Source organism: Streptomyces sparsogenes (assembly GCF_001704635.1).
In the GTDB taxonomy this organism is placed as follows: Bacteria; Actinomycetota; Actinomycetes; order Streptomycetales; family Streptomycetaceae; genus Streptomyces; species Streptomyces sparsogenes.
Window position 1 is genome coordinate 1 of record NZ_MAXF01000094.1, and the last position, 57671, is coordinate 57671.

Annotated in this window: 47 protein-coding genes and 1 pseudogene; 25 read left to right on the plus strand and 23 right to left on the minus strand. The window is 72.5% G+C overall.

Going from position 1 to position 57671, the window contains the following annotated elements; genetic code table 11:
* Positions 1-124 precede the first annotated feature (124 nt).
* Positions 125-814, plus strand: a complete 690-nt coding sequence (locus tag BBH68_RS18765; RefSeq protein WP_065963961.1) for a DUF1707 SHOCT-like domain-containing protein — start codon at positions 125-127, stop codon at positions 812-814.
* 149 nt (positions 815-963) lie between these two features.
* The gene (locus BBH68_RS18770; RefSeq protein WP_014176756.1) at positions 964-1320 is read left to right on the plus strand and encodes a WhiB family transcriptional regulator; all 357 of its coding nucleotides are present in this window, start codon (positions 964-966) and stop codon (positions 1318-1320) included.
* A gap of 173 nt (positions 1321-1493) precedes the next feature.
* Here the strand turns inward: BBH68_RS18770 and glpX are convergent, their stop codons facing one another.
* Positions 1494-2525, minus strand: coding sequence for a class II fructose-bisphosphatase (gene glpX / locus BBH68_RS18775; protein WP_065963962.1), 1032 nt, complete (start codon positions 2523-2525; stop codon positions 1494-1496).
* Between the two features lie 170 nt (positions 2526-2695).
* Between glpX and BBH68_RS18780 the strand changes: the two genes are divergently transcribed.
* Positions 2696-3238, plus strand: a complete 543-nt coding sequence (locus BBH68_RS18780; RefSeq protein WP_079151071.1) for a DUF4245 domain-containing protein — start codon at positions 2696-2698, stop codon at positions 3236-3238.
* A gap of 130 nt (positions 3239-3368) precedes the next feature.
* On the opposite strand, the gene BBH68_RS18785 is transcribed toward BBH68_RS18780, so the two are convergent.
* Together BBH68_RS18785 and xseA are read right to left on the minus strand one after the other, a co-directional pair.
* A complete protein-coding gene (locus BBH68_RS18785) occupies positions 3369-3656 on the minus strand; it encodes an exodeoxyribonuclease VII small subunit (RefSeq protein ID WP_065963964.1) in 288 nt (95 codons plus the stop codon).
* Between the two features lie 10 nt (positions 3657-3666).
* Entirely contained in the window at positions 3667-4953 is a 1287-nt protein-coding gene (gene xseA, locus BBH68_RS18790; protein ID WP_065964076.1) for an exodeoxyribonuclease VII large subunit, read from the minus strand.
* Positions 4954-5008: 55 nt separating this feature from the next.
* Here xseA and BBH68_RS18795 point away from each other — a divergent pair, with 55 nt between their 5' ends.
* On the plus strand, positions 5009-6025 hold the full coding sequence (locus tag BBH68_RS18795) for a 4-hydroxy-3-methylbut-2-enyl diphosphate reductase (protein ID WP_065963966.1): 1017 nt from the start codon (positions 5009-5011) through the stop codon (positions 6023-6025).
* Positions 6022-6906 carry a polyphosphate--glucose phosphotransferase gene (gene ppgK / locus BBH68_RS18800; protein ID WP_079151072.1) on the plus strand — a complete coding sequence of 295 codons (885 nt, stop codon included), beginning with the start codon at positions 6022-6024 and terminating at the stop codon, positions 6904-6906. The genes BBH68_RS18795 and ppgK overlap by 4 nt, the downstream gene beginning before the upstream one ends.
* Positions 6907-6928: 22 nt before the next feature.
* Here ppgK and BBH68_RS44265 read toward each other — a convergent pair.
* Positions 6929-7465, minus strand: a pseudogene (locus BBH68_RS44265) (DUF6542 domain-containing protein); the annotation flags it as partial.
* 197 nt (positions 7466-7662) lie between these two features.
* Here BBH68_RS44265 and ychF point away from each other — a divergent pair.
* Positions 7663-8751 (plus strand): redox-regulated ATPase YchF, encoded by a 1089-nt coding sequence (gene ychF, locus BBH68_RS18805; protein ID WP_065963968.1) that lies wholly within the window; start codon positions 7663-7665, stop codon positions 8749-8751.
* A 67-nt stretch (positions 8752-8818) separates the two neighbouring features.
* Here ychF and BBH68_RS18810 read toward each other — a convergent pair whose 3' ends face one another.
* The 4 genes from BBH68_RS18810 to BBH68_RS18825 all read right to left on the minus strand — a co-directional run bounded on the left by BBH68_RS18810 (position 8819) and on the right by BBH68_RS18825 (position 14357).
* Complete coding sequence (locus BBH68_RS18810) at positions 8819-9895, minus strand: hypothetical protein (protein WP_425428824.1); 1077 nt, start codon at positions 9893-9895, stop codon at positions 8819-8821.
* Between the two features lie 239 nt (positions 9896-10134).
* Positions 10135-12111 carry a hypothetical protein gene (locus tag BBH68_RS18815; RefSeq protein ID WP_065963971.1) on the minus strand — a complete coding sequence of 659 codons (1977 nt, stop codon included), beginning with the start codon at positions 12109-12111 and terminating at the stop codon, positions 10135-10137.
* Positions 12108-12902, minus strand: a complete 795-nt coding sequence (locus BBH68_RS18820; protein WP_065963972.1) for a toll/interleukin-1 receptor domain-containing protein — start codon at positions 12900-12902, stop codon at positions 12108-12110. The genes BBH68_RS18815 and BBH68_RS18820 overlap by 4 nt, the downstream gene beginning before the upstream one ends.
* A gap of 288 nt (positions 12903-13190) precedes the next feature.
* Positions 13191-14357 carry an NsdA family TPR-like regulatory protein gene (locus BBH68_RS18825; RefSeq protein ID WP_483855354.1) on the minus strand — a complete coding sequence of 389 codons (1167 nt, stop codon included), beginning with the start codon at positions 14355-14357 and terminating at the stop codon, positions 13191-13193.
* 397 nt (positions 14358-14754) lie between these two features.
* On the opposite strand from BBH68_RS18825, the gene BBH68_RS18830 reads away from it, so the two are divergent.
* A complete protein-coding gene (locus BBH68_RS18830) occupies positions 14755-16173 on the plus strand; it encodes an ATP-binding protein (protein ID WP_065963977.1) in 1419 nt (472 codons plus the stop codon).
* A 219-nt stretch (positions 16174-16392) separates the two neighbouring features.
* Here the strand turns inward: BBH68_RS18830 and BBH68_RS18835 are convergent, their stop codons facing one another.
* On the minus strand, positions 16393-16731 hold the full coding sequence (locus BBH68_RS18835; RefSeq protein ID WP_065963979.1) for a MerR family transcriptional regulator: 339 nt from the start codon (positions 16729-16731) through the stop codon (positions 16393-16395).
* Positions 16732-17363: 632 nt separating this feature from the next.
* On the opposite strand from BBH68_RS18835, the gene BBH68_RS18840 reads away from it, so the two are divergent.
* Complete coding sequence (locus tag BBH68_RS18840) at positions 17364-17738, plus strand: hypothetical protein (RefSeq protein ID WP_065963983.1); 375 nt, start codon at positions 17364-17366, stop codon at positions 17736-17738.
* A gap of 217 nt (positions 17739-17955) precedes the next feature.
* Here the strand turns inward: BBH68_RS18840 and BBH68_RS18845 are convergent, their stop codons facing one another.
* Both BBH68_RS18845 and BBH68_RS18850 read right to left on the minus strand, forming a co-directional pair.
* Positions 17956-18354 carry a CBS domain-containing protein gene (locus tag BBH68_RS18845; RefSeq protein WP_065963984.1) on the minus strand — a complete coding sequence of 133 codons (399 nt, stop codon included), beginning with the start codon at positions 18352-18354 and terminating at the stop codon, positions 17956-17958.
* Between the two features lie 429 nt (positions 18355-18783).
* Positions 18784-18987 carry a cold-shock protein gene (locus BBH68_RS18850; RefSeq protein ID WP_065963989.1) on the minus strand — a complete coding sequence of 68 codons (204 nt, stop codon included), beginning with the start codon at positions 18985-18987 and terminating at the stop codon, positions 18784-18786.
* 390 nt (positions 18988-19377) lie between these two features.
* On the opposite strand from BBH68_RS18850, the gene BBH68_RS18855 reads away from it, so the two are divergent.
* From BBH68_RS18855 to BBH68_RS18880, 7 genes are all read left to right on the plus strand, one after another.
* Positions 19378-21024, plus strand: coding sequence for an SDR family oxidoreductase (locus BBH68_RS18855; protein WP_079151080.1), 1647 nt, complete (start codon positions 19378-19380; stop codon positions 21022-21024).
* Between the two features lie 5 nt (positions 21025-21029).
* Positions 21030-22412 (plus strand): cryptochrome/photolyase family protein, encoded by a 1383-nt coding sequence (locus tag BBH68_RS18860; protein ID WP_065963990.1) that lies wholly within the window; start codon positions 21030-21032, stop codon positions 22410-22412.
* Positions 22413-22639: 227 nt separating this feature from the next.
* Complete coding sequence (locus BBH68_RS18865; protein ID WP_065963992.1) at positions 22640-25429, plus strand: class III lanthionine synthetase LanKC N-terminal domain-containing protein; 2790 nt, start codon at positions 22640-22642, stop codon at positions 25427-25429.
* A gap of 69 nt (positions 25430-25498) precedes the next feature.
* Positions 25499-25630, plus strand: coding sequence for an ALQxL family class IV lanthipeptide (locus tag BBH68_RS42770; protein ID WP_211301783.1), 132 nt, complete (start codon positions 25499-25501; stop codon positions 25628-25630).
* 73 nt (positions 25631-25703) lie between these two features.
* Positions 25704-26429 (plus strand): flavoprotein, encoded by a 726-nt coding sequence (locus BBH68_RS18870; RefSeq protein WP_065963994.1) that lies wholly within the window; start codon positions 25704-25706, stop codon positions 26427-26429.
* The gene (locus BBH68_RS18875) at positions 26422-28188 is read left to right on the plus strand and encodes an ABC transporter ATP-binding protein (RefSeq protein WP_141713022.1); all 1767 of its coding nucleotides are present in this window, start codon (positions 26422-26424) and stop codon (positions 28186-28188) included. Before BBH68_RS18870 ends, BBH68_RS18875 begins: the two co-directional genes overlap by 8 nt.
* Positions 28185-29999 (plus strand): ABC transporter ATP-binding protein, encoded by a 1815-nt coding sequence (locus tag BBH68_RS18880; protein WP_158080303.1) that lies wholly within the window; start codon positions 28185-28187, stop codon positions 29997-29999. Before BBH68_RS18875 ends, BBH68_RS18880 begins: the two co-directional genes overlap by 4 nt.
* Here BBH68_RS18880 and BBH68_RS18885 read toward each other — a convergent pair whose 3' ends face one another.
* The 3 genes from BBH68_RS18885 to lanKC form a co-directional block, all read right to left on the minus strand.
* The gene (locus tag BBH68_RS18885) at positions 30000-32204 is read right to left on the minus strand and encodes a helix-turn-helix transcriptional regulator (RefSeq protein ID WP_065963995.1); all 2205 of its coding nucleotides are present in this window, start codon (positions 32202-32204) and stop codon (positions 30000-30002) included.
* 107 nt (positions 32205-32311) lie between these two features.
* Complete coding sequence (locus BBH68_RS44045) at positions 32312-32434, minus strand: hypothetical protein (RefSeq protein WP_281182485.1); 123 nt, start codon at positions 32432-32434, stop codon at positions 32312-32314.
* Between the two features lie 282 nt (positions 32435-32716).
* Complete coding sequence (gene lanKC / locus BBH68_RS18890; protein ID WP_065963996.1) at positions 32717-35278, minus strand: class III lanthionine synthetase LanKC; 2562 nt, start codon at positions 35276-35278, stop codon at positions 32717-32719.
* 207 nt (positions 35279-35485) lie between these two features.
* On the opposite strand from lanKC, the gene BBH68_RS42000 reads away from it, so the two are divergent.
* On the plus strand, positions 35486-35641 hold the full coding sequence (locus tag BBH68_RS42000; RefSeq protein ID WP_158080302.1) for a hypothetical protein: 156 nt from the start codon (positions 35486-35488) through the stop codon (positions 35639-35641).
* On the opposite strand, the gene BBH68_RS18895 is transcribed toward BBH68_RS42000, so the two are convergent.
* The 5 genes from BBH68_RS18895 to BBH68_RS18915 all read right to left on the minus strand — a co-directional run bounded on the left by BBH68_RS18895 (position 35632) and on the right by BBH68_RS18915 (position 40227).
* Positions 35632-36894: an MAB_1171c family putative transporter gene (locus BBH68_RS18895; protein ID WP_065964004.1), complete on the minus strand. Its 1263-nt coding sequence runs from the start codon at positions 36892-36894 to the stop codon at positions 35632-35634. The two genes, BBH68_RS42000 and BBH68_RS18895, sit on opposite strands and share 10 nt — an antisense overlap.
* Entirely contained in the window at positions 36882-37457 is a 576-nt protein-coding gene (locus BBH68_RS18900) for a ParH-like protein (RefSeq protein ID WP_065964005.1), read from the minus strand. The genes BBH68_RS18895 and BBH68_RS18900 overlap by 13 nt, the downstream gene beginning before the upstream one ends.
* A gap of 78 nt (positions 37458-37535) precedes the next feature.
* Positions 37536-38006 (minus strand): helix-turn-helix domain-containing protein, encoded by a 471-nt coding sequence (locus BBH68_RS18905; protein WP_065964006.1) that lies wholly within the window; start codon positions 38004-38006, stop codon positions 37536-37538.
* A gap of 119 nt (positions 38007-38125) precedes the next feature.
* Positions 38126-38707 carry a Uma2 family endonuclease gene (locus BBH68_RS18910; protein WP_065964008.1) on the minus strand — a complete coding sequence of 194 codons (582 nt, stop codon included), beginning with the start codon at positions 38705-38707 and terminating at the stop codon, positions 38126-38128.
* Positions 38708-38787: 80 nt separating this feature from the next.
* The gene (locus BBH68_RS18915; protein ID WP_065964080.1) at positions 38788-40227 is read right to left on the minus strand and encodes a M1 family metallopeptidase; all 1440 of its coding nucleotides are present in this window, start codon (positions 40225-40227) and stop codon (positions 38788-38790) included.
* 261 nt (positions 40228-40488) lie between these two features.
* On the opposite strand from BBH68_RS18915, the gene BBH68_RS18920 reads away from it, so the two are divergent.
* From BBH68_RS18920 to BBH68_RS18945, 6 genes are all read left to right on the plus strand, one after another.
* Complete coding sequence (locus tag BBH68_RS18920) at positions 40489-41241, plus strand: GntR family transcriptional regulator (RefSeq protein WP_065964009.1); 753 nt, start codon at positions 40489-40491, stop codon at positions 41239-41241.
* Between the two features lie 509 nt (positions 41242-41750).
* Complete coding sequence (locus BBH68_RS18925; RefSeq protein WP_065964011.1) at positions 41751-43415, plus strand: APC family permease; 1665 nt, start codon at positions 41751-41753, stop codon at positions 43413-43415.
* A gap of 233 nt (positions 43416-43648) precedes the next feature.
* Complete coding sequence (locus tag BBH68_RS18930) at positions 43649-43834, plus strand: SPOR domain-containing protein (RefSeq protein WP_065964012.1); 186 nt, start codon at positions 43649-43651, stop codon at positions 43832-43834.
* 110 nt (positions 43835-43944) lie between these two features.
* Positions 43945-44340: a (deoxy)nucleoside triphosphate pyrophosphohydrolase gene (locus BBH68_RS18935; RefSeq protein WP_065964015.1), complete on the plus strand. Its 396-nt coding sequence runs from the start codon at positions 43945-43947 to the stop codon at positions 44338-44340.
* Between the two features lie 423 nt (positions 44341-44763).
* Positions 44764-45207: an ATP-binding protein gene (locus BBH68_RS18940; protein ID WP_065964082.1), complete on the plus strand. Its 444-nt coding sequence runs from the start codon at positions 44764-44766 to the stop codon at positions 45205-45207.
* A 169-nt stretch (positions 45208-45376) separates the two neighbouring features.
* Positions 45377-48118: a SpoIIE family protein phosphatase gene (locus BBH68_RS18945; RefSeq protein WP_065964017.1), complete on the plus strand. Its 2742-nt coding sequence runs from the start codon at positions 45377-45379 to the stop codon at positions 48116-48118.
* Positions 48119-48131: 13 nt separating this feature from the next.
* Here the strand turns inward: BBH68_RS18945 and BBH68_RS18950 are convergent, their stop codons facing one another.
* The 4 genes from BBH68_RS18950 to BBH68_RS18965 all read right to left on the minus strand — a co-directional run bounded on the left by BBH68_RS18950 (position 48132) and on the right by BBH68_RS18965 (position 52128).
* Positions 48132-48902: a succinate dehydrogenase/fumarate reductase iron-sulfur subunit gene (locus BBH68_RS18950; RefSeq protein ID WP_065964019.1), complete on the minus strand. Its 771-nt coding sequence runs from the start codon at positions 48900-48902 to the stop codon at positions 48132-48134.
* Positions 48899-50851 carry a fumarate reductase/succinate dehydrogenase flavoprotein subunit gene (locus BBH68_RS18955; RefSeq protein WP_065964022.1) on the minus strand — a complete coding sequence of 651 codons (1953 nt, stop codon included), beginning with the start codon at positions 50849-50851 and terminating at the stop codon, positions 48899-48901. Before BBH68_RS18955 ends, BBH68_RS18950 begins: the two co-directional genes overlap by 4 nt.
* A gap of 15 nt (positions 50852-50866) precedes the next feature.
* Entirely contained in the window at positions 50867-51712 is an 846-nt protein-coding gene (locus BBH68_RS18960) for a hypothetical protein (protein ID WP_065964023.1), read from the minus strand.
* Between the two features lie 131 nt (positions 51713-51843).
* Positions 51844-52128, minus strand: a complete 285-nt coding sequence (locus BBH68_RS18965) for a hypothetical protein (RefSeq protein ID WP_065964025.1) — start codon at positions 52126-52128, stop codon at positions 51844-51846.
* A 323-nt stretch (positions 52129-52451) separates the two neighbouring features.
* On the opposite strand from BBH68_RS18965, the gene BBH68_RS18970 reads away from it, so the two are divergent.
* From BBH68_RS18970 to typA, 3 genes are all read left to right on the plus strand, one after another.
* A complete protein-coding gene (locus tag BBH68_RS18970; protein ID WP_065964026.1) occupies positions 52452-54509 on the plus strand; it encodes an ABC transporter family substrate-binding protein in 2058 nt (685 codons plus the stop codon).
* Between the two features lie 93 nt (positions 54510-54602).
* A complete protein-coding gene (locus BBH68_RS18975) occupies positions 54603-55253 on the plus strand; it encodes a major capsid protein (protein ID WP_065964028.1) in 651 nt (216 codons plus the stop codon).
* A gap of 147 nt (positions 55254-55400) precedes the next feature.
* Entirely contained in the window at positions 55401-57296 is a 1896-nt protein-coding gene (typA, locus tag BBH68_RS18980) for a translational GTPase TypA (protein ID WP_065964029.1), read from the plus strand.
* Positions 57297-57671: the final 375 nt, after the last annotated feature.

Sequence of the window (57671 nt, forward strand, 5' to 3'; positions counted from 1 at the left end):
CTTGGATCGCTCGCACTGCTCGGCCCCGGGGGGCCTCCCAGGCTTCGGTCAGCTGCGCCGGACTCCGTCCGGCGAGTCGCCCAACCCCTAGTCGCGATGTATCGCGAGTGGCTAATCTGGTCGGGTGACTGAGCAGCAGCCGGTGCCCCTGACGAAGACCGCCCCCGCCCCCGCGCCTGGCGCGCCCGCGTCCAGCGCGGAGTTGCGGGCCTCGGACGCGGACCGCGACCGGATCGCGGACATCCTGCGCGAGGCGCTGGCCGAGGGGAGGCTGGACCCGGAGGAGCACGCCGAGCGGATCGACGCGACGTACCGGGCCAAGACCGTCGGCGAGCTGGAGCCCCTGGTCCGCGATCTGCCGGCTGTCGGGGCGGCCGGCCGGGCCGTCGGGGCGTCCCCGGTGCCGGGGGCGGGCGGCCGGGGCCCGCAGGGGGCCCGTGCCCTGCCCGCCACGGACAACCTCGTGGCCGTCTTCGGCGGCGCGATGCGCAAGGGTCGCTGGCGGGTGCGGCGCACCACCAACGTCCTCGCTCTCTTCGGCGGCGTGGAGATCGATCTGACCGAGGCGCTGTTCGAGCAGCGGGAGATCGTCATCAACATCTCCGCCGTCTTCGGCGGGGTAGAGATCAAGGTCCCGGAGAACGTCACCGTCAGCGGCGGCGGCGCGGGCGTCTTCGGCGGATTCGACATCAAGGGGTACGAGGCGCCGGATCCGGACGCCCCGGTCGTCGTGGTGCGGGGATTCGCCTTGTTCGGCGGTGTCGAGACCACACGAAAGCGCGGAAAACGCCTGAAGAACCTACGTTCATATTGAATTTCCGGCCGGGGCAACGGTGTGCATAAGCACGCGCACAGCGGGTAAGGCTTGGTGCATCGTCTCCCGTACGGCTGATGGGGGTGCTAACGGGCCGTACGGGCGAGGCGGGCAAGGGTGACCACCGGAGCCGTCGTCAGGAGTAGACCGTGCTGCAACCGCATCAGCCCCTGCTGGACGCCGCCGTGCCCCCGCAGCGCATCCCCGCGCGGGATCAGGCAGGGCCCTGGCACTCGGAGGCGGTGTGCCGCCGGGACGAGGCCGGGCTGTTCTTCGCTCCCTCGAAGGAGCCCACGGCTGCGCGGCTGTCGCGGGAGGAGGCCGCCAAGCGCGTCTGCGCGCGCTGCCCGGTCATGGTCGAGTGCCGGGAGCACGCCCTGCTACAGCCCGAGCCGTACGGGGTGTGGGGCGGGCTGACCGCCGCCGAGCGCCGGGTCGTGCTGGCCCGCCGGCGCCGCCGCGAGGCGGAGCTGCAGCGCGCCGTGCGGGTGGCGGCCGCGGGCTGACGGAGGCCGCGGCGAGCCCGGCCCTCGAAAGCGGCGAGCCGCGCCCCGTAAGCGCCCGAGCCGAGCCCTCGGAAGCGGCGAGCCGGGCCCTCGTAAGCGCCCGAGCCGAGCCCCGCAAAAAAAAGAGGGGTCTGGGCCCCGCCGGGAGGAGGGGCCCCGCCTGTGCGTGCCCGCTACCGCGCGCGGTCGAAGTCGACCGAGGCGTAGGCGCGCAGCTTGGACAGCCGGTGGACCGAGTCGATCTGCCGGATGGTCCCCGACTTGGAGCGCATCACCAGCGACTGGGTGGTCGCGGTCTCCGCGCGGTACCGCACCCCGCGCAGCAGATCGCCGTCGGTGATCCCGGTGGCGACGAAGAACACGTTGTCGCCGCTGACCAGGTCGTCCGTCTCCAGCACCTTGTCGAGGTCGTGGCCCGCGTCGATGGCGCGCTGCCGCTCCTCGTCGTCCTTGGGCCACAGCTGCGCCTGGATGGTGCCGCCCAGGCACTTGATCGCGCAGGCCGCGATGATGCCCTCCGGCGTGCCGCCGATGCCCAGCAGCAGATCCGCACCGGCGCCCTCGCGCGCGGCCATGATCGCGCCGGCCACGTCGCCGTCGGAGATGAACTTGATCCGGGCGCCCGCCTCCCGGATCTCCTTGACGATGTTCTCGTGCCGGGGCCGGTCGAGCACGACCACCGTGACGTCCTCGGGGCTGGACTTCTTCGCCTTCGCGATCCGGCGGATGTTGACCCCCGGCGGCGCGGTGATGTCGACGAACTCGGCCGCCTCGGGGCCGGTGGCCAGCTTGTTCATGTAGAACACCGCGGACGGGTCGAACATGGTGCCGCGCTCGGCGACGGCCAGCACGGACACCGCGTTCGCCATGCCCTTGGCGGTGAGCGTGGTGCCGTCCACCGGGTCCACGGCCACGTCGCACTCCGGGCCGGTCCCGTCGCCCACCCGCTCCCCGTTGAAGAGCATGGGCGCTTCGTCCTTCTCGCCTTCGCCGATCACGACGACACCGTTCATGGAGACGGTGTGCACGAGGGAGCGCATGGCCTTGACGGCGGCGCCGTCGGCGCCGTTCTTGTCGCCTCGTCCCACCCAGCGACCGGAGGCCATGGCGCCGGCCTCGGTGACCCGGACCAGTTCCAGGGCCAGGTTGCGGTCGGGGGCCTCGGGGCTGACTTCCAGCTGGGACGGCAGATGATGCTCGGTCATCGGATCGCACCTTTCTGTACGGCGACGGCCGGATGTGAGGGTGATTGTGCGTTGTGGGGGAGCTGGGGACAGCCCCCCGAAAAGCACAGTATCCGCTGATTGCGAATGTGAGCAGAGGGCCCCACGCATGAGCACGACTGCCATGAGGGACGATAGGGGGCGTGGCAGGTATGCGAGGCAAAGAGACGGTGCGGGACATGCTGCTGTCGCTGGTGGTGATAGGCGCCGTCGCAGCGGGCATCTACGTCTTCGCCATTCCGCACGACGACAGCAAGAATCCGCTGAAGACGGTCGACTACAGGGTAGAGCTGATCACCGCCCGGCGCGCGGCGCCGTACCCGGTGGCCGCCCCGGAGCCCGGCAGGCTGCCCAAGGGCTGGCGCGCGACCTCGGTGACGTACGGGCCCGAGACATCGTCGCGGCCGCAGGGCGACACGGCGTGGCACCTCGGCTTCCTCACCGCGGAGGAGGAGTACGTCGCGGTCGAGCAGAGCAACGCCAAGACGGGGCCGTACGTCGCCGAGGTCACCCAGCGGGCGAAGAAGACGGACCGGGCGCAGCGGATCGACGGCAAGGAGTGGGTCCGCTACAAGGGTGACAAGTACAACGCCCTGGTGCACACGGAGCCGGGCGTGACCACGGTGGTCACCGGCACGGCCTCGTTCGGCCAGCTCACGGAGATGGCCTCCGCGCTCACCGCGAAGAAGGGCTGACCCGACCGCCGCCGCGCCCCACCCGCGCGGGGCGGCTCGGTCCGGCTGCGGTCGGTCCGGCTGTGATCGGTCCGGCTGTGGTCACCGCACGCGCACGCCGATGGGGGCGGGCCTTGGACGGCCCGCTCCCTCAGCGGCTGTCGTCGCCGCCTTCGCCCGCCCCGGTGTCGTCCCCCTCCGCCGACTCGGCCAGCGCCGCGTCCAGCCGCGCCCGCGCGCCCTCCAGCCAGCGGCGGCAGACCTTCGCCAGCTCCTCGCCGCGCTCCCACAGGGCGAGCGACTCCTCCAGGGTCGTCCCGCCCGCCTCCAGGCGGCGCACCACCTCGACCAGCTCGTCCCGCGCCTGCTCGTAGCCGAGCGTGGACGCCTCGGCCGCGCTCCCGGCCGCCTGGGTGGCCTTCTCGTCCGTCTTCGCCATGCCGCACAGCCTATTCAGAGGGACTGACAACGTCGGAGGGGCCGGCAACCTCAGCAGGGCCGACAGCCGGACCGGCAACGTCAGCGGGACCGGCAACCGCGCGGACCGTGAACTCGCCCTCGGCGACCCGCGCCCTGAGCTCCTCCTCCGCGCTCACCTCGGCCGCGGCACGCACCACCGACCCGTCCGCGTGCTGCAACACCGCATAGCCGCGCCGCAGGGTCGCGGCGGGCGACAGGGCCACCACCCGGGCGTGGGTGTGGATCAGCTCCGAGTCCGCGCGGTCCAGCAGATGCCCCAGGCAGCGCCGGCCGCGGTCGAGGAGCCCGGAGACCTGCTCGGCCCGCTCGTCCACCATCCGGTGCGGCTGCCGCATGCACGGCCGCGCCAGCGCCGCCGCGAGTCCCCGCTCCTCCCGGTCCAGCAGGCCGTGCACGCTGCGCAGCGCGCGCTCGCTCAGGTGCTGGATCCGCACCAGCTCCTCGCCCACGTCCGGCACGATCTTCTTGGCCGCGTCGGTGGGGGTGGACGCCCGCAGATCGGCGACCAGGTCGAGCAGCGGCGAGTCCGGCTCGTGGCCGATCGCCGAGACCACGGGCGTGGCGCAGGCCGCCACGGCCCGCACCAGCTGCTCGTCGGAGAAGGGCAGCAGATCCTCCACGCTGCCGCCGCCGCGCGCCACGATGATCACGTCCACGTCCGGCATCGCGTCCAGCTCCTGGACGGCCTCGATCACCTGCGGCACGGCATGGACGCCCTGCACGGCGACATTGCGCACCTCGAAGCGGACCGCGGGCCAGCGCAGCCGCGCGTTCTCCAGGACGTCGCGCTCGGCGGCCGAGGCCCGCCCGCAGACCAGCCCTATCAGCTGCGGCAGGAACGGCAGCGGCTTCTTCCGGTCGGCCGCGAACAGGCCCTCGGCCGCCAGCGACTTCTTCAGCAGCTCCAGCCGGGCCAGCAGCTCGCCGATGCCGACCGGCCGGATCTCGGCGGCCCGCAGGGAGAGCTGGCCCCGCGGCGCGTACCACTCCGGCTTGGCGTGCACCACCACCCGCGCGCCCTCGGTGACCGTGTCCGCGACCTTGTCGAAGACCGCGCGGAAGCAGGTGACGGTGAGCGAGATGTCGTAACTGGGGTCGCGCAGGGTGAGGAACACCACCCCGGCGCCCGGGCGCCGGGACAGCTGGGTGATCTGCCCCTCGACCCACACCGCCCCGAGCCGGTCGATCCACCCCCCGATCAGCCGGGACACCTCGCCGACCGGGATCGGCGCCTCAGCGGACGTGTTGACAGCCATGCCCGCGAGCGTATCGGCCGTCACCGACAATTCCCCGAGTCCGCGGCCCCCTACCATGGTGACCATGACTGCATCGCCTGCCCGCCGGGTCCTGCTCGCGGCCCCCCGCGGCTACTGCGCCGGCGTGGACCGTGCCGTAATCGCCGTAGAGAAGGCCCTGGAGCAGTACGGGGCGCCGATCTACGTGCGCAAGGAGATCGTCCACAACAAGTACGTCGTGCAGACCCTCCAGAAGAAGGGCGCGATCTTCGTCGACGAGACGGAGGAGGTGCCCGAGGGATCCATCGTGATCTTCTCGGCGCACGGTGTGGCGCCGGTCGTCCACGACGAGGCCAGGCAGCGCCGGCTCGCCACCATCGACGCGACCTGCCCGCTGGTCACCAAGGTCCACAAGGAAGCCGTCCGCTTCGCCAAGGAGGACTACGACATCCTCCTGATCGGTCACGAGGGCCACGAGGAGGTCATCGGCACCAGCGGCGAGGCGCCCGACCACATCACCCTGGTCGACGGCCCGGAGGACGTGAAGAACGTCCGGGTCCGCGACGAGTCCAAGGTCGTCTGGCTGTCCCAGACCACGCTCTCCGTGGACGAGACCATGGAGACCGTGGACGCGCTCAAGGAGCGCTTCCCGGCGCTCGTCAGCCCGCCGAGCGACGACATCTGCTACGCCACGCAGAACCGCCAGGTCGCGATCAAGCAGGTCGCCGCCGAGTCCGACCTGGTGATCGTCGTCGGCTCCAAGAACTCCTCCAACTCGGTGCGGCTGGTCGAGGTCGCCCTCGGCGCCGGCGCCAAGGCCGGCCACCTGGTCGACTTCGCGAGCGAGATCGACGAGGCCTGGCTGGAGGGCGTGACGACGGTCGGCGTGACCTCGGGCGCCTCGGTGCCGGACGTGCTGGTCGAGGGCGTGCTGGAGTGGCTGGCCGAGCGCGGCTTCGCGGATGTGGAGGTCGTCCAGCCGATGCGCGAGAGCCTCACCTTCTCGCTGCCCAAGGAGCTGCGGCGCGACCTGAGGGCGGAGGCGGAGGCCGCGGTGGCCGCTCCCTCCCAGGCCCCCTCCCAGGACGCATGACCGCCCGGCCGGAAGGCCCGGCGGGGGCCGGCGCGCCGACCGAGGGTCACGGGCAGGTCCAGGAGCGGGCGCCGGAGCGGATCCTGGGCGTGGACATCGGCGGCTCGGGCATCAAGGGCGCGCCGGTGGACCTGGCGCGCGGCGACCTGGCCGAGGAGCGCTTCAAGGTCCTCACCCCGCAGCCGTCCACGCCCGACGCGGTCGCGGACCGGGTCCGTGAGGTCGTGGACGCCTTCGGCTGGTCCGGGCGGCCGGTCGGGGTGACCTTCCCGGGCGTGGTGACGGACGGTACGACCCGTACCGCCGCGAACGTCGACAAGGGCTGGATCGACGTCGACGCGGCGGCGCTGCTCGGCGAGCGGCTCGGCTCGCCGGTCACGGTGGTCAACGACGCGGACGCGGCCGGGATCGCGGAGATGACCTTCGGCGCCGGACGCGGCCGCAGGGGCACGGTCATCCTGCTCACCTTCGGCACCGGCATCGGCAGCGCGGTCTTCACCGCCGGACGCCTGGTGCCCAACACCGAGTTCGGCCATCTGGAGCTGCACGGCCACGAGGCGGAGAAGCGGGCCTCGTCCAAGGCCAAGGAGGACCACGACCTGAGCTGGCAGACCTGGGCGCACCGGGTGCAGAAGTACCTCGCGCACCTGGAGATGCTCTTCTCACCGGAGCTGTTCGTGATCGGCGGCGGGGTGAGCCGCAAGGCGGCGAAGTTCCTGCCGCTGATCGAGGGGATCAGGGCCGAGGTCGTGCCTGCGCGGCTGCAGAACAACGCGGGGATCGTGGGGGCCGCGATGGCGGCTCGGTCCGCGGCGGCTGATCCGGCCGGGATCCGCGACTCAGCTGCCGCTCCCACTGCTGCCGCTGGTTCCGCCGGCTGACCAGGGCGCCCTTGCGCGCCAGGACGACCAGCGAGGCCAGCAGGGTGCCGGCGTAGAGCCAGCCGGCGTTCAGCGACAGCGCGGTGAACACGCCCATCGCCTGCCCGGCCAGGCCCTCCGTCCCGTCGTTGATCGGCAGCAGCCCGAAGGCGAACGCGATCGGCGCCCCGACCGGGGCGGCGGCCAGGTCCACCGGCCGTACCCACAGCCCGCAGGCCGTGCACGCCAGCAGGAAGACCACGCCGTACGCGGTCGTGGACGCGGAGAACAGCAGCGCGTCCAGGCAGCCGAAGCCCAGCATGACCACGGTCGCCAGCAGCCCCGCGCCGAAGCCGGTGAGGCGCGGGGCGGGGTAGCGCACCCCGGCCACCGCGCGCCCCACGGTGCCCACGGCCGTCGCACCGCCCGCCCGGGGCCGCCGCGCCGCTCCCTCCGGCGCGCGCGCCCCCTCGCCCGCGCCGCCTCTGTACCTGTCCCGGCCCACGTCCCTGTCGTCCGCCGCCGGGCGGGGCGGCGGGGCGTACGAGCGGCGCGGCGTACGGGTGCTGTAGTGCTCCACCCGACCAACGTAGGTCGAGGGGTGCCCGGAATCCGGCGTTGGACACGCCCTTCGCAGGACCTTGGCAGTGTGTTCGACCGATTTTCAGTCCGGCCGGGTGACGCGGAGCGGCCCCGTAGACTGGTGCATCGGCCCCGCAGCGGGCCTCGTCCCTGTCGTCACATTCTCGCTACGGGAAGTTACGGGAAGTCGCCAACGTGTCGCTCACGATCGGAATCGTCGGTCTGCCGAATGTCGGCAAGTCGACCCTGTTCAACGCCCTGACCAAGAACGACGTCCTGGCGGCCAACTACCCGTTCGCCACCATCGAGCCCAACGTCGGAGTGGTCGGCGTCCCCGACCCCCGCCTCGACACCCTCGCCGAGATCTTCGGCTCGGCCCGCAAGCTCCCCGCCACCGTCGACTTCGTCGACATCGCGGGCATCGTCAAGGGCGCCTCCGAGGGCGAGGGCCTGGGCAACAAGTTCCTGGCGAACATCCGCGAGTCCGACGCGATCTGCCAGGTCATCCGCGCCTTCAAGGACGAGAACGTCGTCCACGTCGACGGCAAGGTCTCGCCCAAGGACGACATCGAGACGATCAACACCGAGCTGATCCTCGCCGACCTCCAGACCATCGAGAAGGTGCTGCCGCGCCTGGTCAAGGAGTCGCGGATCCAGAAGGACAAGCAGGCCCAGGTCAAGGCCGTCGAAGAGGCCAAGGCCATCCTCGACGAGGGCCGCACCCTGTTCTCCGCCGGCATCGTCCAGGGCACCGACCGCGCGGCCGTCCTCCACGACCTGCACCTGCTCACCACCAAGCCCTTCCTCTACGTCTTCAACGTCGACGAGGACGAGCTCACCGACGACGCCTTCAAGGAAGAACAGCGCGCCCTCGTCGCCCCCGCCGAGGCGATCTTCCTCAACGCCAAGCTCGAGGCCGACCTCGCCGAGCTCGACGACGAGGAGGCCCTCGAGCTCCTCCAGTCCGTAGGCCAGGACGAACCGGGCCTCGCCACCCTCGCCCGCGTCGGCTTCGACACCCTCGGCCTGCAGACCTACCTCACCGCCGGCCCCAAGGAGTCCCGCGCCTGGACCATCAAGAAGGGCGCGACCGCCCCGGAGGCGGCCGGTGTGATCCACACCGACTTCCAGAAGGGCTTCATCAAGGCCGAGGTCATCTCCTTCGACGACCTGGTCGCCACCGGCTCGGTAGCCGAGGCCCGCGCGGCGGGGAAGGCCCGCATGGAGGGCAAGGACTATGTGATGCGGGACGGCGACGTGGTGGAGTTCCGCTTCAACGTGTAGTGGAATTCCACCACGTCGCTGACCCTCGATTCTCCGGGACAGCCCGGAGAATCGAGGGCCTACCGGATCAGTTCCCCGCCTCGGCGTCCTCGTCCCGTGCGCGAGGTGCGGCGGGCCGGTGTGGGCTGTGCGAGGGGTCCCAGAAGTACGGAGGTGTCATGTCGTCGTCTTCGTTCATCTTCCGCCAGTCCTGGTTCCGTTCGCCTGCGCCGGCATCCGGGTCCGCAGCCGCGTCGCTGAACGGCGAGCCTTTGGGGTCTGGGAAGCGCGGTGACCAGGGCCCCGTGGTGTCCCCTTCGCCCGAAGGCCCATCCTCCGGCCACTCGCCCCCGCCCTCGTCGGGCGTCGGGAGAAGGGTCCGCCTGATCTCCTCGGCGGCCTCATCCAGCCCGGCCGCTTCCAGGCTCCGCACCACGCGGTGCACGAACACCGTGTACTCGTCCATGTCCGGCTTGAGGCCCAGCGCCGCCAGCAACAGCAGCAGCCGATCCGAGACCCCTACTTCCTCCTCGCGGTCGAACGTCCCTCCTGCTTGGCCGCCCCCGCCCCACAGCGGACCCCCGACGGCCGCCTCGCTCCGCGCGCTCACGGGCGGGACGAGCAGGTGGCGGAAGAGTTCGGGCACCTCCTCGTCATTGGCTGCCGCCGCGATCTGGGCGAGCGGGCCGATCATGTCGACCGCCTTCTCGATCTCGTCCTCGTGGCGGGCGAGCCACCACACCACCGCGCTGCCCGCGCTCTTGAGTACGTCGTCACCGAGGTAGCGTCGCTTGTTGCGCTCGTGCTGACGCTCGTATTCCCAGATCTCCTCGTCCTTGCGAAGGTCGTTCAGCTTCCGCAGGCGCTCGCGGTCGGCCTGGGCGAGGGTCAGCGTCACATCGGCCGCGAGGGCCTTGACCCGTCCGCCCCGGTCCGGGAGTGGGACGGCCAGCTCCCCCTCCAGGAGGTACCGCGCGAAGCTCGCGCGTCCGGGCTCCTCGCGGTGGACGACCTGCAGGGCCCGGCTGAGGATCGAGGACACCGCGAGGGCCGGGGAGGCGCCGTCGGACCGGTCGGGGTGGTCAGGGACCGGCCTCCACCACACGGTGGCGGAGAAGAGGAAGTCGTAGCCGTCCGCCGCGCTTGGCAGTGCCGCGTCAACCACCCGCGTCTCCTGGTAGGGCGGCTCCGTCGGTGCCGCGGGCGGTTCGGGCTCCCCGGGTTCGTAAGGGGCAGCCGGCGCACGGCCACCGCTGAGGACCGTCATCACGAGCAGCAGGGAGCCCGAAACCGTGACCGTCGACATGAAGCCCCACAGCCACGCCGACCAGTGCAGGAGGTTTCCGAGCACAACCGGTGTGAGGCCGCAGAGAACAACGAACAGCAGGCTGGGAAAGCGGTGTTTCATCGTTCCTCTTCCGTGGTCCGTGGGCCGGCGCCCGCACGCTCCGTGGGGGCGAACTGCGCGTGGTCGATGTGCTGCCAGAAGAGGGCGGCGACCGCCGCCCGGGACGGGTGGCGCGCGGTCCCCGCCCAGTCGCAGGCGATGGTGTAGAGGCGGTGGAGAGCGGCCGTGCGGCCGCGTGTCGCCCCGACCATCACGCCTAGCGCCATCTCCCGCGTACCGTCGCGCGCCGCGGCGTTCAGCCAACTGCTCACCAGCGGGTTCCAGAGTTCCGTCGGCGGCTGGGAGAAAATCGTCCCCCAGCCCCGGGACAGATCCGGCCATGGCGGTGGGTCCGGTGCCCGTTCGCTCATCAAGAGCACCGTCAGCAGCCGAAGATGGGGCTCCGCCCGGGATGTCTCCCGACGTGTCCGGTTCCGCAGGCGGTTGATCAGCAGTCGGTAGAGCCGGCGGTCGCGGCCGGCGAGGTCGAGAAGTGCCTCCCGTGCCTCGCGTGCCGCCTCCCCCTTCCGTACGGCGAGGTAGTGGAGCCGCACCATCGCCTGATCCGGGTGCGTCGCACCGAGATTCCGGAGGCAGGCGGTGGTCAGGACGCGGGTGAGACCGTCCGACAAGGGGCCGGACCTCGCGCACTCGTACATCCGCCTGCGGAACCATCCCCCGAACCGCTCGTGGCTGAGGCCAAGTTCGAGGGCCGCCACGGCTCGCGGGTCGCAGGACACGCCGGTCGCGCGGTCGGCCCAGCGCACCACGAGGTCGAAGAGGTGGTCGGGCCGCCCGACGGCCAGGGACCGCTCGCCGAAACGGACGACGATGTTCACCCGATCGTCGGTGGTCAGACCGCGCAGCCCGGCGGCCTGGCCGATCCAATCCTTGAGGTCGCCGCGCACGCCGGGGAAGTTCGCCCAGAAGTACGTCCGTACCGCGTCGGCGTAGGCCAGCCGCTCGAAACGGAGCCGACCGTCCGGGTCCCGCTCGATTCCGAGCGCCGCCAACCGCTCCCCGAAATCCGTCCGCGCGAGCTCGGTCGTCGCCTCTTCCTCGTGCCCCACCGTCTTCATCAGGCCGTTCCACGCCTCGTAGACGGTGTCGGCGCGGGTCTCCTCGAACACGGCCGTCGCGAGCAGCAGGGCCCGCTCGGGCGCGGTGCGGACCGTGGCCACCTGTCGGCCCACCTCACCGGCGCGATCGGTCACCGCGTGTATCGCCTGGTCGAGCCATCCCGCGAAGTCGGTGCCGAACCGGCCGCTGTCGCGAGCGGCCTTCACCAGTCCCGCGAGCCGCGCCAGTTCCCGCATGGGGGAGCGGTCGCACAGGCGCTGGACGTCAGCGCTCCCCAGGTCCGCGGAGCGGAAGGCCATCCGGTCCATGCGGAGGTGCCGGGTAACGACGGCGACGCCCCGGGGGCGCCCCAGCGTCACCGTGTGCGGTTCGAGGTCCGGCGAGTGAGCGTGCTCCATGCCCGACGGCAGGACGACCACCATGTAGGCTCCCGCCTCCTGGACCTGCGACCGGTACACGGCCAGGCGGCACTGGCCCTCGGCGTACGCCTCCTCGTCGGCGCTTCTGGAGAGATCGAGGAGGAAGCGGTCCCCCTCACCGGGGGCAAGAGGCGTCTCGTCCTTGTCCGTGGCGGGAAGCTCCTCGAACCGGACCCCCTCCCCGTCGGCGCCCCTCTCCTCACCGATCCCGTGCAGCAGCATGATCGCCGCGGCGCGGCGGCCGCTGCCGGGCGGAGCCTCCAGCAGCACCACCGATCCGGGCTTCTCCAGACGGTCGGCGGCGACGCGGTAGCCGACCGGCGGAACGAACCGGTCGGCCAGGCGCACCCGGTCCTCGCGGACGATCCGGAGGGACTCGACTCCCTTGCGGATCATCCAGTCTTTGCCGACGCCGTAAAAGACGTTCTGGGGGCCCGGACCGTTGTTCACCGGGCCGTGCGGGTCGTTGACTGTGACGCGGTCCTGCTCGGTCATCGTCCGTCGTCCGAGCGCCGGCGCTCGCGCTCGAAGCGCTGGTGGACCGTACCGCTGTTGTCGCCCGCGGTGAACTGTACCCCGGTGTTGTCGCCCTGGAAGTGGGGGGCGTTGTACTGGTGTCCTCGACCGGTGTTCACGGGCCCCTGCGGCTCGTTGACGAAGGTGCCGGACAGGTCTCCGTTGAGGTTTCCGATGCCGCCGCGCACGCGCTGCTCGACGTCGCGCGTCCGCATCCTGGTGTGCTGGATGTCCTGGGCCGGCTTCTTGCGGGACTTCGCCTCAGCCCGCTCCCGCGCAGCACGGGCGTCGCCGTCCACCGCGCCCAGCTCGGGCAGCAGCCGGGCGAGAGCGTCCCCGAGCGCCGTCAGGTCCGACTCGGCGTTGCGGTGGTCGAACCGCCTGTACTGGCAGTCTGCCAATTCCCGCAGGTCGTCCGGGAGAACGGCGCGGTCGATCCGTGTGGCCTTTCCGACGAGCACGGGGATCACCAGGATCCCTCGCTCGAGTGCGGTCTGGATCTCGCGGCGGGTCCAGTCCTGCTCGGCTTCGAGGGCGGGGCGGCCGTCGGTTCCCCGCACCTCCGCCCAGCGGGGGCCGATCACGGCGAGGAGCGCCTCGCATTCCTCCACCGCCCTGACCAGTTCCACCGGGAAGCGGTGTCCGAGCTCGATCGAGTTGCTGGCGAAGAAGATCCGCTCGCCGCCGAACCGCCGGGCGAGCTCCCGAGCGATCATGGTTGCCGCGGATTCCTCGTCGCCTGTGCGGTAGTTGACGAAGACGTCGGGCATGGAGGTTCCCTTCGTGAGAGAGGGACGGAAGACGGGGTGAATGGGTACGAGCGCGGAGGCCGGGTACCGGGGCGTCGGTCCGCCCGACCCATGAGGTCCCGACCGTGTGACGGCGTGACGCGTCCACGGGAGGGCGTACGGGACGGAGGAGCGCCAGCTCTGGCCGCCGGAGCCAAGAAGCCGGGGCGCGGTGCGACGCGTCGGAGGGGCCTGGCGGGCGTGGGATCCAGAGGGCCTAACCGGGCAGGCCGGTGAGCCGGGCGGCTCGAGCCGGTACCGGTGTCGGTGTCAGCCGTGTGCGGGGGCGAGTACCCGCGCCAGCGCCGGTTGCAGATCGCGTACGGCCTGGCTGCTCCGAAAGCGGGAGAGTTCTCGCGCGAGATACCGGACGTCGCTGTTCACCGTTGCCGAGGGCACGGCCGCCATCACCTCCAGGAGCTCCCCGGCGATCGCGCACGCGTGATCGACTTCTCCGGAGGCGGCGTGGGCCAAGGCTCTGCGGACGCCGTACCGGGCGCGGGTGCGCAGCGCGTGCGGTGGGAGGCGGCGGCACTCCCGGTCGAGGATCTCGGCCGCGGCTTTGGGACGACCGAGATCGTGCAGGCACCAGCCGGTCGTCATCGCCGCCGGATCGCTCACATGGGTGGTGCCGATCACCGGCTCGGCGCCGTTGCGGGCGTCGTCACTGTCGAGCAGCTCTCGCGCCCTGTCGAGGCTGCTGAGGCAGTCGCGTTCGTCGCCGACGAGCGCGTGGCCCTGCGCCTCCCGCTGTGCCGCGAGCCCCCGGATGCGCGGCGGGAGTCCGTCGCTCTGGGCTTGTCGGGCCAGGGCGACAGTGCCCGCCGCGTCCCCGCCGTAGAACGTGACCAGGGCGCGCCGCACGAGTGCGTAGGAAGCGAGGTACGGATCGCCCCCGGCACGCGCCAGTTCGGCGGCCTCACCGGTCCAGCCGAGCGCCGCGCCGCTGTCCCCGGCCTCCTGGGCCATCCAGCCGGTGAACTCCGCGAAGCGTGACGCGAGCAGCAGCGCAGGGGCCCGAGTGGCGGACGGGGTGTCGGCGGCCAGCGCGGCGACCGTGCGCGTCTGTGTCTCCAGCAGGGGGAGCAGGGCCTTCGGCGCGGTGGACTGGCCGAGCTTCCGTAGCTGATCGAACTGCACGCGGAAGGAGGCGAGGAGGGGGTCGGCGGCGGAGGAAGGCTGACTGCCGAGTTGCAGACCGAGGTCGATCAGCGCACTCGTACCCGCCGCGAGGACCTCCCGGCGCCTGACGAGCCGGAGGCTCGGGGTGGCGGGGGTTTGGGTGGTGTCCGCGCCGGTCGCGGGGCGGACGACCAGGCGCTGCAGCTCGCCGTTCGCGCCGAGGAAGGCGTCGCAGCGCCGGGCCAGTTCGGGGGACGCGGAACGCTCCCCGCGCTCGACCTTGCTGAGGTGCCCCTTGTCGTAGTTGAGCGCCACGGAGAACTCGGTCAGAGTCAGTCCTGCTTCCTGTCGTAAACGGCGAAGTTCCGGGCCGAAACGTAAAGTACTGCTCATTGGTAACCCCCCTGAGTAGCGACCGCGAGAGCCCTGCGCCCTCGCGGGGAGCTTCGTTCGTCGTTCACTGGGGCGACGCGAACACCGACGGCAAACACGTCTTGTGACGGAACGGTTCCGCTTCGCATCCGAGAGCGAGTTTGGCACGAGGCGCGCCTCGGGAATCGGTGTTCGGCGCGGTTGCCCGTTGCCTCTTCCGCTCTCCGTTGTTCTCCACCTCTTCCTTGCGGGGTGGAGGGCAAATGGCGCGAGCTGTCGCCATCCACTAACCTCTTTGTTAGTGACATGACTGTTACTAACAAGGGTGGAGGTTGGTGGCATGGTGGACTTTGTAGGTCGCCGGCAGGAGCTGGCTACGTTGGAGCGAGAGCTGCAGAAGGTGGCGGCAGGGGTTGGCGGGGAGCGGCCCGGTCGGTGCGTGATGTTGCGTGGGCGGCGCCGGGTGGGCAAGTCGCGACTGGTCGAGCGGTTTGCGGAGCGCTCTGGAGCCCCGTTCTTGTTCTACGCGGCGACCGGTGCGTCCCTCAGGGATGATCTGACACGTCTGGCCCGAGACGCCCAGGCATCGACGCTGCCGCTGGCGCCGCTGGTGGCCGCCGCGCGACCGGAGAGCTGGGATGCCGCGTTCGATGTGCTGGCCGCGGCGCTGCCCGCCGACCGGGCGAGCGTGCTGGTCATCGACGAGGTGCCGTACCTGATGGATGCCGATGGCGCCTTCGAGGGGATGCTGCAACGGGCCTGGGACCGGGTGCTGGAGACCAAGCCGGTGCTGCTGGTCCTCATCGGCTCCGATCTTTCGATGATGGAGGCTCTGAACAGCTACGGGCGGCCCTTCCACCAACGAGGCCGGGAGATGGTGCTCGGGCCGCTGAACCCCGCCGAGGTGGGGAGGATGCTCGGGCTGGAACCGGCGGAAGCCTTCGACGCGGCGCTGGTCACCGGGGGGCTGCCGTTGATCTGCGCGGAGTGGCCGCACGGCGCGGGGCTGTGGGACTTCCTCGGCGAGGCGCTGAACGATCCGGTCTCGGCCCTGCTGGTGTCGGCCGAGCGTTCATTGGCTGCCGAATTTCCCCCGCGGGCCCAGGCGCGTACGGTGCTGGCGGCTATCGGCAGTGGCGAGCGGACCTTCACCAACATCGCCCGTGCGGCCGGCGGGATCGGTGCTACGCCGCTGCAGCGAGCTCTGGAGCTGCTCACGGACAAGCGGATCGTGGCCGCGGAGCTGCCCGTATCGCTGCGTCCGTCGAAGGATCGCCGCTACCGGGTGACGGATCCCTACCTGCGGTTCTGGCTGCATCTGCTCGGTCCGTCCATGGAGGAGATCGAGCGGGGGCGGGGCGATCTGACCTTGGCGCGGATCCGGGAGAGCTGGACCAGCTGGCGCGGCCGGGCGATCGAGCCGCTCATCCGCGAGTCGCTCGCCCGGATACTGCCGGACGACCGGCTCCCCGCGGCGCCCGCGGTGGGCGGCTACTGGACCCGCACCAACGACGTTGAGATCGACATTGTCGGGGCGGACCGCGCCCCCATCGCCAAGGAGCTGATGTTCGTCGGCTCCATCAAGTGGCTGGAGCAGTCGTCCTTCGACCGGCACGACCTGGCGGCTCTCCATCGACACCGGGCCGCCCTCACCGACGAACTTCTTCCAGTCGCGGCGGTCTCGCGTGGCGGAGTCGACTGCCCAGGGCTCGATGCCGCCTACGGCCCAGGTGATTTGCTGACCGCTTGGCCGCTGTGAGCGGCGAATTGTGGGCGAGGGGCGGGCGGGCGCTCACGAGCCCGGCCCCTCATGTCCGGCCCTCGCCGACCCCGGGGGCCACGCGGTAGGCGGCTACCCGTAGGCGGTGTCGGTCGGGTAGGAGACGAGGGTCGTGGTGCTGAGCCCCCCTGGGGTCGCTCTCCGGCTCTGTCAGGGCTCCGCTTCCTTTCCGCGGGGCCGGCTGTGCCCGGGCGGGGCTCATGGGGAGCTGTTGTGCTGTTCGGCCGCGGCGCGGCGGAATTCCTCGTTGATGCGCTGGGCTTCCTCGAGCTGGTCCTCGAGGATGACGATGCGGCAGGCGGCCTCGACCGGCATGCCCTGGTCGACGAGTTCGCGGGCGCGGGCGGCGATCCGCAGTTGGTAGCGGGAGTACCGGCGGTGCCCGCCCTGTGAGCGGAGCGGGGTGATGAGGCGGGCCTCACCGATGGCGCGGAGGAAGCCGGGGGTGGTGCCGAGCATCTCTGCTGCCCGGCCCATGGTGTAGGCGGGGTAGTCGTCGTCGTCCAGACGATCGCTGAGTGGATTGTCTGCTGTCATTCTCACCTCGTTGAGCAACGCGTCGAGGGGCCCTGGTGCCGTGCGCACCAGGGCCCCGAAGGAAATTCAACACCATCTGTCGGCCCTACTGCTGTGCCGACCTTCTGTTTTCCGCTACGCCGCCCACGGGGGGCGGGATCGCGGGGATCGCGGCTGCGTGACCGGGGACCACCTTCCAATCCGGGGTCTTGCGGTACCCGGGCCGGTTTCCTGGGCCCGGGCGATCCTGATGGCGTTCGCTTCCTCCGTTCTTCTTTGCCGAGTCATCCACTCAGTACTGCCCGGTGCGGCCGCCAGTCCCGTCGCCCTCCTGAAGACAACCTGGCTTCGCGACTCCGCAGCCGCACCGGTCCTGCGAACTTCATGTACTTCTACCCGCCAGTTCGTCTCTGCCGGGTCTCGCTCGACTCTGTCTACGAGAGAAACCTTAGCCAGGCCGCGGCCCAATGTCTACTCTGGCGAGCATAGATTTTGTTCTGTGCGGGCCCTCGGTAACCTGCGGTCCGTACCGGCGGGCGTGCGCCTGGTCGCCCGGCCGGCTCAGGGGCCGCGCCCCGGCGGGGGCATCGGCACGTTCGCCGCCGCGTCCAGTGGGGTACAGGCGGCCGGATCGATGAATAAAATCGGCTCTCATGTCGAACGCTGACGAACTGCTCGTCGATATGGCCGCCATGGTGGAGTCCGAGCAGAGCAATCAGATGTCCCTGACCGTGGTCGCCGGCGGCGCCGTCATCACCGGGCGGTTGGCTCCCGAAGCCGTGTGGAGGCAGCGTGTGTCGGAGATCCTGAGGGACTCGGACCGCCTCGGGCCCTTCTCCGGTGTCTTCACCGCGGACGAGACGCGGGACCGGCCCGGCCGTGGCGAGCCGCCCACGCATCTGCACTTTCACGTCGCCCGGATCCTGCAAGGCAGCATGGGGATCCCCGAAACGGGAGGGATGTACCGCGTCGCGATCAAGGACGTCAGCGCCTGGACCGTTGGAGACTTCAGCTACTCCGACTCATGAGTCATGCCTCATGAGTACGCACCCCTGGTCGGGCCGGGAGACGACGTCCTGCCGACCGGACGCGGAACGCCTTGAGGGCTCGACCGGCGCGCGCCGGTCGAGCCCTCAAGGCCGTCTTGGTCTCGGCTTCCGCCTCTCCAGGCGGTTACCGGGGTGCGGGGGTGCCGAGCCGGGCCGACGCTTCTGCTTCACGGGGTACCGGCGGCGGCCGGGCGGATCAGCGTGAGAGGGCGAGAACGCCCACGGCGCAGCCGTCTTCGTCGATGACGGGCAGGGCCCCGAGCCGCCCGTGCCGCATCGTGCGCTCCGCTTCGACGATCGTGGCCATGGGCGAGGTGAACGGTCCGCTGTCGCCGAGGACGTCCCGCAGGCGGACCCAATCCGTGTACGCGGGGTTGTCGCGGACAACGGTGAGCTGGGCCTGACCGATCAGGCCCGTGCACCGGCCGTCCTCGTCACGGACGAGCAGGTACCGGGAGCGGGCGCCGGCCATGACGGACAAGGCCACCTCCACGGTCATGTCGTCCCAGACCTGCGGGCCGGGCGCGTCCATGGCGTCGACCACAGTCCTGTCGGCGGAATGCGCCGGGCGCGGCGTCGTTTGGAGCGGCGTCAAAGTGTGCCTCCTGAGGGAATGGGCGAGAGCCCTGAACGAGAAGGGTTCCAGGCCGCCGCGTCGAGGGCGGACCGCCGCTCGACATCTCGCCGACCACCGTGGCCAGCCTCGGCCGCACCGCAGCCGAATTCCCCGCGGCGCCGGGCAGGGCGGAGAATCCCAGGAACAGGCCGAACAATTCGAGAGCAGATTCGGCCGGAGGGGGAATGCTCGCCGGTTGAGGCGCTGAAACGGGCGGCGTGATTCGTCCGCGAGGCGGGCCGGGTCCGCGGGGGTCTGCGAGGCCGGCCGGATCTGCGAGACCGGCCGGGCCTGCGGGGCCGGCCGGGTCGGTGAGCGTGGCGTGACGGGGAACCGCGCACTGCCACGGAACGAGTCGGGGCCCGCACCCCGAAGTGCGGGCCCCGTCGGGAAACGTGCGCGTCGGCGTCAGGCGGGAACGATGTTCTCCGCCGTCGGGCCCTTCTGGCCCTGGGCGACGTCGAAGCTCACCTTCTGGCCCTCCAGGAGCTCGCGGAAGCCCTGGGTGGCGATGTTCGAGTAGTGGGCGAACACATCGGCGCCGCCACCGTCCTGCTCGATGAAGCCGAAACCCTTTTCCGCGTTGAACCACTTCACGGTGCCAGTAGCCATGTGTCACATCTCCTTCGGGGCAGTGTCCGGAACTCCGCACTGCGCGGGCTCCGCGTCGCCGCGATGATTACCCCGTCCGGAAAGTGACCGGAAATACAAAGGAGCTCCCATCGGCCTGGAAGGTCAGTGGGGGCGCCTGTAGTTTTTGGGAACCACAACTGCAACTGGCATCGACAGTAGCACGGCATATTCGGCTGCACATGCTGAATCATTACGCTCCGTTGTTGTCTCAGAAATGTTCAGCGCGCGCTGCGTCGAATTCTCACTCCGCGACCACAGATATTGTCCGCCCGGAACACTTCACCCGAATGCCGCGCGCATGGGGCGCCTCCGGGTGAGCCGGCGGCAGGGTGGGAGGAAGGGAGCGTGCGGCCGGACGGTGAGGTGGTCATGGCGGAGACCGGGGACCGGGCGGCGGGGCGTGAGGTGGCGACCTGTCTGGTGACGGGGGCGAGTGGGTACATCGGCGGCCGGCTGGTGCCGGAGCTGCTGGACGCCGGTTACCGGGTGCGCTGCCTGGTCCGTACGCCGCGCAAGCTGCGCGATCAGCCGTGGGCCGGCCGGGTGGAGGTCGTACGGGGTGATGTCACCGACGCCGGCTCGGTGACGGCGGCGATGGAGGGGGTGGACGTCGCCTACTACCTGGTGCACGCGCTCGGCACCGGCCGTGACTTCGAGCGCACCGACCGGGAGGCGGCGCGGGTCTTCGGCGAGCGGGCGCGGCGGGCGGGCGTGCGCCGGCTGATCTATCTGGGCGGGCTGACTCCGGCCGGCGTGCCCGAGCGCGAGCTGTCGCCGCACCTGCGGTCCCGCGCCGAGGTGGGCCGCATCCTGCTCGGATCCGGCGTGCCGACGGCCGTTCTGCGCGCCGCCGTCATCATCGGCTCCGGATCGGCCGGCTTCGAGATGCTGCGCTACCTCACCGAGCGGCTGCCGGTGATGGTCACCCCGCGCTGGGTGCGCACCCGGATCCAGCCGATCGCCGTACGGGACGTGCTGCGCGTCCTGGTGGGCTGCGCGGCGCTGCCGCCCGAGGTGCACCGGGCCTTCGACATCGGCGGCCCGGAGGTGCTCACGTACCTCGACATGATGCGCCGCTACGCCGCCGTGGCCGGGCTGCCCCGGCGGCGGATCATCCCCGTGCCGGTGCTCACGCCCCGCCTGTCCAGCCTCTGGATCGGCCTGGTGACCCCGGTGCCGGCCTCGATCGCGCGTCCGCTCACGGAGTCCTTGCGCCACGAGGTGGTGTGCCGGGACAGGGACATCGAGCGGTATGTGCCCGCCCCGCCCGGCCATCCGATCGACTTCGACCGGGCGGTCGTCCTGGCGCTGCGCCGGGTGCGCGACGCGCAGGTCGCCACCCGCTGGTCGTCCGCCTCCGTGCCGGGCGCCCCGAGCGATCCGCTGCCCACCGACCCGCACTGGGCCGGCGGCAGCCTCTACGGCGACGTACGGGAACGCCACGCGGAGGTGGCGCCGGATGTGCTGTGGGACGTCGTCGAGGGCATCGGCGGGGAGCACGGCTGGTACTCCTTCCCGCTGGCCTGGGCGGTGCGCGGCTGGCTCGACCGCCTCGTCGGCGGCGTGGGCCTGCGCCGGGGGCGGCGGGACGCCCGGAGGCTGCGGGCCGGCGACTCGCTGGACTTCTGGCGGGTGGAGGAGATCGAGCGCGGGCGGCTGCTGCGGCTGCGCGCCGAGATGCGGCTGCCCGGCCTGGCCTGGCTGGAGATGCACGTCGACGACGACGGGGCCGGGGGCGCGAACTACCGGCAGCGGGCGCTGTTCCACCCGCGCGGACTGCTCGGTCATCTGTACTGGTGGGGCGCCTCGCCGTTCCACGCCGTCGTCTTCGGCGGCATGGCCCGCAACATCGTCCGCGCCGCCGAACGCCCGCGGCGGCAGCGCCGGCCCGCCCCCCGGCCGGCCGATGCCGGGCCGGGAGGCGGGCCCGAAGCGGCCCCGTCCGGTGAAGCGGCCCCGTCCGCTGGGGACTCCGCCGTCCGCGCCGGCCGCCGCCGTCCCCCGGAGGGGAACTGAGACCCATGCCCGTCCCGGTCGTCCTGTTCACCTCCGACCTGCGGCTGCACGACCATCCGCCGCTGCGCGCGGCGCTGGAGGCCGCCGACGCGGTCATCCCGCTCTTCGTACGCGACGACGCCGTGGCGGCGGCGGGGTTCGCCGCCCCCAATCGCGGCGCCTTCCTCGCGGACTGCCTGGCCGACCTCGACGCGTCCCTGCGCGAGCGCGGCGGACGGCTCGTGGTGCGCTCCGGCGACCTGGTGGAGGAGGTGTGCCGGGTGGCGGGCGAGGCGGGCGCGGACGAGGTGCGCATGGCGGCGGCGCACAGCCGTTTCGCCACGCGGCGCGAGGAGCGGCTCCGGCGGGCCCTGGAGCGCGAGGGGCGCCGCCTGCTCGTCCACGACGCGGTGACCGTGGCCGTGCCGCCCGGTGAGGTGACGCCGTCCTCGTCGGACCACTTCGCGGTGTTCACCCCGTACTACCGGCAGTGGGCCCGGGCCCCACTGCGCGCTGCCGTGGCCGCCCCGCGCCGCGTCCGCGTCCCCGACGCCGTCATGGGCGAGCCGCTGCCCGCCCGCGGCGAGGTCACCGGTGTCTCGCCCGCCCTCCCGGCCGGAGGGGAGAGCGAGGGCCGGAGGCGGATGACCGCCTACTGGCGGCACGGCCTGGACACCTACGCCGACACCCGCGACGACCTGGCCGCCGACGCCACGTCCCGGCTCTCCGCGCACCTGCACTTCGGCACCCTGTCCCCGGTGGAACTCGTCCACCGCGCCCGCCGCCACGGCGGCCCGGGTGCCGAGGCGCTGGTCAGGCAGCTCGCCTGGCGCGACTTCCACCGTCAGGTCCTCGCCGCCCGCCCCGGCGCCGCCCGCGCCGACTACCGCACCAGACACGACCGCTGGCGCACCGGACGCACCGCCGAGGCCGACATCGAGGCGTGGAAGGAGGGCCGTACGGGCTACCCGGTGATCGACGCGGCGATGCGGCAGCTCCGGCACGAGGGCTGGATGCACAACCGCGCCCGGCTGCTGGCCGCGAGCTTCCTGACCAAGACGCTCTACGTCGACTGGCGCGTCGGCGCCGCCCACTTCCTGTACTGGCTGGTCGACGGGGACGTGGCCAACAACCAGCTCAACTGGCAGTGGGTGGCCGGAACCGGCACCGACACCCGGCCCAACCGGGTGCTCAATCCCGTCACCCAGGCCAGGCGGTACGACCCCGACGGCGCGTATGTGCGCCGCTGGGTGCCCGAGCTGGAGGGCGTCGGAGCCCCCGCGGTGCATGAGCCCTGGAAGCTGCCGGGACCCGATCGCGCCGCGCTCGACTACCCCGACCCGGTGGTGGGGCTCGCCGAGGGCCTGGAGCGCTTCCGGCGGGCACGCGGCCGGAAGGACCGGCCGTGACCTGTTCCGGCGTGGTCAGCCGGGTCCAGGTGGGCCGCTCGTCTTCCCCTGGTGGCTGACCGGCTGGTGGCGGGTCGCGCCGTCGGCGCGGTTCCGGGGGCCGCTCGGCGTGGGCGGCGGCGTTGTGGGGATTCCCCCGATGTCGAGGCCGGCGCCGCGCGGACACGATGGGTGCCGCGCCGATCCGCGCCTCCCATCGAACCGGACAGAAGGCAGAAGGCCGTTCCGTGCTCACTTTCCCGTTGCACAGCGTCGTGCGGTCCGTCCTCGCCGAACTGGACGCGGGGGACTGGACGTTCGAGGAGACCGACACCTGGTGTCACGTCAGCCCGCCGGCCCATCGGGCGCGGATCCAGGGCTGGAAGCTCCATGTGTCGGCGACACCGCTGTCGGTGCCGCACGTTCTGCACCGCGCGGCCGAGGTGCTCGTCGCCGCGGGGTGCGCCTTCAAGTTCGCCGGAAGTGTCCGGCTGGTCGACGAGATGACGTCGGCCGGTTGCGACCGCGCCCAGTGCGGCAAGATCATCACCGCGTACCCCCGCGACGACGACCGGTTCAGATCGCTGGCCGAGGAGCTGGACGCGGCGACGGCAGGGCTGCCGGGTCCGGCGATCCTCTCCGACCGCCCGTACCGCAAGGGCAGCCTGGTCCACTATCGGTACGGCGCCTTCCTCGGGAAGCCGGTGCTGACCGACGACGGCTCCTACGAGGCGCGGATCGAGGCGCCCGACGGCACCCTGGTGACCGACCACCGCAAGGCGTGGTTCGCCCCGCCCGGGTGGGCGGTCCTGCCGCTCGACGGGCCCCCGGGGCGGGCGGCGAAGCCTCCGGCCGAGCCGGGGCCGGTGCTGCTGGCCGACCGGTTCGAGGTGCGGGAGGCGATCCGCCACTCCGCGCGCGGCGGTGTCTACCGGGCGCTGGACCGCAAGACCGGGCGGGAGGTGGTCGTCAAGCAGGCGAGGGCTCATGTGGGCGGCGGGCTGACCGGCGAGGACGCCCGGGCGCTGCTGCGCCGCGAGGCCCGGAACCTGTCCGGCCTGGCCGGCGTCTGCCCGGAGTTGGTGCACGAGTTCGACCAGGACGGGCATGCCTTCCTGGTCGAGGGCCTGGTCGACGGGGAACCGCTCGCGCGGTGGGTACGGACGCGCGTGGTGGAGGCGCCGGACGACGGGGGGATGGCGCCCGCCGAGGCCGTCGAGGTGGCGCGGGACCTGGCCCGGCTGCTCGCCGAGGTGCACCGCCGGGGCCTCGTCCACCAGGACTTCACGCCGAACAACGTGATGGTCACCCCCGAGCGGCGGCTGGTGCTGATAGACCCGGAGTGGGCGACTGCCCCCGGCACGTGGACCACCCGGGCGATGACACCCGGCTTCGCCTCCCCGGAGCAGGGGGCCGGACCGCGCTACGGCCCCGCGTTCGGCCCGGAGTCGGACCTCTACTCGCTCGGCGCGGTGCTGTGTTACCTGGCCACCGGCGTCGCGCCGGTCTTCGCGGCCGGCGGACGAGCCGAGGGACCGGTCGGCGAACGGGCCGACGAGCCGGCCGGCGGACGGGCTGGCGAACGGGCCGGCGGACGGGCCGGCGGACCGGTCGGCCGCGCGCATGGCGAGCGGATCCGCCGGCTGCTGGACGCGGTCGCCGGCGAGCGGCCCGCCGCGCGGCTGCTGGCGCCTGCCGTGCTCGGCCTCACCCGGGAGGACCCGGCGCGGCGCTGGACCGTGGGGCGCGTCCTGGACTTCCTCGACGGCCCGCGCGAGCCGGGGCGCTCCCGGACCCCCGCCACGGCCGCGGTGTCGGCCACGGTGGCCGCGGCGGATGTCGCGCGGCCGCCCGGGCGGGCCGAGTGGCTGCGGCTCGTCGACGACGGGCTCACGTACGTGCTGCGGGGCATGGCGGACCCGGCCGGCGGGGCGGAGCGGCTGTGGCCCGCCGGGCCCTTCGGCGACAAGGCCGACCCGTGCGCCGTTCAGCACGGGGCGGCGGGTGTCCTGGCGACCCTCGTCCGCGCCGACGAACTGCTGGACCGGGCCGGTCTGCGCGACGCGATCGCGCGGGTCGCCGACTGGACCGACGCCAGGAGCGCGGAAGCGCCCCGCGCCCTTCCCGGCCTGTACTTCGGCCGCTCGGGTACCGCCTGGGCGCTGTACGACGCCGCGCGCCACCTCGGTGACACCGGCCTCGCCGACCGCGCCACCGGGCTCGCCCTGTCCGTACCCGTGTCCTGGCCCAACCCCGACGTGTGCCACGGGGTGGCCGGAGCCGGCCTGGCCCACCTGCGGTTCTGGCACCGCACCGGGCGCGCGGAGTTCCTGGCACGCGCGGTGGAGTGCGCGGACCGCCTGGTGGCGGTGGCGGAGACCACCTCGCGGGGCGTGTGGTGGCCGGTGCCGGACGACTGCGACTCCGCGCTGGCCGGTGCCCGCCACCTCGGTTTCGCCCATGGTGTGGCCGGGGTCGGAGCCTTCCTGTTGTACGCCGCGCGGGAGACCGGGGACCGCCGGTACACCGACCTCGCGACCGCCGCGGGGCGGACCTTGGTGGCCGAGGCGGAGCGCGGCCCCTGGGGTGCCCGATGGCGCTCCGACGCGGCGCAGCCGCCCGGCACCGGACTCCTCTACCACTGGTGCAGCGGCTCCTCCGGAGTCGGCACGTTCCTCCTGGGGCTGGCTCTGGCCACCGGCGACGACTCCTTCCTGGGGGCGGCGCGGGAGGCTGCCGTGGCCGTCCACCGGGTCCGCTGGTCCTCACCCACCGCCGCCTGCCACGGGCTCGCGGGCGACGGCGAGTTCCTGCTCGACCTCGCGGAGGCGGTCCCCGACGGGCCGTACCGCCGCTGGGCCGAGGACCTGGCCGCCGTGCTGTACCAGCGGCACACCGTCCGGGACGGCCTGCTCCTCATCCCGGACGAGACGGGCTCCACGGTCCGGGCGGACCACCAGACCGGCCTCGGCGGGCCGATCCACTTCCTGCTGAGGCTCGCCCACGGCGGGCCGCGGCCCTGGATGCCGCTGTCCTGACCCCGGGCAGCCGGCGGGACACCACCGGCGACACACCACGACACACCACCGACAGAGGAGAGAGAACGCATGGACACCGACCTCGACGCGCTGCAACTCCTGCCCAGCGAGGAGGAGACAGCCGCCATCTGCTGGTTCACCTGCCTCGGCACATGCGGCGGCGTCACGTGCGACGGCACCTGCGGGCGTACGGACGTCTGACGCGCCGAGCCGCACCCGACCCCACCCAGCCCGACCCGACGTACACATCTCCGATCGGCTGAGAGGAACCACCGTGCCGGAACCGCAGGACGAGGGCGCGACGCGGGTCTCCGCCGAGCGCCCCGCCCCTCCACGGGGGCTGCCCAGGGTGACGCTCGAGCGGGGACGCGTCCTGTTCGTCTCCTCCGGCGCCATCGGCGTCACCGCTCTTCCCGAATGGGTCCTGGCCCTGCGGTTCCGCTACGGCTGGTCCGTCCGCGTCTGCCTCACCCACTCCGCGGACCGGCTCGTGTCCCGGCACGCGCTGGCCGCCCTGACCCAGGCCCCAGTCGAGGGGCCCGACTGGCCCACCGAACGGGGGGTCGTGCCCCACCAGGAGCTGGCCGAGTGGCCGGACCTCGTGATCGCCGCCCCGGCCACCACCAACTTCGTCGCGAAGTGCGCGGCCGGCATGGCCGACAGCCTCGCCCTCACCACCGTCCTGTGCACGGGAGCACCGGTGCTGATCGCACCGAGCATCCCGGAGAACGCCCTGCTCCGGCCGGCGGTCCGGCGCAACCTTCGGCTCCTGGAGGAGGACGGGTACCACCTGGTGCCCATGGGCCCCGCCGTCTCGGCCCACCGGGGCACCGTCAGCCCGTCCGGCATGCCCGGCCTGCCGGCGATCCTGAAGGTCGCCGCCCGCGTATTGGAGAAGACCGAGAAGTCGGACGAGACCGAGAAGAGGGAGAAGGCCGAGCAGGCCGAGAAGACCGGACGCGAGAGCGCCATCGACGCAGGGAGGCAGCCCGTTGGCTGAGCCTCCCGCCGCCTCACCCGCCCCGCCTTCCCCGTCCGCCCCGTGCGCCCCCTCCGGCCGCCGTCTGCTGTGGGATTCCGTACGGCACAGCCGAGGCCGACTCGCTCTCCTCGCCGCCCTGATGCTGCTGCACAGCGCCACCGTCCTCCTCACCCCCGCCTTGCTCGCGGCCGCGGTGGACGGCGTCCTGCGCGGGTCGGGCGATCCGGGTCCCGCGGTGGAGTGGGCGGTGGTGGTGGCGGTCGGCGGGGTCTGCGAGGCCCTCCTGATGCCCCTGGGCACCTTCGGCGCCGCGTGCGACGCCCGCCGGCTCCGCATGCGCCTCGCGCGGCACCTCATCGGCCTCGGAGCCAGGCGGCCCCAGCCGCACGGTGAGTCCGTCACCCAGGTCACCCAGGCGGCCGTGCAAGCCGGGATGGTGCCCGTGGCCCTCGCGCAGTGGACGGTGACGCTGGCCGGCTCGCTCGTGGCGCTCGCCTGGCTGTGGACCACGGACTGGCGTTCGGCCCTGGCCTTCAGCCTGGCGGCCCCGATCGCGGTCGTGGTCGCCCGCCGCTTCATCGGCCGGGTCACCGAGACCCACTCCGCGTATCTGGCCTCCCAGGGCGAGATCGCGAACCGGCTTCTCACCGCGCTCTCCGGCGCCCGGACCATACGGGCCTCCGACACGCTCCACGCCGAGCGGGCGCGCGTGCTGGAGCCGCTGTCGGAGCTGTCGGCCGTGGGCCGGCGGATGTGGCGGATCCAGCGGGGCACCGTCTGGCAGTTCGGCCTGCTGCTGTCGCTGACCGAGGCACTCGTGCTCGCGATCGCCGGGCTCGGCGTCACCCAGGGCCGGCTGTCGCCGGGACAGCTGCTCGCCGTCGCCGGATACCTCCAACTCGCCTTCCAGGCGTTGCGGCAGATCGAGGCGCTGCTCACGCTGGCCCAGGCCAGGGCGGCCGCGGATCGGGTGGCGGCCACCCTCGCCGTCCCGCCCCCGGTGTACGGCCGGGGGAGCGCCGGGGGCCCGGCCGGTGTCCGTGGCTCGCTGAGCCTGCGCAAGGTCACCGTGCGGCGGGACGGCGAGACCCTGCTGGACGGCGTCGACCTGGACGTCCCGGCCGGCCTCTCGGTCGCCCTCGTGGGCCGGACGGCCTCGGGCAAGAGCCTGCTCGCCGGCCTGCCCGGCCGGCTCACCGAACCGGACGAGGGCGAGGTGCTCCTCGACGGCGTCCACCTGCGCGACCTGACCGCGGCCGAGCTGCGCCGCGCCGTCGCCTACGCCTTCGAGCGCCCCCTGCTCATCGGGACGACGCTGCACGACACCATCGCGTACGGCCGCCCGGACACCTCCCGCGCGGCGGTGGAACGCGCCGCCCGCCTCGCGCGCGCGGACGGTTTCGTCCGGCGCCTGCCCGACGGCTACGACACCCCGCTGCACTCCGCCCCGATGTCCGGAGGCGAACGGCAACGCGTCGGCCTCGCCAGGACGCTGGCCCGGGACGACGCTCACGTGTACGTCCTCGACGACGCCACCTCGGGCCTGGACACGGTCACCGAGGCCGAGGTCAGCGAGGCCGTCACGGGTGCGCTGGCGGGCCGGACGAGGCTCGTCGTGGCCCACCGGGTCACCACCGCCGCCCGCTGCGACCTCGTCGTATGGCTCGCCGACGGCCGCGTCCGCGCGGTGGCCCCGCACACCGAACTCTGGTCCGACCCCGCCTACCGGGCGGTGTTCGCCGTCGAGGAGTCCGCCGTCGAGGAGGAGCCGTCGTGACCGAGATCGCCGACTGGCGCCCCGGGCTCCGCCTGCTGCGCGCCGCGCTGCGCGGCACCCGCGCCCCGGTGCTCCGCGTCGCCGCCTGGTCGGCCGTGGAGGCGGCTCCGGCGCTGGCCTCCGGTTGGGTGCTGGGGCGCGCCCTGGACCAGGGATTCCTGGACGGGCGCCCGGCCACGGGACTCGCCTGGCTGACCCTGCTCGGCGTGCTCTACGCCCTCCGGGCCGCCGCGGAGCGCGCCGTCTTCGAGCCGCTGTCCCACATCGTCGAACCGCTGCGCGACGAACTCGTCCGACGGCTCGTGCACGGCACTCTGTACGCCGCCGTTCACCGGGTCCGGACCGCTGACGCGACGGATGTGGCACGGCTGACCGGCCAGGTCGAGGCGGTGCGCGGGATCGTGGGGGCGCTGCTGCGTACGGCGCGGCCGCTGGCCGTGACCCTGGTCGCCGCGCTCACCGGCCTGGCCGTGCTCGACCCGCTCCTGGCGGCTCTGGTCGGGGTGCCGCTGGCGGTGGCCGTCGTGGTCTTCCTGGTGAGCATGCGGACGGTCATCCGCCGCCGGCAGAGTTATCTCGCCGCCGAGGAGCGGGTGGCCGCCGTCACCGGCGAGGTCCTCGCGGCCGGGCGGGACATCACGGCGCTGGGTGCCGAGGAACGGGCGGCCTCCGATGTGCGGGACGCCGCGGACGCCTCCGTCGCGACGGCCCTCGCCGTGGCGCGGGCCAGTGCCGTCCGCGCCCCGGTCGTCCTCCTCGGGGGCCGGCTTCCGGTGCTGTTGATCCTGCTGACCGGACCCGCGCTGGTGCAGCGGGGCGGCGTCTCCGCCGGGGCGGTCGTCGGCGCCGTCATGTACGTCACGGTGTATCTGGTGCCCGCCCTCGAGCTGATGACCGGCTCGGTCGCCGGCTACTGGAGCCAACTGCGCGTCCTGAGCGGCCGGCTGGCCGCGGCCTCGGACGTACCGGATGTACCGGGCGTATCGAACGATCCCGTGCCGGTGCCGGCGCCGGTGTCGGTGTCGGTGTCGGTGTCGGTGTCGGCTCAGGATGTGGTGGCCGAGGTGCCGCGGGAGGGAGACCTGGAGGTCCGGAACCTGACATTCGCCTACGGGCCGCACGCCGCACCGGTGCTGCGCGGGCTGGACCTGGTCGTCCCCTCCGGCGACAATCTCGCGATCGTCGGCCCCAGCGGCATCGGCAAGTCGACGCTCGCCGGACTCCTCGCCGGGGTCGAGACGCCGCTCGACGGCACGGTGACGATGGCCGGGCAGCCGGTCCGGCCGGGGCGGGTGGCGCTGCTGCCCCAGGAGGCGTACGTCTTCCCCGGCACGGTCGGCGACAACCTCCGCTATCTCGCGCCGGACCTGGACACCGCCGCGCTGGACCGGGCCGTGGCGGCGGTCGGGGCGCGGGAGCTCGTCGCCCGCCTCGGCGGCTACGACGCGGAGCTGACGGACCCGGCCGGCACGCTCTCCAGCGGAGAGCGCCAGCTCATCGCGCTGGCGCGGGTGTATGCCTCACCGGCCCGGGTCGTGGTCCTCGACGAGGCGACCAGCCACCTCGACATGGCGGCGGAGGCCGTGGCGGAAACCGCCTTCGCGGCCCGTCCCGGCACTCTCGTCGTGATCGCCCACCGGCTGACCACGGCGGCCCGGGCCCGGCGCGTCCTGCTCCTCGACGGAGAGCGCCCCGTCCTCGGCAGCCACGCCGAACTCAGCGCCACCAGCCCGGCGTACGCGGCACTCGTCGGTCACTGGACGGCGCAGGCCCCGCGCGTGCCACAGGGGTCGCGGGCCGGACGGCCCTGATCAGCCGGGTGCGGTGCCGCCCGCCGCGGCCGCGGCCAGGGCCGTCCGGGACCGTACGCCGGTCTTGCGGAAGATGCGGGTGAGATGGGCCTCGACGGTCTTCACGGAGATCACCAGGGTGTCCGCGATATCGCGGTTCGGCATGCCCAGCCGGACCATCCGGACGATCTCCGACTCCCGGACCGACAGCGCGGGCGTGGTGGCGGCGCCGACCCTGGGCCGGCGCCCCCCGATCGCACGCTGCTGGTCGATGGCCAGCCGCCGCAGCCGGCCGGATCCCGTCGCCACCGCCAGCGCCTTGGCGCGCCCCGCCTCTTCGGCGGCCGCCGACAGCTCCCCGGCGCGGGCCAGCCGCTGGGCCAGCAGGAGACGGGTGTGGCCCTCCCACAGGGCCATGCGCCGGTCGGCGAAGCCGGACGCGGCCTCGCGCAGCAGCGGCAGCGCGAGGCCGTCGTCGACGGCCTCCGCCCTGGCGTACAGGTCGCGCGCGCGTCGCCCGGGCGCGATGCGCGGCACGCCGGCCCCAGAGCCTTCAAGGACGCCAGAGCCTTCAAGGCCGCCGGGGCTGCCGGGGCTGCCGGGGCTGCCGGGGGCGCCGGGGGCGTCGTGGCTGATAGGGCCGGCGGGGCTGCCAGGGCCGCCGGGGCCGTCATCGCCGTCGCGGCTGCCGGGGCCGCCGGAGCCGCCGGGGCCGTCGTGGTCCTCGTTCCCCGGCGGCCGGCGGCCGGCCTCGGGCGGCAGAACGGCCCACCACAGCCGCTCGACCGTGGCCGGCGCCGCGGCCGCGGCCCCCGTACGCGGGCAGCCGTCGCGCCAGGTGAGGGCGGACGCGCGGAGCAGCCGGGCGAACCCGGCCAGGTCGGGGCGGTGCAGCGTGCTCGCGCGTGCCTCGCAGTCCTCCGCCGACCGCAGCGCCTCCGCCAGCCTCCCCAGGGCGAGCAGCGCGCAGGCGTGCCCCAGCAGGAGCCGGGGCAGCGCACCGGACCGCCCGGCCCGGCGCGCCGCCCGGACTCCCCGGGCGAAGAGACCGGCGGCGGCGGAGAAGTCCTCGGCGACGTGCGCCGCCCAGCCCAGCCGGACGACGGTCTCGACGTGCTCCGCCAGTGCCGCGGCGTCCATGGCGCGCAGGAAGGCCGCCGCGGCGGCCGCCCCCGCGCGGTAGTCGGCGGTGTGCCCGGCCACCGCGCCGGCCAGCGCCACGACGGCCGCCGCCTCCGGTCCCCTGTCCTCGGCCAGCAGCTCCCGTACGGCGGGGAGTTCGCCGCGGACGGCCGCCAGCAGGGCGAGCCGCAGGCGCAGGGGCGGGGCCTTGTCCTCGGGGGCGGCCCGCAGGCCCGCGGTGAGGAGGTCGCGCGCCTCGTCGTGCCGGCCGAGGTCGATGGCCAGACGGGCGCGCAGCTCGGCCACCGCCGTGGCGTCCTCCAGATCGCCGAGTTCCGGCAGCAGTTCGCGGCACAGGCGGTGGTCCCCCACGCGCTCCGCCGCCCGCCAGAGGGCGAGCACGAGTCGGCGGCGCAGCGCGGGCGGCGTGTCGAAGGGCGCGATCCGGCGGGCGGCGCGCAGCCATTCCACGGCACGTTCCGGGGCGGAGCCGAGGACATGGTCCGCCGCGTCGGCGAGCAGCCGTACCGCGGAGAGGTCGCCGGGGGCGGCGGACCGGGCGACATGGACGGCCCGTTGGGCGGGCTCGGCTCCGGTCTCGTCCAGCACCTCGGCGGCCCGCGCGTGGGCGGCGATCCGGGCGCCGGGCGGGATCCGGGCGTACACGACGGCTCGCAGCAGCGGGTGGCGGAACCGGAAGAGCGGCGTGCCGACCGTATGGGGGCTGATGACCCCGCGTTCGGCGAGTACGTCCAGGGCGGGGAGCACGGCGGCCGCCCCGCGGCGGGCGACGGCGGCGGCGAGCGCCGGGTCGAACGGGTCGCCCAGCACGGCCGCCGCCCGGACGACGTCACGCTCGACCGGGCCGAGCCGGTCGGGCTCGCGGGCGTGCTGGGGGAGCGGGCCGGGGAACAGGCCGGTGCGGGCCAGTTCGCGCAGTTCGGGGTCGGTGAGCGGGGCCAGCGTGGCGAGCCAGCCCGGGATGCCGCCGGTCAGCTCGTACAGGAGGCAGCGGCGTTCGACGGAGGTCCCCGCGTCGAGCAGCCCGGCGAACCGCTCCCGGCTCAACGGCGGGGTCTCGGGTACGGCGGTGACATCGTTCATGGGACCAGCCAGAGAGGAGAAGTCGGGGGCTTGGAGCGGGCCCGTGCGGACGGGGTCTTCCCGCCGCACGGGCCCCGCTCGTCGTGCTGCCGGGTGGACCGGGCTTGCTAGTGGGTGAAGATCGAGGGCGGGATGCAGAGGAGCACGCTGGGGGTGCTGACCTCCACCACCCCCTCCTCCTCGCTCGTCACCTCGGACGCGAGTTCCTGCAGTTTCAGAATCTGGTGCAAGGCCGGACTCCTTGGCCGGGCGGGGAGGTGCCCGGCGCCCGGGCACCTCCCCGCTGGTGGCGTGACGCTCTCGTCGCCGGTGCTGCTAGCAGACGGCGCTGAAGTCGCTCTGGCAGACCCCGCTGAGCGTGCTCCACTCCTCGACGCCGTCCTCGTCGGGCCCGTGGCTGTTCTCGAGCTCCTGCAGTTCCAGGATCTGCGGCATGGTCGGTCTCCTTCTCACTGATGGGATGTGCCGGTGACACCCGGCCGACGGACGCGGCCGGGAACTCGTGGGGCCTCTCAGGACCGTGCGGCGATCGCGTCCACGGTGAAGAACGGATCGGGGGCGGGGTCGAGCAGTTGGCTGAGGAAGAGCAGCACCCCTGACGAACCGCTCCAGAGTTCGGCGCTGTACCGGAAGGTCTGGTCGCCCAGGAAGCGCACCCCGTCCGGGTGCGGCACGGCGTGGGCGTACAGCGCCCGCGCGACCCGCAGCGCCGCCCGCCGCGCCTCGGCGTCGCCGGTGAGGCGGGCGTGCTCGGTCAGGGCCAGGCCGAGGCCCGACAGCCCCTGGTACAGCCCGGGCATCGCGGTGAACCGCGAGTCGAGCCGGGCGAGCAGCCGCGGCAGGGCGGCGGCCAGCCGTTCGTCGTCCACGGCGGCGGTGTAGCGGGACACCGCGAAGGTGACTCCGGCGCTGCCGCTGTACAGGTAGGGCATCGCGCGGCGGTCCGTCTCGGAGACCGGGAAGGACAGGTCGGGGGCCGCCGGGTCGGAGGCGCGGTCGAGTTCCGCGTGGAGCAGCCGTACGCCACGGGTGAGCGGGCCGCGGTCCCCGGTGACCCGGGCGAGCTGCTGGAGCAGCAGGGCGATGCCGCTGCGGCCGTGCAGCAGTCCGACCGCGTCGTCGGGGCCGAGGTGGGCGGCCAGCTCGCTGTCGGGCGGCAGCGCGGCGGTGAGGGCCCGGGCCCGGTCGAGGTGGTGTTCGTCGCCGGTGCGGCCGTACAGGGCGAGATGGGCCAGGGCGACACCGGCGCCGCCTCCGGCGAGGGTGGCGGTCCGCGTGGTGAGGGGATGGAGGTCGGCCGTGGCGAGCAGGTCGGCCGCCTCCTGGAGCAGCCCGTGGTCCGCGAGGACCCAGGCGATGCCCGACAGGCCCATGTGCAGCCCGGGCGGCAGGGTCGGCGCGGCGGAAAGGGCGTCGCGCCGCAGCCGTTCCAGCGCCCCCTCGGGGAGCGGCCGTCCGGCCCGGGACAGCGCGTGCAGGACACCGGCGGTGCCGTAGGCCAGGCACAGGGTGTTGGACAGATAGCCTTCCGGGACGGTGGGGAACACCCGCTCCGCGTGGTCCGGATCGGCCATCGCCACCAGGGCGTCCGCGGTGGCGTCCCGCAGGGCGGCCAGATGCGCGAGGGGGTCGCTCTCCACCTCTTCGGGCGCGGGCAGCGGTGGGGTCTCGCGCGGCGGGTGGTAGCGGGTGGCGCGCGACCACAGGGAGTCCGGTACCGGCGCGGTGTTCTCGATGCCGTGGCGCAGGTGCGTCAGCGTGTCGGGGTTGCGCTGGACGACCAGGTTCAGGGGGAAGACCAGGAACTGGGCGATCGCGCACAGTCCGTAGTGGTCGTAGCGCTCCGGGTCCCCGCCCACCAGGTCGTGCGGGGGGCTGAAGCCCGGTGTGCCCATGGGCGTGAAGTCGGCGCCGGTCCGCGCGGCCGCCTCGAAGTCGATCAGCCGGATCCCACCGTCGTCCGTGGCCATCACATTGCCGGGGCTGACGTCGACGAAGACGAAGCCGAGGGCGTGCAGCCTGGCGAGGGCCTCTTCCGTCTCCGCGACGATCCGCTCGCATCGCGCGAAGTAGTCGGCGAAGTCCTGGGGCGTCGGCGCCGTTCTGATGCAGGGGTTGTGGGCGACGGTCCACCCGTTCAGGTTGCGGCCCTCGATGAACTCGGTGACCAGGAATTCGTGTTCCCATTCCCGGAAGTAGGCGATCGGCTCGGGGGCGAGCCCCGGGGCGGCGGCGTGCAGGGCCTTCAGCGTCTCCCACTCGGCCCGCAGCCGTTCGGTCGCGGTGATGTCGCCCGCGCTGACACCGGTGTGCTGCCGTGCCTCCTTGATGAACACGCTGCGGCCGGTGCTGTTCTCCCGGCCCCGGTACGCGCCTCCGCCGTTGCTGGGCCGCAGCACGGCCTCGAAGGTGTACCCGCCGAAGGACAGCTCGCCGCCGGGAGCGGGGGCGGACTCCTCGAACGGGTCCTGGATGCCGGCCGGCAGGTGGAACGCCACCCCGCGCCGGTCCTCGACCAGGTTCCCGTGGCCGTCACGGACCAGCGGCAGGGCCGTGCCGTCCGGCTTGAGCCGTTCCAGCCTCCGGTAGGCCCCGTAGCGGTAGTGGACCGTGCGGGACTCGCCGAACCGCCGGTCGCTGAGGACGTACGGGCCCTCCTCGTCCTTCAGCGCCTCGCTCAGGGCCTCCATCAGCTTGCGGGACGCGGCCACGTCCGGGGGATAGGCGGCGATGAACTTGCCGCTCTGCGGACGGGCCGCGTGTTTGTGGTGCGTCCACTGGTAGAACAGCTCCGCGGCGAGGTGCTTGAAGGGGACGCCCTGCTCGAAGAGGACGCCGGTGGCGAGGTCGAGCACCTGGTCGAGGCGGTCGGGCCGGGCCGAGACGTGCACCTTCCAGCCGCACTCGGCGAGCACCGCGTCCTGGGGCCGCCACATGGTCCACACGCCCGTCCGGTCGGATGTCCACCCGTCCGGGACACGGCTCGGACGGAACAGCCTGCCGAGCGCGGGGGCGCTCTCCAGCGGTGCGTAGAAGTCCGGGTCGGCGACAGTGAATCCGTACGGTTTCCTCATCCGTCTCTCCAGGGGCCGCGTACGCGAGACCGTCCAGTACGGCGAAGTGGGCGGGCCCGCTCTTCTCGCACCGGTTGACGCACCACACGATGGCGAACGGCACCCCGGGTGTCAACTGATGTGAATGTGCTTCTCGATCTCATTCATCTGAGCTAATATCGCCGGCGAACCTTCACCTTCACCTGACGAGCCCTCAAGGAGGCGGTTATGAGCGGAGTTCTGGCCCTCCAGGCCCTGGAGCCGGCGGACACCGAGGTCGCGGACGCGCTGCCCACGACCATGACCATCACGACCGGCAACAGCCATCTGAGCGTGTTCATGGACTGCACCACGACCGTCACCCGGGCGATGCCTCAGGGCTGACCGGCGGTGCCGGCCGCCGCCGCGGCCTGGTCGCGGGTGCGGTCCCGGACCTCGCCGACCACGGGGGAACGGGTGAACGCGTGAGTGACCCGGACCAGCCAGGCCGCCTCGTCCTCGGTGGTCTCCAGGCGCTCCGCCGGTGTCCGGCGGCCTGGGCCAGGTGTCCCTCCGCGCGGCCGGCCGGCCCGTTTGTTCTCCAGCGCCGCGGCGATGACGGCCGCTTCGACGACGGCCGCTGTCAGGGCTGCTTCCGGGTTGCCGGCGGCCGTCGCCGGGCCGGCGCGACCCAGCGCCTCCCCGGCCCAGGTGGGCGCCTCCGGCTGCTGGTAGGGCCGCAGCGCCAGGCTGCCGTCCCGGATCTCGATGACCCTGCGGTACAGGGCGAACTCCGCCTGGCGCAGCCCGGGGGACCGGCGCGCGGCGCGCGGATCCAGCGCGATCTCGGGCAGTTCGGCGTAGAGCGCCGACCACAGCGGTTCCAGCCTCTTGTGGGCGCGGCGGGCGCGCAGCCGGCGCAGGGGGCGGGCGACCCGGTCGCCCCACAGGGTGGCGGTGGCACCGGCGGCGGCCAGCACGGCCGTGACCATGCCGAGGGTCGTGGAGAGGAGGTCCTCGCCCATGTCCTGCCGCCCGGCGGCGACATTGGCGGCGGCGTCGTCCAGGGCCCACAGCGCCCACACCACCCCCGTGGCCGTGGCCAGCGCGGCCAGTCTCAGGCCCATGCGCAGCGGGCCCGGGGGAGTGCGACGCGTGTGCCGGAACAGGGCTCGCGCGAGGACATGCAGACACCAGCAGATGTAGCCGGCGAAGAGGACGTTGTACGCGGCGAGGGCCCACCCCCGGCCGGGCGCGGCCACGGCCGAGGCGCCTTCCTCGGCGACTCCGGCGGTGAAGAACAGCACCAGCGCCGCCGCCTGGACGGCGACGGCGGCGCGGATCCGGCGGCGTCGCCGCACCGGCGCGGAGCCGGACCCCGGCGGTCCGAGGGCGAGCGCGACCAGCGAGAGGAAGGTGGCGGCGGCGGCCTTCAGCTCGTACGTCACGAGGAGTTCGGTGGCGGGGGAGGGGACGAGGTGATCCAGCGCGTCCAGCACCACCGGGGCGTTGAGCAGCATCGCCGTTCCCACGCACAGCGCGAACCCGGCCACGTCGCGCTGGGCCGGCTCGGCCCTCCCCCCGCGGGTGATCACCAGCCGGTGCACCGCGAACACCAGGAAGACCAGGGCGGCGAGGGACGCGGTCAGGCTCGCCATGAGCGCCGCCGGGCGACCCGCCGGCCCGGGACCCGCTGCTCGGGCGAGCCGAACAGGGAGCGCAGCCGGGCCTCTTCCGGCCCGGTCGAGGCCCGTCGGGCCGCGTCCGCCCGGTCGAGCTCCGCCGCGCGGTGGAGGATCAGGGACGCGACGAGTTCGGCCTCTTCCTCCTGTGGCTCCGTATAGACGGTGCGCCCCAGAACCCGCTGCACCAGAGAGGCCGGGAGGTGCGGCAGCAGGACCGTGGCGGCGGAGGACGCCGCGGGGGAGGTCTCATGGTGACCGCATAACAGGTGGGCGACCTCGTGCAGCTGGATGTGCTGCTGGTGCAGGGGCGTGGTGTCCGCGGGATAGAGGATGCGGTCGGCGCGGTCGGTGGTGACGAGCAGCCCGCACGGAAGGTGCGGCCGCGCCGCGACCGGCATGAGGTCGATCGGCCGGCCCCTGGTGCGCGCCAGCCTTCCGATGAACTCGTCCATGGCGAACGGGGTCGGCAGGTCCAGGCCGTCCACCAGACGCCGACATCGTTGCCACAGGGGCTTGTCGCTCCGGCCGCTGCGCACGCGCTGCTCCTTCCCCCGTGGTCCCGTGTGCCCGTGGTCCCCGTGCGACCCCGGCCCCGTGCGACGTGTCCGTCCGGGTCAGCCGCCGGAGCGCTCGCCGTCCGCCGGCGTACGCCTCTGCTCACCGCCGCCGGCCGCGCTTTCCCGCCGGGCCAGGACATCGATCATGTCGCTGATCGTGTTCACGCCCTCGGGCGACAGGTTCACCGCCCGCAGCGCCACGCTCCGGACCCCGGCGTCCCGCAGGGCCCCCAGCAGCTCCAGCTCCTTGGCGATGGCCGCCCCCTGGTCGTCGTCGAAGAAGTACGCGACCGGGACGTCGAAGAACTGGGCGAGCGCTTCCAGGTGCCGCTTGGTGGGATTGTCCCGGCGGCCCGTCCGCAACTGCCACATGTACGTGGCGGAGAAGCTCTCCCCGGTGGCCTCCCGGCACGCCCGGGCGACCTCCTCATGGCTGAACTGCTCACGATTGGGCCGCCGCACGACGCGGAACAGCGTGTCGAGCTTCTCCGCGAGGGTCGTCGGCGCAGCCGACTCGGCACCGCTCACGTCCAGCCTCCCCTCTGCGGTCGATACAGCCAGTATGGGTGCCCGCTGGGCACTCGTTCACTCTAGCTGATGACGTGTCGTTGGGGGCCGGTCGGATTCAGGATGCGGAAGCCTCCGGATCACCCGCGCCGGGGAGGGGTGAGCTTCTCCAGGTCCAGGCTGATCTCGAACGGCACCGGCCGCCGGAGGGCGTCCCGGAAGATTCCGGCGGGCGCGTAGGCGCCGGTCGGTTCGTCCAGCTCATAGACGTGGACGACAGGCGAGCCCTCTTCGTCCTCGATGCACCAGTAGTGCGGGATCCCGGCCTCCGCGTACTTGCGGAGCTTGACCGTGCGGTCGCGGTGCGCCGATTCAGGGGAGACGACCTCGATGACGAGCATGACCTCGTCCGACGAGTACCAGGTGCGGTCGGGGTCGAATGGGACGGAGGTCACCAAGAGATCGGGTTCCGGCCGGTTGCGCTCGTCGAGGCGAATCGTCATTTCGCGTTCGACCTCTATACCGGCTGGGGCCTGCGCCATGAGGGCTGTCGTGAGTGCGGTGACGAGGCGGCCGTGCCAGGACCGCTGCGGCGACATCCTGAAGACGAGGGCTCCATCGATCAGCTCGGTATGACGGGGTGCCTCGGGGAGGTGGTCCAGGTCCTCCGCGAGCCAGCCTTCCTCGCGCGGCGGGCGCATCCAGTCGGGCAGAGCGGTCATGGGACAACCGTAGCGACCCGGCGCGGGCCGGGCCACGAGATCGCGACGGGTTCACCCCCGCCCCGCGGGCCGGGGCCGCGTCACCGAGGGGGCGAGGTGGCCGAGGCCGGCTTGCCGTCGCCGTACAGCCACACGTCGAACAGGTCCCGGAGGTCCTGGCCCGACTTCTTCTCGCACAGCGCGATGAACTGCCGGGTGTCGGCGTTGCCGTGGCGGTGGTCGCGGGTCCAGGCGCGCAGGATGGCGAAGAAGGTCTTGTCGCCGACGGCCTCGCGCACCTGGTGCAGCACCATCGCCCCGCGCCCGTAGACCGGCGGGTCGGAGACCCGGCCGGCGCTGGGCGGGGAGGCGGGCGGGAAGGCCCAGATGCCTTCGCTCTCGTCGTCCGTGCCGTCGTAGAAGTCGTCGAAGATCTCCTGGGCGGTGCGGCCGTCGTGGTCCTCCTCCCACAGCCACTCGGCGTAGGTGGCGAACCCCTCGTTGAGCCACATGTCCTTCCAGGCCCGGGGCGTGACGGAGTCGCCGAACCACTGGTGGGCGAGTTCGTGCACCAGCAGCGCCTCGCCCGGCGGCGACGGGAAGACGGGCTTGGTCTGGGTCTCCAGGGCGTAGCCGAGGTCGGGCAGGTCGGCGACGATCGCGCCGGTGGAGGAGAAGGGATAGCGGCCGAAGGTCCGGGTCTCCCAGTCGATGACCTCGGTGACCTGGTCGGGAAGATCGGCGGCCCGGTCGGCGAGTCCGGGGTCGACGGCGACGTACTGGGGGAGGGTGCCGTCGGTGGTCGTGGTGTGGATGTCGAAGTCGTCGATGGCGACGGTGGCCAGATAGCTCGCCATGGGTTCGGCGGTGCGCCAGTGGAAGGTGGTGCGGTCGCCGTGCTCGGCGCGGTCGGCCAACTCGCCGTTGGACACGGCGGTGTAGCCCCGCGGGACCGTGATGGTGATGTCGTACGCGGCCTTGTCGGACGGGTGGTGATTGCCCGGGAACCAGGCCATGGAGCCGGTGGGCTCGCCGAGGCCCACGGCGCCGTCCTCGGTCTCGATCCATCCCTCTTCCGAGCCGTCCGGGTCGGAGATGGTCCTGGGCCGGCCGTCGTAGACGATCGTGGCCTTGAAGGTGCGGCCCTTGGGGAGGGCGGCGGCGGGGGTGAGCGTCAGCTCCGTACCGGTGCGAGCGGTCCTGGCGGGCTCGCCGTCGACCGTGGCCCCGCGCACCCGCAGTCCGGCGAGGTCCAGGTTGAGGGAGGACAGGGCGCGGGTGGTGCGGGCGGTGAGTTCGGCGGTGCCCTCGAGGCGGTGGGAGTCGGGGGAGTAGCCGAGGGTGAGGCGGTACCGGGTCACGTCATAGCCGCCGTTGCCGAGCCCGGGGAAGAGCCGGTCGCCGACGCCGGCGGCGCCGGGCCGCGCGCCGGGGACCCCGTCGGAGTCGTCGTGGGATCCCCCTCCACTGGTGCAGGCGGCGGCGCACAGCAGCAGGGCGAGGGCGGCGGACAGCGGCCGCGGAGAGGGACGGGTGCGCAGGGCGGGCTCCTCGGGGACCGGCGGATGCACGGCGATGAGCGGTGCTGAGCGGTGGGCGAACGGCGCGTGCACGGCTGTGCACGGCAATGCGACGGGATTGTCCCGGCGTTGATCGCCATTGATACCCGCCTTATGCGCTGTTGTCGAAGTAAACGTCCCTGAGCTGCAGTTCACCACTTCTGGTGAAGCTCTGGCCTTCAGTTGCGCACGACAACACTCGGTTGCGAAGCTGTTGCCGACTGTCAACCACGGGGAGCGCACGTGGCCTTTGGTGACCAGCCCGCATACCTCCGAGTCGCCGACGACCTCCGGAAGAAGATCACCACCGGCGAGCTGCCACCGCACACCCGCCTCCCCTCCCAGGCCAGGATCCGCGAGGAGTACGGGGTCTCCGACACCGTCGCCCTCGAGGCGCGCAAGGTACTGATGGCCGAGGGCCTGGTCGAGGGCCGCTCCGGCTCGGGCACCTATGTCCGGGCGCGCCCCGTCCCGCGCCGCCTGGTGCGCACCGGCTATCGCGTCGGCGGCGCCTCCAGCCCGTTCCGCCAGGAGCAGGCCGACGACCGGATCATCGGCACCTGGGAGTCCGGCAGCGAGCAGGACGAGGCCGGCCGCGAGATCGCCGAGCGGCTGGGCATCCGGCCCGGCGAGCGCGTCATGCGCACCCGTTATGTGTTCCGGGCGGCGGGGGACGCGGTGATGATCTCCACCTCCTGGGAGCCGCTCGCCGTCACCGGCCGCTCTCCGGTGATGCTCCCCGAGGAGGGCCCGCTGGCCGGGCGCGGTGTGGTGGAGCGGATGGCCGCCATCGATCTCGTGGTGGACAACGTGACGGAGGAAGTCTCCGCGCGGCCCGGCCGGGCCGAGGAGGTGCTGACGCTGGGCGGGGTGCCGGGCCACTTCGTGCTCGTCATCTCGCGCACGTATTTCGCGGGCGGCCGCCCCGTCGAGACGGCCGACGTGGTGGTGCTGGCCGAGCGGTACCGCATCGCTTACCACCTTCCGGTGCGCTGACCGCCGCTCTCGCCGGGGCGGGGCAGTGCCCCGATCGGCGCCCGTAGATCGTTTCGCCCTCAACTCCGGTAATGCCTCATGGATTTGAGCTGAATTTGAGCTGAGGGGAAATTGAGGTAGATTTGAGGTCCGTGGCTGCTGCATGGAAAGCGGCACATCGGACTCAACTCGCGTCACCCGACCATCCGGGCCCATTCGCGGTATCTGTGCACGAACGTTGAGGAAGAGCCGCGGCTTCCCCCTTGGGTTACCTGCGATTGCGGACGGGATTAATGAATCCCGTGCCCGGTCGGTAAAGATTCCGCGAAGGGCCCGGTGAGCATCCTCGATGCCTGCTTCTCGTGGATTTTACCAGTGATTGACCTGCGCTGATGTGGTCCAAAGGGTGATCGCGAGAACCGGACCTCAAACTCAGCTCAAACCCGCGAGGTACCCCTTCAATTCGCTTGTACGATGACGCGCGTTTGCATCAGGTACAGCTATCGGGGACGAAGGGAGTGTCAGGGACGTTGAGCACTGAACAAGGTTCCCACTCGCATTACAAAAGGTCGCTCGGGACGGTGTCGCTCACCGCGGTCGGCCTCGGTTCCATCATCGGCTCCGGTTGGCTCTTCGGTGCCGAGCGGGCCGCGTCGCTGGCCGGTCCCGCGGCCATTCTCGCCTGGGTGATCGGTGCCGCGGTCGCGCTGACCATCGCCCTGACGTACTCCGAGCTCGGCTCGATGTTCCCCAAGGCCGGCGGCATGGTCCGGTACGGGCAGTACTCGCACGGCTCGCTCGCCGGCTATCTGGCCGCCTGGGCCAACTGGATCGCCATCGTCTCCGTGATCCCGGGTGAGGCCACCGCCTCCATCCAGTACATGAGCTCCTGGGACTTCGACTGGGCGAAGCATCTGTACGACGGGAAGGAGCTGACCGGCACCGGCGTCGTCCTCGCCTCCGTCCTGCTGGTCTTCTACTTCTTCCTCAACTGGTTCGCGATCACCCTCTTCGCGAAGACCAACACCGCGATCACCGTCTTCAAGGTGGTCGTCCCCACGCTGACCGCCGGCGCCCTGCTGCTGGCCCACTTCGACACCGGCAACATCAGCGGCAACGGCGGCTTCACCCCCAACGGCTGGAGCTCGGTCTTCACCGCCGTCGCGGTCTCCGGCATCGTCTGGGCGTACAACGGCTTCCAGTCGCCGCTCAACATGGCGGGTGAGGCGCGCAACCCCGGCAAGTCCCTGCCCAAGGCCGTCATCAGCTCCATCATCATCTCGCTGGTGATCTACGTCGCCCTGCAGGTCGCCTTCCTGGGCGCGGTCCCGGCCGCCGACCTGTCGCACGGTGGCTGGTCGAGCCTGTCCTTCAACTCCCCGCTCGCCGACCTGGCCACCGCCTGGGGCCTGAACTGGCTGGCGCTGCTGCTGTACGCGGACGCCTTCATCTCCCCGTCCGGCACCGGCATGATCTACGCGGCCACCACCTCCCGCATGATCCACGGCGTGCAGGAGAACGGCCACCTGCCGAAGATCTTCGGCAAGGTCGACCCCAAGACCGGCATCCCGCGCCCCGCGCTGCTGCTCAACCTGGTGATCGCCTTCGCGTTCCTCGCCGTCTTCCGCGGCTGGGGCTCGCTCGCCGAGATCGTCTCCGTCGCGACCGTCATCTCGTACATCACCGGCCCGGTGGCCGTGATGTCGCTGCGCCGCCTCTCCCCGAACCTGCCGCGTCCGGTGAAGCTGCGCGCCATGCCGATCATCGCGCCGATCGCGATGGTCTTCGGTTCGCTCGTCCTGTACTGGGCCCGCTGGCCGCTGACCGGCAAGGTCATCTTCATCATGGCGATCGGCCTGCCGATCTGGGCCTGGTACGAGCTGCGCAAGCCGTGGGCCGAGCTGAAGCCGCACCTGCTGGCGGGCGCCTGGATGGTGACCTACCTGCTGGTCATGGCGATGGTCTCGTGGGCCGGCGGCAAGGACTACGGCGGCCGCGGCTACCTGCCCGAGGGCTGGGACATCGTGATCGTGGCCGCGATCGGCCTGGCCTTCTACGCCTGGGGCGTGAGCAGCGCCTGGCGCAACCCGAGCCTGGTGCAGGCCGAGCAGGAGCTGGCCGCCGACGCCGCGGCCGAGGCCGCCGCGGGCGAGGCGGACGACGACCGGCGCGAGAAGACCGCCGCGGGCGTCTGAGACGGTGCGGGCCGGACGAGGTGCCGCCTATGGCGGACGCCTATGGCGGGGCAACACCTCGACCGGCCACACCGCCGATGACCGGCGGCGTGGCCGGATGAGTGCCTCGTTGTGAGAAGCCGTATCCGGTGCGTGAAGGTTGGGCGTAGGCTCGGGCATATGCGGATCGGGAATTCCTTACCGGAGTCACGGAGGCGTGCGCGGGGGCGCGCCGGATTGGAGGGGGCGGACCGATGAGTGACAGCAATGCCGTCCTGCCATGGCTCGTCATCCGCCAGGACGACAACGGCAACCGCTATCGCGTCGGCCGTTACGCCACCAAGACCGAGGCCCAGGAAGTGGCCGACCGGCTCGACTCGCAGAGCAAGGAGCAGCTCTACGTCGTCGAGCGGACCGCGGCCTCCCGCCAGAGCCGCTGACCCCAGCCGGACCCGCCGGACCCGCCGGGCGGGCCCGGCCCCGTCCCCCTTCCGTCGCCCGCGCCGATCTCCCGCGTCGCACCCCGGGGCACTCCCGTAGGGTGCGGCGCATGACGGTGCGCGTGGTGGTGGGCGGAGCGGTGTTCGACCAAGGGCGGCTGCTGGCCGCGCGGCGCAGCGCCCCGCCCGAGCTTGCCGGCCGCTGGGAGCTGCCGGGCGGCAAGGCCGAGCCGGGGGAGACGCCCGAGCAGACCCTCGTGCGGGAGCTGCGCGAGGAGCTGGGCGTCGAGGTGCGGCCGCTGGAGCGGCTGCCCGGAGAGTGGGTCCTGAAGCCCGGATACGTCCTCCAGGTGTGGACCGCCGAGCTGCGCTCGGGCGAGCCGCGCCCGCTGGAGGACCACGACGAGCTGCGCTGGCTCCCGCCGGACCGCGTGGACGAGGTCGACTGGCTGGACGAGGACCGTCCGGCGGTGGCCGAAGCGGTACGGCGGCTGCTGGGCGCTTAGGGCCTCTCGTTTGGATCAGGCCGGGCTCGCGGGCCCTGGCACCGCGCGGCGCGGCGTTGTCGTCGGTTGCCATGGCTCCGCCATGACGCCCTCCTCCGCCTTGCGATGCCCGGCACCAGACCCCGCTCCCTGATCCGGCCTGATCCAAACGAAAGACCCTAGCCTCCGCCAAGGGCCGGTACCGGCCCGCGCCCGGGACGCCCGCGCCCGCCTCGAGACGCGCCCGTCTTGAGCCGCGCGGGAACGAAACCGCGCCCGCCTCGAGACGCGCCTGACGAAACCGCGCCCGCAAAGCCGCCGCTCGGGAAAGCCCTGACCACGGCTTTGCGATGGTGGGCGGTACTCCCACCCGGATATCGGGTATGTACTGATTAACCTCCCTGAATCCATACATTCCGGCGGGGCTTCGACATGTCGGGGGAAGTGATCGGCGTGACGGACAGTGCGGGAGCGGCCGGCTTCCGGCCCGGGGGGCCCGGTGTCGCCGAGTGGGTCCTCCCCGCCGAGCCCGGCGCCGTCCGGGTGGTCCGCTCCCAGGTGCGCCAGGCGCTGGACGACTGGGGCCTGGCCCCGCTGTGCGATGTGACGGTGCTGCTGGTGAGCGAGTTGGTGACCAACGCGCTGCGGCACGCCAGCGGCCCGATCGGCGTCCGTATGTACGCCCGCCGCGAACGCGCCGCGGCCGAGCCGGTCCTGCTGGTCGAGGTCTCCGACCCGCTCGCCGACCCGCCGCGCGAGCGGGTGGCCGCGCCGGAGGACGAGGGCGGCCGCGGTCTCCAGTTGGTCGCCCGCAGCGCCCTGCGCTGGGGTGCCCGGCGTGACGGCGCCGGGAAAACGGTGTGGTTCGAGCTGGCTCTGCCCGGTTAGGAGTGTGGGGGAGCACTGATCTTGAGCGCTTGTCAAAAAGCCAGGACGGGACCTGAACGCGGGCTGAGATAGTGCTGTGATCGTGAAGACCGTACTCCGGATGGCCGAGGTGCTGGATACTCGCTATCTGGGAGCCGGTCGGAGCACCTGAGCCGGAGGGGACGGGCGCATGAGCGAGAAGCCAGCAAGGGCGGATATGCCCGAGGAGGCGGTTGGTTCGCAGGTGTCGTCAATGTCTACTTCGCTCGTGTTGTCCGGATCCTCCCTGCCTTCGACGCCCCCGGTGTGGCAGAGCAGCTCCCCCGGCTCGATCTATGACTACATCCGGGTCGCCTCGTTCTCGCTGGGGCCCGACGGCCGGATCGCGCAGTGGAGCCGGCGCGCCACCGAACTCCTCGGCCTCACCGCCGAACAGGCCATCGGCAGGGACCCGGTGGAGGCGTTCGTACCGCCCGAGCTGCGCGAGGCCAGCCGCCGCAGGGTCGCCGACATCCTCGACGGCAGGGAGTGGACGGGGCTCGTCCCCTACCACAACCCCCAGGCGCCGCACGGCCATGGGATCGCCGAGGTCTACGTGATGCCGTCCGAGACCGAGCACGGCGAGCGCTCCGCCCTGTGCATCGCCGTCGATGTCACGGCCCTGCGCGGACTGGAGACCGACCTTGCCGCGTCGCAGGCCGTTTTCGGTCAATCTCCGCTCGGTTTCTTTCTCTTCGGTACGGATCTCCGCATGCTGCGCGTCAACGAGCGGTTTGCGACGGTCTTCGGCCGCCCCGCCGAGACGTACCGCGGCGCCTCCGCGTACGACCTGCTCCCGCGCGGCGAGGCCGACCGGCTCGCCGCCGCCCTGCGCCAGGTCCTCGACAGCGGGCAGGCCCTGACCGACATGCCCATCGTGGGCACCGTGCCCGGCAACCCCGAGCGGCGCCGCTGGTCCGTCTCGCTGTACCGGCTGCACAGCGGCTCCGGCCGGCCCATCGGCGTCGCCGGCCTCGCCACCGATGTCACCGGCCGCCGCCGCGCCGAGCAGGAGGCCGCCGGGGTACGCCGCAACCTGGCGCTGCTCAACGAGGCCGGGGCCCGAATAGGCACCTCCCTCGACCTGGAGACCACCGCCCGCGAGCTGCTGGACGTGGCCGTGCCGCAGTTCTGCGACCTGGCCTCCGTCGACCTCTACCAGGGGCTGCTCTCCGGCGACGAGACCCCGCCCGGACTGGCCGACGGCAGCGCCGAGTTGCGCCGGGTGGCCTTCGCCAGCGCCGTCTCGGACGGCCCGGTCGCCTTCGGCGACAGCTACCGGGCCGGGGGCGACGACGACACCGGCGGCGCCACCAAGCCCATCCAGGTCGGCGAGGTGCACCGCTACCCCTTCAACTCCTCCTGCGCCGTGGCCCTGCGCACCGCACGGGCCCGCGTCGTCCCCGGCCCGGGCGGCGGCGAGAGCCTGGAACTGGGCAGCACGATGCTGCAGTCCACGCTCGTGGTGCCGATGGTCGCCCGCGACACGGTGGTCGGCCTCGCCCAGTTCTCCCGCACCAAGGGCAGCGAGCCCTTCGGCGAGCGGGACACCGCCCTCGCGGTGGAACTCGCCGCCCGCGCCGCCGTCTCCATCGACAACGCCCGCCTCTACCGCAGGGAGCACGAGCGCGCGCTGATACTCCAGCGCAGCCTGCTGCCGCCCGGCGACCCCGAGGCCGCCGGACTCGACATCGCCTGCCGCTATCTGCCGGGCAACGCCGCGACCGAGGTGGGCGGCGACTGGTTCGACGTCATCGAGCTGCCCGGCCACCGCACGGCCCTGGTGGTCGGCGACGTGATGGGCCGCGGCCTGCGGGCCGCCGTCGCGATGGGCGAGCTGCGCACCGCCGTACGCACCCTGGCGCTGCTCGACCTGGAGCCCGCCGAGGTGCTCTCCGCGCTCGACGAGATCGCCAGCGGGCTCGGCGCGCCCGGCGGCTCGCACGGCGGGGGGCGGGCGGGCTCGCGCGCCCTGGCCCGCGGCGGCAAGGCCGCCGACGGCTCCTCCGACCTGTCCGAGGTGTACCTCGCGACCTGCGTGTACGCCGTCTACGACCCGGTCACCCGGCGATGTACCTTCGCCAACGCCGGACACCCGCCGCCCGTCCTCGTGGAACCGGGCGAGCCCGCCCTGCTGATGGAGGTCCCGCCCGGGATGCCGCTCGGCGTCGGCGGCGAGCCGTTCGAGGAGATCGAGGTCGAGCTGCCCGACGGCGCGCTGCTCGCCCTCTACACCGACGGCCTGGTCGAATCCCGCGACCACACGCTCGACGAGGGCCTGCAGGCCCTGCGCGCCGCCCTCGACCCCCAGGAGACCGCCGACACCCCCGACACCCCTGCCGGGGCCGCCGGGCGCAAGGCCGTGGCGGGCTCGCTGGAGGACGTCTGCGACCACGTGCTGAGCACCCTCGACACCCACCACGGCGAGGACGACATCGCCCTGCTGATGGCCCGGGTGCAGGGCCTGTCGGCCGACTCGGTCGGCGACTGGCAGCTGCCCAGCGAGCCCAAGTCCGTCGGCCGCGCCCGCGAGCTGGCCCGCGCGCAGCTGGAGTCCTGGGGCATGGACGAGCTGGCCGACACCACCGAGCTGCTGGTCAGCGAGCTGGTCACCAACGCGCTGCGGTACGGCGAGGGCGAGATCCGGCTGCGGCTGCTGCTGGACCGCACCCTGGTCTGCGAGGTCTGGGACGGCGGTCTGGTCCAGCCCCGCCGCCGCCGCGCCCGCGACACCGACGAGGGCGGGCGCGGGCTCCAGCTGGTCGGCCTGCTCAGCGCCGGCTGGGGCAGCCGGCGCACCCCTCATGGCAAGACGGTCTGGTTCGAGCTGCCGCTGCCCGACGGGAGCTCCTCGGGCCCGGACTCCGTGGAGGCCCTGCTGAGCATGTGGTGAGGGGCGGGCGGGGTCAGGACGGGCGGCGCCGGATCTTGTTGCCCAGCCAGACCAGCGGGTCGTACTTGCGGTCCACCGCCCGCTCCTTGAGCGGGATCAGCGCATTGTCCGTGATCTTGATTCCCTCCGGGCAGACCTCGGTGCAGCACTTGGTGATGTTGCAGTACCCGAGCCCGTGCTCCTCCTGGGCGGTGCGCTTGCGGTCGATCCCGGCCTCGCCCGCCGCGTCCAGCGGGTGCATGTCCAGCTCGGCGACCCGCATCAGGAACCGGGGCCCGGCGAAGGCCTGCTTGTTCTCCTCGAAGTCACGCACCACGTGGCAGGTGTCCTGGCACAGGAAGCACTCGATGCACTTGCGGAACTCCTGCGGCCGCCCCACGTCCTCCTGCCACATCCGGTACTCGCCCGGCCCCAGGCCCTCGGGCGGCACGAAGGCCGGCACCTCGCGCGCCTTCTCGTAGTTGAACGACACGTCCGTCACCAGGTCCCGGACGACCGGGAAGGCGCGCAGCGGCGTGATGGTGATCGTCTCGTCCCGGCCGAAAACCGACATCCGCGTCATGCACAGCAGCCGGGGCCGCCCGTTGATCTCGGCGCTGCAGGAGCCGCACTTGCCCGCCTTGCAGTTCCAGCGGACCGCCAGATCCGGTGCCTGGGTCGCCTGGATCCGGTGGACGATGTCCAGAACGACCTCCCCCTCGTTGACCTCGACGTGGAAGTCCTTCAGGCCGCCGCCTTCCACATCGCCCCGCCACACCCTGAAGTGGGCCTCGTACGCGGTCATTGGGTCAGCTCCTCGTCCGTCAGGTACTTCGCCAGCTCGTCCTTCTCGAACAGGCCGAGCAGATCGGGCCGGATGGGCGGGGTCCGGTGGCGCTCCAGCCGGATCTGCCCCTGCCGCGCGTCCGGCGCCGCCAGGCCGCCCGAGGGGTCGGCGAGCCGGCACACCAGGTTGACCGGCCGCCACTCGCGGTCCATCTCCGGATAGTCGTCGCGGGTGTGCCCGCCGCGGCTCTCGGTCCGCTCCAGCGCGGCGCGTGCCACGCACTCGCTGACCAGCAGCATGTTGCGCAGGTCGATCGCCAGGTGCCAGCCGGGATTGAACTGCCGGTGCCCCTCGACCCCGGCGCGCCGCGCCCGCGCCCGCAGGTTGGCCAGGCGCTGCAGCGCCTCCTCCATCTCCCCGGCCCGCCTGATGATGCCCACCAGGTCGTTCATGGTCTGCTGGAGCTCCTGGTGGAGGGTGTACGGGTTCTCGGCCGGCCCGGCGGCCAGGCCCGGGTCGCCGCCCTCCGCGCTGAACGGGCGCAGCGCCTCGGCCGCCGCCAGGTCGACCTGGGCGTCGTCCGGCGCCGGCCGCCGCCCCGCGCCGGCGGCCTCCTCCGCGTACCGGGCCGCGTACAGGCCCGCGCGGCGGCCGAAGACCAGCAGGTCGGACAGGGAGTTGCCGCCGAGCCGGTTGGAGCCGTGCATGCCACCGGCGACCTCGCCCGCGGCGAACAGCCCGGGCACCCCGGCCGCGGCCGTGGTGTCCGGGTCGACGTCCACCCCGCCCATCACGTAGTGGCAGGTGGGGCCCACCTCCATGGGCTCGGCGGTGATGTCGACGTCCGCCAGCTCCTTGAACTGGTGGTGCATGGAGGGCAGCCGCCGCTTGATCACCTCGGCGGGCATCCGGGTGGAGACGTCGAGGAAGACCCCGCCGTGCGGGGAGCCGCGGCCCGCCTTGACCTCGGCGTTGATGGCGCGGGCGACCTCGTCGCGGGGGAGCAGCTCGGGCGGGCGGCGGTTGTTGTCCGGGTCCTCGTACCAGCGGTCGGCCTCGTCCTCGGTCTGGGCGTACTTCTCCTTGAAGACGTCCGGGATGTAGTCGAACATGAAGCGCTTGCCGTCGCTGTTGCGCAGCACCCCGCCGTCGCCGCGCACCGACTCGGTCACCAGGATGCCCTTGACGGAGGGCGGCCAGACCATGCCGGTCGGGTGGAACTGCACGAACTCCATGTTGACCAGCGGCGCCCCGGCCAGCAGGGCCAGCGCGTGGCCGTCGCCGGTGTACTCCCAGGAGTTGGACGTCACCTTGAAGGACTTGCCGATGCCGCCGGTGGCCAGCACCACCGCGGGGGCCTCGATGACGAAGAAGCGGCCGGACTCGCGCTCGTAGCCGAAGACCCCGGCGACCCGCTCCCCGTCCTCGTCCTTGATGACGCGGGTGACGGTGTACTCCTGGAAGACCTTGAGCCGGGCCTCGTAGTCGCCGAACTCGGCCTTGTCCTCCTGCTGAAGGGCGACGATCTTCTGCTGGAGGGTGCGGATCAGCTCCAGGCCGGTGCGGTCCCCGACATGGGCGAGGCGCGGATATTCGTGGCCGCCGAAGTTCCGCTGGGAGATCCTGCCGTCGGGGGTGCGGTCGAAGAGCGCGCCCCAGGTCTCCAGCTCCCAGACCCGGTCCGGGGCCTCCTGGGCGTGCAGCTCGGCCATCCGCCAGTGGTTGAGGAACTTCCCGCCGCGCATGGTGTCCCGGAAGTGCACCTGCCAGTTGTCGCCCTCGTTGACGTTGCCCATGCTGGCGGCGATGCCGCCCTCGGCCATCACGGTGTGGGCCTTGCCGAAGAGCGATTTGCAGATGACGGCGCAGCGCTTGCCCTGCTCGCGCGCCTCGATCGCGGCCCGCAGCCCGGCGCCGCCGGCGCCGACCACGACCACGTCCCACGCCTGCCGTTCGACTTGCGTCATCCTCGAGCACCTCTCCTAGAAAAAGCGCGGATCGTCGAAGGCGCCGCTCGCCACCAGATAGACGTAGAAGTCGGCCAGCGCGACGCTGACCAGCGACGCCCAGGCCAGCGCCATGTGGCGCGCGTTGAGACTGCTCACCCAGCCCCACAGCCGGTAGCGCACCGGGTGCCGGGAGAAGTGCTTGAGCCGGCCGCCGACGATGTGCCGGCAGGAGTGGCAGGAGAGGGTGTACGCCCAGATCAGCACGATGTTGATCAGCAGGACCAGGGTTCCGAGGCCCATGTGGCCCCACCGGCCGCTCTCGTCGCGGAAGCCGAGCACCGTGTCGTAGGTGAGGATCCCGGCGACGATCACCGCGAAGTAGAAGAAGTAGCGGTGGAGGTTCTGCAGGATCAGCGGGAAGCGGGTCTCGCCGGTGTACTTCGCGCGCGGCTCGGGCACCGCGCAGGCCGGGGGTGAGGCCCAGAAGCCCCGGTAGTAGGCCTTGCGGTAGTAGTAGCAGGTCAGCCGGAAGCCCAGCGGGAAGATCAGGATCAGCAGGGCGGGGGACAGGCCCCACCACGCGCCGAAGATCTCCCAGTTCGCGCCGCCCTTCATGGGCACGCAGTTCTGCGCGACGCACGGCGAGTAGAAGGGCGAGACGTACGGCTCGGCGTAGTAGTCGGCCCCCGAGAAGGCCCGCCAGGTCGAGTAGACGACGAACGCGAACAGCCCGGCGGCGGTGGCCGCGGGCGCGAGCCACCAGCGGTCGGTCCGCAGATGGCGGGCGGGGACGGCGGCGCGTGAGGGCGCGTGGACGCCGTGCGCGGCGGGGTCTGGTCCGGAGGTCGTACGGGCCTGGGGGTCGGTGCCTGTGGCCAAGGTGAACTCCGTGGTGGAGTGTGCGGGTGGGGTGGGGGCGGCGCGCGCCGGAAGGGCGCCGGGCGCTCGCGCGCGCCTCAAGGGCGCGTGACGGTCGCGCGCGCCTCGAGAACGCCGGGCGGGCGCGCGCCTCAGGGCGCGTGGCGGTCGCGCGCGCCGAGCCCCTCGTCGTCGACGTCCGACCACAGCGCACTGTTGTACGGGGCGTCGGGGACCAGCACCATCTCGGGGCGGGCCCGCTCGCCGGGGGCCGTCTCGCGCAGCAGGGCGAGGCTCTCGCGCAGGTGGTCCGTGTCGGTACGGACGCGGCGTATCTCCAGGCCGCCGGCGCCGACCGACTGCTCCAGCCGGTGGACGGAGCGGACCAGGTCGTCGAGACAGCGCTGGACGGCCGTCAAGTCGTCGTTCAAGGACATCGCTTGCCCTCACTTCCGCGGTTGCGGTTGGCGACGCTCATGCGACAGCGAGTGTTGCGCGTCACAGTCGCGGTTGGGAAGGGATCTGTCGCGATTCACCGAGCCACCGGCGCGCCCACACCCTCGCGCGCGGGGGTGCGCGCCCCCCGGATTGACCCGGTCGGGTGATCCTTTGCCCTCCATGGCCGTCTCGGCGTGCTGTTTTCTGAACCGTCGCTTTGAGTGAGGAGTATATGCGATGAGCGTCACAATATGCCAAATATGCACAATCCCGGCTCTCCCGGCCCGGCCGGCCGAGCAGGCCCACCCCGGAGGTACGTGCCATGTCCATCGCCAAGCGCCGCCGCGTCGCGCTGCTCGCCACGGGAGTGCTGCTGCCGCTGCCCTGGGTGAGCGGGTGCAGTTCCAGCGGTGACGACAGCTCGCCCGCCGCCGCACGACGGGACGTGGCCGCGGCCGCCCGCGACCGGGTGGCCGACAGGGGGACGCTGCGCTGGGCGCTGGACGCCGCGCCCGGGACGTTCAACGCCTTCCAGACCAACGCCGACAGCGGCACCCAGCGGATCGCGGGCGCCGTCCTGCCGTCGCTGTTCACCCTGGACGGCCGGGGTCGCCCGCAGCGCGACCCCGACTACCTCGAGGCCGCCGACGTGGTGGACCGCGAGCCCAAGCAGGTCGTGCGCTACAAGCTCAACCCGAAGGCGGTGTGGACCGACGGGCGCCCGATCGGCGCCGAGGACTTCACCGCCCAGTGGAAGGCGCTGCGCGGCACGGACGGCGCGTACTGGACCGCGCGCAACGCCGGATACGACCGCATCGCCAAGGTGGAGCCCGGCGACGGGGCGCACGAGGTCGAGGTCACCTTCGCCAAGCCGTACGCGGACTGGCGCTCGCTGTTCACCCCGCTGTACCCGAAGAGCGTGATGGGCGACCCGGCCGCGTTCAACGACGGGCGGCGCAGGGGGCTCGCGGTCGGCGCCGGCCCGTTCATGATGCGCCGCACCACCGGCGGCACCAAGAGCGTCACGCTCGTCCGCAATCCCCGCTGGTGGGGCGACCGGGCCCGGCTCGACAAGCTGGTCTTCAAGGCCGTGCCGGTCAAGCGGAGGGCCGCCGCCCTGCTGGCCGGCAAGCTCGACCTGGCCGAGGTCGACCGGGCGACGGCCGAGCGGATCGAGGCCGCGGGCCGGGCGCCGGGGAAGAAGGGGGCGAAGAAGCAGGCCGCGGCCGAGCCGTCGGCCCGCCACGGGGCGGCCGGGGACCGGTCGGGCCAGGACCGGGCGGCCGGCGACCAGGCAGGCCAGGACCGGGTGGACCAGGAGCAGGTGGCCCAGGGCGGCCGGGACGCGGCCGACGCGATGCGCGCCTGGGCGGAGGCGAACGCCCCCGAGAAGGTGCGGGCCAGGACGGCGGCCCTGCGCAGGTTCACCGTGCGCAAGGCCCTGGAGCCCGCCTACACCCAGCTCGCCCTGAACGGCACCAAGGGCCCGCTCGCCGACGAGCGGGTGCGCCGGGCCGTGGCCCGCGCGATCGACCGCAAGGCCCTCGCCGAGCTGGTGCTGAGGCCCCTGGGCCTGCCCGCGAAGCCGCTCGGCAACCACCTGCTGATGGCCGGCCAGCAGGGCTACAAGGACCACAGCGGCGCCATCGGCGGCAAGGACACCCACGCCGCCCAGGCCCTGCTCGCGGACGCGGGCTGGCGCCCCGGCACCGCCTCGGACCGGGAGAAGGCGCTCGGCGCCGGAACGGACGACGAGGGCCGGGACGGCGGACGTCACGCGAGCCGCCGCGACGCCGGGCAGGGCGACGCGGGCCGCTCGGAGCGGAGCGGGCACGCCGCGGCGGCCGTCGTCCGCAAGCACGGCCGGCCGCTGGAACTGCGCTTCGTGGTGCCGAGCGGCTCCGGCACCGCCCCGCTGGACAAGGTCGGCGGCCGCATCGCGCGGATGCTGGAGGCGGTCGGCGTCCGCACCAAGGTCGTCAAGGTCTCCGGCAGCGGCTACTTCAAGGACCACATCGCCTCCGGCAACTACGACCTTGCCCTCTACTCCTGGCCCGCCAGCGCCTACCCCGCCACCGACGGCCGCCCGATCTACGCCAAGCCACAGCCCGCCGCCGACGGCTCGCTGGTCGTCGAGCAGAACTACACCCGGGTCGGCACGGACCAGATCGACCACCTCTTCGACCAGGCGATCGCCGAGCTGGACGCCGGCTCCTCCCGGGCCCTGGTCGGCCGCGCGGACGCCCGCATCTGGGCGGCGGCCGGGTCCATCCCGCTCTACCAGCGCCCCCAGCTCGTCGCGGCCCGGAAGACGGTGGTCAACGCGGGCGCCTTCGGCTTCGCCACGCCCCGGTACCAGGACATCGGCTTCCGGAAGTGATCCTCAGGACTGCCTCAATTCCCTTGTACGGCAGGGCGGGTTGGTCTGAAGCTTGGCACCTGACCACACACCGCACAGACGGGGGATGGCGACATGAAGCACGGACTGACCACGGCGATCGCGGCCTTGGCGATCGCGGTGGGGGCCACGGGCTGCACGTCCGGCGGTGAGGACGGGGCGCCGCGCAGCGGCACCCAGCGCCTAGCGACCGCCAAGGCGTGCGCCGACGGTACGTACACCTGGCTGAACGTCTCCCGGCGCATGGCGCTGACCGACCTGACGGCCGGGACCCACTACGACAAGGGCGACAAGATCAACACCAAGGGCGTCAAGGAGGTCGCCCGCTACACCCGGTCGGTCAGCACCAGGGGCGCCGCCCTCCCCGAGAAGCGGCTGATCCGCGATCTCGCCCGGCACCTGAAGACGGGGCTCTACGGCGACGGGACCACGATGGCCGACGATCTCCCGCGGACGACCGAGTACGACAAGCAGACGGTCTCCGCGGAGCAGACCGCCGAGGCGTCCGGGCGCTATGTCACGGGTCGCGCGGCGGATCTGGTCGAGGCCGACTACCGCTACGTCTGCGGGGGCCGGACGGTCTCCTCGGGCCACGTCGTGACCTGGGCCCACGTCAATGAGATGATCATCTTCTCGTGTGACGAGAAGCCGGCCAAGAACGCCGACGAGGGCGAGCGCGAGGCCGCCCGCCTGGGTTGCCGCGAGGGCGACCCCGCGCGGAGCTGAGCGCCGGACACCCGGCCCGGCACGGGCGGGGCGGCTGCCGCCGCCTCGCCCACGTACCATGGGGTGAGGCCGTGGCGTGATCTGCCCGGCGGGCGGGCGTGCCGGACCGGGCGCGCCGCCATCCACGAATCCGGGAGAAGCGCCGCAGTGCCCACGCGCCACGACATTCGAAACGTCGCCATCGTCGCCCACGTCGACCACGGCAAGACGACCCTCGTCGATGCCATGCTCAAGCAGGCCGGCGCGTTCGCCGCCCACCAGCAGGTGGACGACCGGGTCATGGACTCCAACGACCTGGAGCGCGAGAAGGGCATCACCATTCTCGCGAAGAACACCGCCGTGAAGTACCACCCGGCGGACGGCGGGGACCCCGTCACCATCAACATCATCGACACGCCCGGCCACGCCGACTTCGGCGGCGAGGTCGAGCGCGGCCTGTCCATGGTGGACGCGGTCGTGCTGCTGGTGGACGCCTCCGAGGGCCCGCTGCCGCAGACCCGCTTCGTGCTGCGCAAGGCGCTGCAGGCCAAGCTGCCGGTCATCCTGTGCATCAACAAGACCGACCGCCCGGACGCCCGGATCGACGAGGTCGTCAACGAGACGTACGACCTCTTCCTCGACCTGGACGCGACCGAGGAGCAGATCGAGTTCCCGATCGTCTACGCCTGCGCCCGCGACGGCATCGCCTCGCTGAACAAGCCGGAGGACGGCACCGTCCCGGCCGACAGCGACAACCTCCAGCCGTTCTTCTCCACCCTCCTGGACACCGTCCCGGCCCCCGAGTACGACGCGAGCGCCCCCCTCCAGGCCCATGTCACCAACCTGGACGCGGACAACTTCCTCGGCCGTATCGCGCTGCTCCGCGTCGAGCAGGGCGAGCTGAAGAAGGGGCAGACCGTCGCCTGGATCAAGCGCGACGGCTCGATCTCCAACGTCCGGATCACCGAGCTGCTGATGACCGAGGCGCTCACCCGCAAGCCCGCCGAGGTGGCCGGGCCCGGCGACATCTGCGCGGTGGCGGGCATCCCGGAGATCATGATCGGCGAGACCCTGGCCGACCCGGAGAACCCGATCGCCCTCCCGCTGATCACCGTCGACGAGCCGGCCATCTCGATGACCATCGGGACCAACACCTCGCCGCTGGTCGGCCGGGGTCCCGGCGGCAAGGGCGCCGACAAGTCGGCCGTGAAGGACCGTAAGGTCACCGCGCGGCTGGTCAAGGACCGCCTGGAGCGCGAGCTGATCGGCAATGTCTCGCTGCGCGTCCTGCCCACCGACCGCCCGGACGCCTGGGAGGTGCAGGGCCGGGGCGAGCTGGCGCTGGCCATCCTGGTGGAGACCATGCGCCGGGAGGGCTTCGAGCTGACCGTCGGCAAGCCGCAGGTGGTCACCCGGGAGATCGACGGCAAGGTCCACGAGCCGATCGAGCGCATCACCATCGACGTGCCCGAGGAGCACATGGGGGCGGTCACCCAGCTCATGGGCACCCGCAAGGGCCGGATGGACAACATGTCCAACCACGGTTCCGGCTGGGTCCGCATGGAGTTCATCGTCCCCTCCCGCGGCCTCATCGGCTTCCGTACGGAGTTCCTGACCCAGACCCGGGGCACCGGCATCGCGCACTCCATCCACGAGGGCCACGAGCCGTGGTTCGGGGAGCTGAAGACCCGTAACAACGGCTCGCTGGTGGCCGACCGCTCGGGTGTGGTGACCGCCTTCGCGATGACCAACCTCCAGGAGCGCGGCACGCTGTTCGTCTCCCCGGGCACCGAGGTGTACGAGGGCATGATCGTCGGGGAGAACTCCCGCTCGGACGACATGGACGTCAACATCACCAAGGAGAAGAAGCTCACCAACATGCGGTCCTCCACGGCCGATGTGACCGAGTCCCTGGTGCCGCCGCGGCTGCTGTCGCTGGAGCAGTCCCTGGAGTTCTGCCGCGACGACGAGTGCGTCGAGGTGACCCCGGAGACGGTCCGCATCCGCAAGGTGGTGCTGGACCAGAAGGAGCGCGCCCGGAGCGCCGCCCGCGCCAAGCGCTGACCCACCCGCCCGCGGGGCGCCGCGCGCGCCCCGCGGGGGCACCGCGCGCCCCGCGCCCGCTGATCCCGGCACACCGGCCGATTACCTTGGGTAATCGGCCGGTGTGCTGTTCGCCACATCCCGTCGGCCCGGATTTCCCGCCCTCAGGCAGGGAGTCCGGGCCACTGCCATGTCAGCTAGATGCCAGTCAAACGCTTATGCGGCGATCAGTGTCCGATTATCGGTGACTGCGCTCCGCATGATGTGTTAACAGTCCGTTTCGCGTGTGTCTGTCTGCGGCAGTTTTGTCCGGATTTCGAAGCTCCGCGCGTAGATCCTGTGACCAAAGCGAGACCCTTAAAGTGTGGTTAACGGGACTGCCGTGCTCAATTATGG

Excerpts from the sequence above, each read along its gene's own strand:
- glpX (WP_065963962.1), bottom strand. The coding sequence starts at position 2,525 with ATGACCGAGCATCATCTGCCGTCCCAGCTGGAAGTCAGCCCCGAGGCC.
- BBH68_RS18780 (WP_079151071.1), top strand. The coding sequence starts at position 2,696 with ATGCGAGGCAAAGAGACGGTGCGGGACATGCTGCTGTCGCTGGTGGTG.
- BBH68_RS18785 (WP_065963964.1), bottom strand. The coding sequence starts at position 3,656 with ATGGCGAAGACGGACGAGAAGGCCACCCAGGCGGCCGGGAGCGCGGCC.
- xseA (WP_065964076.1), bottom strand. The coding sequence starts at position 4,953 with ATGGCTGTCAACACGTCCGCTGAGGCGCCGATCCCGGTCGGCGAGGTG.
- BBH68_RS18795 (WP_065963966.1), top strand. The coding sequence starts at position 5,009 with ATGGTGACCATGACTGCATCGCCTGCCCGCCGGGTCCTGCTCGCGGCC.
- ppgK (WP_079151072.1), top strand. The coding sequence starts at position 6,022 with ATGACCGCCCGGCCGGAAGGCCCGGCGGGGGCCGGCGCGCCGACCGAG.
- BBH68_RS18815 (WP_065963971.1), bottom strand. The coding sequence starts at position 12,111 with ATGACCGAGCAGGACCGCGTCACAGTCAACGACCCGCACGGCCCGGTG.
- BBH68_RS18820 (WP_065963972.1), bottom strand. The coding sequence starts at position 12,902 with ATGCCCGACGTCTTCGTCAACTACCGCACAGGCGACGAGGAATCCGCG.
- BBH68_RS18830 (WP_065963977.1), top strand. The coding sequence starts at position 14,755 with ATGGTGGACTTTGTAGGTCGCCGGCAGGAGCTGGCTACGTTGGAGCGA.
- BBH68_RS18835 (WP_065963979.1), bottom strand. The coding sequence starts at position 16,731 with ATGACAGCAGACAATCCACTCAGCGATCGTCTGGACGACGACGACTAC.
- BBH68_RS18840 (WP_065963983.1), top strand. The coding sequence starts at position 17,364 with ATGTCGAACGCTGACGAACTGCTCGTCGATATGGCCGCCATGGTGGAG.
- BBH68_RS18850 (WP_065963989.1), bottom strand. The coding sequence starts at position 18,987 with ATGGCTACTGGCACCGTGAAGTGGTTCAACGCGGAAAAGGGTTTCGGC.
- BBH68_RS18855 (WP_079151080.1), top strand. The coding sequence starts at position 19,378 with ATGGCGGAGACCGGGGACCGGGCGGCGGGGCGTGAGGTGGCGACCTGT.
- BBH68_RS18860 (WP_065963990.1), top strand. The coding sequence starts at position 21,030 with ATGCCCGTCCCGGTCGTCCTGTTCACCTCCGACCTGCGGCTGCACGAC.
- BBH68_RS42770 (WP_211301783.1), top strand. The coding sequence starts at position 25,499 with ATGGACACCGACCTCGACGCGCTGCAACTCCTGCCCAGCGAGGAGGAG.
- BBH68_RS18885 (WP_065963995.1), bottom strand. The coding sequence starts at position 32,204 with ATGAACGATGTCACCGCCGTACCCGAGACCCCGCCGTTGAGCCGGGAG.
- lanKC (WP_065963996.1), bottom strand. The coding sequence starts at position 35,278 with ATGAGGAAACCGTACGGATTCACTGTCGCCGACCCGGACTTCTACGCA.
- BBH68_RS42000 (WP_158080302.1), top strand. The coding sequence starts at position 35,486 with ATGAGCGGAGTTCTGGCCCTCCAGGCCCTGGAGCCGGCGGACACCGAG.
- BBH68_RS18895 (WP_065964004.1), bottom strand. The coding sequence starts at position 36,894 with ATGGCGAGCCTGACCGCGTCCCTCGCCGCCCTGGTCTTCCTGGTGTTC.
- BBH68_RS18910 (WP_065964008.1), bottom strand. The coding sequence starts at position 38,707 with ATGACCGCTCTGCCCGACTGGATGCGCCCGCCGCGCGAGGAAGGCTGG.
- BBH68_RS18930 (WP_065964012.1), top strand. The coding sequence starts at position 43,649 with ATGAGTGACAGCAATGCCGTCCTGCCATGGCTCGTCATCCGCCAGGAC.
- BBH68_RS18935 (WP_065964015.1), top strand. The coding sequence starts at position 43,945 with ATGACGGTGCGCGTGGTGGTGGGCGGAGCGGTGTTCGACCAAGGGCGG.
- BBH68_RS18945 (WP_065964017.1), top strand. The coding sequence starts at position 45,377 with ATGAGCGAGAAGCCAGCAAGGGCGGATATGCCCGAGGAGGCGGTTGGT.
- BBH68_RS18950 (WP_065964019.1), bottom strand. The coding sequence starts at position 48,902 with ATGACCGCGTACGAGGCCCACTTCAGGGTGTGGCGGGGCGATGTGGAA.
- BBH68_RS18955 (WP_065964022.1), bottom strand. The coding sequence starts at position 50,851 with ATGACGCAAGTCGAACGGCAGGCGTGGGACGTGGTCGTGGTCGGCGCC.
- BBH68_RS18965 (WP_065964025.1), bottom strand. The coding sequence starts at position 52,128 with ATGTCCTTGAACGACGACTTGACGGCCGTCCAGCGCTGTCTCGACGAC.
- BBH68_RS18970 (WP_065964026.1), top strand. The coding sequence starts at position 52,452 with ATGTCCATCGCCAAGCGCCGCCGCGTCGCGCTGCTCGCCACGGGAGTG.
- BBH68_RS18975 (WP_065964028.1), top strand. The coding sequence starts at position 54,603 with ATGAAGCACGGACTGACCACGGCGATCGCGGCCTTGGCGATCGCGGTG.